Raw genomic sequence first — 57,671 nt, 5'->3', positions numbered from 1 at the left:
CAATTATATTATTGAAGGCGTATATCGTGATTTACCCAAAAATTCGTCCATTAAGGCTGATGCCATTATTCTCAATGAAAGAATTTTTGCTTTTAAGAAAGAAGGGAATTGGGGATTCACGGAAACCAATATGCAAGCTTATTTGCTGTTGAATGAAAGTACAGTTGCAGCAGATGTGGAAAAAAAACTTACCGAACTTTATGTACAAAACGCTAAAAGGGCGGAAGGAAAAACATTGAGTTTACAGCCCATCACCGATGTTCATTATTCATTAGATGTTAAGGATCCGGTGACAGAGAAGACTGATAAGCAGTACGTTTCGATTTTCGCCTTTGTGGCCATTTTTATATTGGCTTGTTCTATTTTTAATTATATCAGTCTTGCAGTCTCTCAATCCATAGAAAGGGCAAAAGAAATCGGAGTTCGAAAAGTGGCAGGCGCCAGCAGCAGAGAACTGCGCAAACAATTTATAATCGAGTCAGTATTGCATGTCCTTATCAGCTTTGTGCTTTCCATGATTTTAGTGGAATTATTGATTCCTCAACTTGAGGTTTTAGTAGAAAGGGATTTAGCCATCAGCGTTTTAGCACAGCCCATGCTTTTGCTCCAAGGCATTATGTTCACTTTGTTTATAGCCCTTGTTTGCTCGTTCTATCCCACTTATTTGAGTACAAAATTAAAGGTGGTTCAAGTCTTTAAAAATGGTAAAGGTATTTTCTCTTCCCAACGATTGATTGGAGCGATTGGTATTTTTCAAATCATGGTCTTTGTAGTGCTTATCTGCGTTTCGGTTACTGCTAACCGACAAATGCGCTTTATGCGAAACGAAAACCTAGGTTTTGATAAAGATCATCAGCTTGTATTGGAAAACATGCCTTGGAGAACTAGAGAAGTACATAAAAATGAATTGTTAAAATTGCCAGGTGTATTGTCGGTCAGTAGTGGCAGTCAACTCCCAAATGACGTTGGGTCTTCTGTAAGCATTGAGGGACAAGACTATGACTTTAGCTTCTTTGAGATAGATGACGATTATTTTCAAACCTTGGGGGTAAGGCTATTGGAAGGGAGGGATTTCTTACCTGAAGATGTCGATTCCGCTAATCTGGTGATGATTAATGCCACTGCTGCTCATAAATTAGGCTATGATGAAAACACTGCAGTGGGTAAGACGTTAAGCCCAAGTTCTTCGTGGAGAATTATTGGTGTAGTCAGTGATTTCCATTTTGCATCTAAAAAGGAACTCATAAAACCTGTAATTTTTAAACAGGTAATTGAAGGCTCGCCAAGCAATCAGTTTTTAGTCAAACTTGATGGAGCAAATTGGGCTGTGAGTACTAAAAGAGTTTTAGATTATTACAACGACATTCCTAATCTGAGAGAACCTTCTTACTTCTTTTTTGAAGACCGCATTGAATCTCAATACAAACAGGAAAACGTGATGATTACCATGTTAAACACCTTTACGGTGATTGCGGCTTTGGTAGCATTTATTGGCTTGTTCGGTATTGCTGGATACTCTGTAAAAAGGAGGTTGAAGGAAATGGGCATTCGTAAAGTGCTCGGTGCTGGCTTTTTAAGTATTCAGAAAACACTTAATGTTTCAAGCGCGTGGAAACTATTGATTGCAGTGGCTATTGCTGTGCCAGTGGTGGTTTATTGGATGGACAGTTGGCTCAGTTCTTTTGCTTATCGCATTGAAATGCCTGTCTTCTTAATCTTCGGAGCCATTGCCGTTGCCTCCATCGTGATTTTCATTACTGTTTCCATTCACAGCATAAAAGCCTATTTGATTAACCCAGTGGAGATATTGAAAGATGAATGAAATAATGAGATAATGAGAGAAGGAATTAATGAAAGAATGAGAAAAGGAAATTAATGAAAGAAGGTTGGAAGAACGAAGATGGAAGTCAGAAGTGGTTTTTGTTTTCACTAATGACTAATAAACTAATGACTAATAAACCAACACACTATGTTACGGAATTATATAAAATCAGCCTTTACTAACTTAAAGAGAAATACAGGTTACACATTGCTTATGATCTTTTCATTAGCTCTGGGCATGTATTGCTTTGTGATGGCAGGGCTCTATGTACGCTATGAATATTCCAGAAACCTCAATCACGTAAATGCGGATAGGGTGTATAGGGTGATGCTAGATTATGAAGGATATCATCAATATATATCAGCGGATATGGTAGCGGAAATACCAAACGTGAGTCCCGATATTGAGGCAGTCAATGTGATTAACTCCTATTACGGAGATGTATACATAGGTAAAGAGGAGCAATCTTTTATCAGACAAGAAAAGGCTTTTTATACTGACGCCAATGTGTTCGATGTGTTTAGCTTTCCGCTTAAATATGGAAATCCAGAAAATGCTTTGGTGGGTACAGGGAAAATAGTGATTTCAAGCATTTTGTCAGAAAGACTATTCCCAAATGAAAACCCAATTGGCAAGGAAGTTTTGGTTCATGATAAGGGAACATTCTTAGTTAGTGGAGTGCTCGAAGAAGTTTCTGAATTATCAATATTAAATCCTGAGATCTTCTTTTCAATGGATCAGTTCGTAGCGGATACTAAAGCTAGTGGTGATACTGATGCAATGCTAACGCATGTTTTATTAAAGGAGGGCGCTGATATCAATCGATTTAAAACGAGTTTGCTTAGGACTGCCCAAACAATGGTGTCTACAGAAGGGCTGAAAGGTATATACACCGAAAAACTAGCGGATTCCTACTGGGGAAACTCTCATTACGAATATGGAGCCCAGTTTTATTCTCTTTTTGGGGCTTCCAAAAAAATGATAAAGACTGTAATGTACGTGAGCATTGGTGTATTGCTTTGTGCTTTTTTGGGTTATGTAGCCATTGCGTTGAGCTTATCTTTAAAAAGGGCGAAAGAGGTAGGGGTTAGAAAGGTAAACGGTGCAAATGTTAGCACCATTCGAAGTCAATTCTTAGTCGAATCAGTGGTTTATGCGGCCATATCTTTATTGCTAACGGTTGTGGCTTTGGAAATTTCTGGAAAGTGGGTTTCCGACTTGCTTCAAGTGCCTATTAGTTTGAGGATGGATCAACCTGAAGTGATTATATTCCTAATCGCGTTTACACTTTTAACAGGTCTTATTGCTGGCCTATATCCTGCATTCATAGTTTCTAAATTGAACCCTGTAAAAGTACTTTCTGGTTTTTCAAGCCCAACGGGTTCTGGCTTTGTTATGAAACGGGTTTTACTTACAGCGCAATTTATAATTACCATCTGTTTGGTTTTTGGAGTGTATATACTTAAGCTTCAAGTTTCTGAAATGGCTCACTTCGATAATGGCTATTCGACTGAAAATATCCTGTCTTTCGACAATACAAATCCAGAAATGAAGAAGAATAGCACAGTGCTTTTAGAGTCGTTACGTTCAGTGGCTGGAGTAGTAGAAGTAGCCAAAGGGCCATTTCCACTTAATTTCAATGGTTTCTCTAAAGTAAAGATTCAAATGGGGGATAGCCTTATTCAAGATAATCCTTCTAGAATATTTGTATCGGAAAACTTCTTTGAAACTATGGGGATTAAGCTTCTAGAAGGAGGTTCTTTCAATGGAGTGTCAGATGAAAACTCTTGCTTAATTAACGAGAGTTTTGCAGCTCAACATGGCTTAGTAAACCCATTAGGAATGACCTTGAATGTTGATGGAAAGCCAAGAACAGTGATTGGCGTAGTTAGTAATTATGCAGACTGGGGGGTGAATAATCCCACTCCGATGAGTCATGTGTTTCTGCCAGCTGTTGATACCAAGTTCCATAGTTATTTATTGAAGATTTCTGATAATAATCAGGCTAGAGTAATGGGGCAATTGGAAGCCTTGTGGAAGAAGTTTGACCCAGTTAAAGATGCGCGCATTTTTGCTTTAAGCGATAGAGTTAATAATTCCGTTCAGAAGGTATCTAAAATCTCAACGCTCTTTAGCATTTTGGCAGGGGTGGTGCTCTTGCTTTCTTTTATGAACCTTTTCGGGATGGCCATTATGTTTGCTAATTCCAAGATGAAAGCAGTTAGTATTCGTAAAATTTTAGGAGCAAGTGTTCCAGAGCTATTGGGCAGATTGTCCCTTCCTTTTCTTTATAGTCTTATTATCGCTTTACTGATTGCTTTGCCCATTGGTTATTATTTGATGGAACAATACCTGCAAGACTATGCTGTAAGAATTAGCCTTAATGCCAGCCAAGGCCTTATCGCTGGGGTATTTATGATTGTGTTATTATTTGTAGTGATTGGCTTTAAAATGCTCCAATTCAGCAAAACCAATCCAGTCGAGGTGTTGAGGAAAGAGTAGGGAAGTAGGAAGTCAGAAGACGGGAGCCCACTCTTAACGAATAACCAATACACGAATAACTTAAGGAGGTATAGACATAAAAAAAGCGACTATCACTAGTCGCTTTTTTTATGGTAATAGAAATGTGCTTATTTCTTAATGATTTTAATCGCAGGGTCATTCTTTTTAACACCTGGAGTTCTGTCTAAGAATTCGTCATACAGTCTGATTTGCTGAGAAGTCATTGGTACTTTATAGCCATCAATGAACAAGTCAGTAATCTTAGAAGCCGTTTCGAATGGGTCGCCAGTAGAAACAAAAACATTTGCTTTCTTACCTACTTCAATTGATCCGATACTATTAGAAACGCCCAAAATTTCAGCTGCGTTGATAGTGATTGCTTTCAATGCTTCTTCTCTTCCCATTCCATACGAAGCCGCGAAGCCAGCATGGTAAGGTAAGTTTCTTACATTTTCAGTATCGCCAGTACGTAGAGCCACTTTAACACCAGCTGCACTCATAATTCCTGGGTTGGCATAAGCTGCATCGTATCTATCCGAACCACGTGTTGGGATTGCCTGCACAGGACCAGCGATTACGGGAATCTTAGACTTAGCAATTTCTTCAGCTACTCTCCAGCCTTCAGAAACACCAGTTAAAACTACTTTTTTGTAGCCTCTTGTTTTTACCCAGTCGATGGCTGCAAGAATATCTTTAGCTGCATTTGCCTCGATAAAAAGTTGCATTTCGCCTTTTACTACAGGTACTAAAGCTTCAATTTCAGGGTAATTCCTTACGTCATTAGCGCCCTCGATTTTAGCATAAAGCTCTGCTTTGTCCCAAGCATCGTTTACTGTTTTTAATGCTCTTTCAGTAGCCTTTGCTTGTTCTTCTGGAGATCTTCTTCTGAAACGTCCTCCACCAGCGGTAGAAGGAAAGTTCATGATGATTCCTTTAGCACCCGCAAACATTTGATCTGGAGTGTAACCGAACAAGTTAATTGCAGCAGCCGTGCCTGGTAAAAAGCCTCCGCTAGGAGTTGTCCATACAGTAGTAACACCGCTCACACGTGTAACAGGAATTACAGCTGAATTAGGGTTTACTGCAGTTAAAGCCTGCATTTGAGGAGTTAAAGCACCACTTTCACTGTAATCTTGAGATACATCAATGCTTTCAATTTCCTGTAAACCTACTTTGGTACCAGAATCAATCATACCTGGGTAAATTTCTTTGCCCTTGCAATCAATTACTTCCGCGTCATCTGGAATTGTAACATTGGCACCAACGGCTTCAATTATTCCATTGTTGATGATTAATGTACCGTTTTCGATAATACCATTTGTTACGGTATAAATTTTAGCATTAGTAAGAGCGAATTTACCCGCTCTTGCTTTCATCACTTGGTCGTCTTCTTGCCCAAAAGAAAGAAGAGGAACGATTAAAGCGATAATGAGTATTTGAAATATTCTTTTCATAGCTTCTTTCTATTTTTTGTTGGAGAATAATGCCTCGAAACTAACTACGCCTTCTTCCATACATCTGTCTTCATCATGACGGTTGAAAATAGAAATGTTTTCAACCGTTTCTTCAGGGTTGATATAGATGCGCTGATCGTCAACATCGGTAGCTCTGTCAAAATATTTAACACCGTCCACAAAAGTCATTACCGGAATGGCATAAACAGATAGGGGGTGACCTTCGAAAATTGCGATATCTGCATCTTTTCCTACTTCAATTGAACCAACTCTATTGTCGATTCCTAATTGTTTGGCAGGGTTTAATGTGATTAAAGAAAGGGCTTCATCATCGCTTAAGTCACCATACTTTTGTGTTTTAGCCGCCTCGTGAAATAAGTGACGGATCAACTCACCTGAATCAGAGTTGATTGAAGTCAATACACCATTTCTTGTAAGAATGGTAGCATTATAGGCTGTAGACCAGTATACTTCTAATTTGTAAGCCCACCAATCGGCAAATACAGAGGCACCTGCACCAAATTCGGCCAATTCTGAAGCTACTTTGTAAGCTTCGTTAGCATGTTGGTAAGTAAGTTTTTTGATTCCAAAATCAGTAAAAACTTTCATCAACATATAAATCTCATCGGCACGGTAAGAGTGGCAATGAACAAGAACTTTTCCATCAAGAATATCAACCAATGTCTCCATTCTTAAATCGTATTCTGGCGCTACCTTCCTTGGGTTTTTGTCTGCTTTATAAGCATCCCATTTGGCTCTATAGGCAATTGCATCGTTAAACGAGTTTCTTAACATGGCCTCAACACCCATACGGCTAGATGGCTGAATACCACGAGCACGACCACCTCTAGTAGGGTTTTCACCCAAAGCGAATTTGATAGTTCTTGGCGCATCTTCAAACTTCATTTCCTCAGGATTGGTAGTTCCATAACGAAGCTTTAAAGTTTCGCTTTCACCACCAATTACGTTGGCCGAACCATGAAGTGCGTGTGTAGAAGTTACACCACCAGCCAATGCTCTATAAATAGAAACATCGAAAGGATCTATAACATCGCCCATGTTTACCTCTGCAGTTACCTGACTTGTTCCTTCGTTTACTGCACTAAGGGCAATATGAGAGTGAGCATCAATAATTCCAGGCATTACAAATTTACCTGTGGCATCAATTTCTTGAACTCCGTTTGGAGCTTTAAGATTTTTGCCAATTCTAGAGATTTTGCCATCGCGAACTAAAACGTCTGTATTCTCCAAAGTACCTTTGGTAATGGTTAAAACAGTGGCGTTCTTAATTAGCACATCTCCCTTCTTTACCTGAGCATTTGCAATAAAGCCAGTAAAGAGAATAAGGGTTAGTATTAAAATATTCTTTTTCATGTTTTCAGATTTTATTGGCCGTCATCTTTAGTAGCAGTTAACGGAGTAGAGAAATTGAATGCAGAAACAGAAACCTCGGCATCGTATTGCTTGCCTGTTACAGTTCCTGTAACCACTAATTCAACAGACTGACCTCCTGCGTCAATTGAGAACGAAAAGCTAAGTGTGCCATTTACGAAGCTCACTTCTTGCATGTCGTTGTCTGGGCCACCGTCATTGCTGGTTAATTTTCCGTTATATTCCGTACCTTCTTTTCCAATGATCATTTTGCCGGTAGTAGCCCCTTGTGGCGTTTCGAAATTATAAGTCCAAGTACCTACCACTGGGTCGTTTCCTGCAGCAGCAGATCTGTTACCATTTCCTGCAGCACTTTTTTCTTTGATTTCGAAATCATATTTATCACCGTCTACAAACATAAATTTGATTTGAGAGTCTTTAGTGAAATATGGTGCGTTACTGATCATGATATTGGCAATTTTACCAGCCTCTACTGTACCTGCAATTTTATCGATTCCTAAGATTCCAGCAGGGTTAGTAGTAAGTGCAGCTAGTGCATCATTTTCGCTCAAACCATTTTCAATCATAGTCAAAAGATTAGCCTTTATTTTATTACTGGCTACATCAAGCGAAGAAAAGCCAAACTTTACTCCTGTGTTAGCAAGAGAGGCTGCTTGACCTGTATATTTCTTATAGAAGTCCATTTTTCTAGCTTCTAATCTTTTGGCCTCTTCAGTCATTTCATCCTTATCTTTTCCTTTAGCTTCTTTAGGCGCATCAGGTAAATCAAGAGATAAGAACACATTGGTGCCGTTTTCTTTAAACATTTGACCTAAATCCCATGCTTGTTTTACGTTACCTACCATCAGTTTAAAGCCTAGGTCTTTTTGTAACCTTATAGCTCTTTGCACTTCAAGAACACCAGATACATCAAACATAACCGGACGTTGTTTAGTCACAACTGGGAAGAATGCCTCAGTTACTCTGTCTCTTTCTGGCCTTTCTAATCCACTTGGGTTTTGAGCGTAAGAATCGAAATGCTTTTTGTCGTTTTCAGCATTGCGATATAGGTTTCTGAATTTCGCCATAATCCCCAATACGTTACCAGGGTAAGCACCAGGAGCTCCAGCAAATTGAGTGAACATTGAAACATCTTTTGATAAAACAAGGTCATCGGCATGTTTCTTATCACCTAAAAGGATGATAGAACCTGAACCTGGTAACATTCTACCGTAAGGTACAGAGTGTGAGATAGCAAAACCTTCTTTTCTCAAAGAACCGATGGTGTTGCTTTCTATGTCCAGTTGATCTACAAGACTACGCTCAGGGGTAATTCCGGCATAATCGTTTGGAGGATCTGGGCTAAAAAGGTTGTTAGGACGAGGCATGTTTTCAGGGCGTTTTGCACCTGTGTTAGACAAGCCATCAATAAAAGCTGCATAAACGTACATGTCTTTGCCGTCAATTAATTGAGCGTTTTTAGGTACCGTTACGTTGGTGCCTACGGCATCGATTAAGCCGTTTTTAATCACCACGGTTGCTCCTTTTAATTCCTTACCAGGGGCCTGAATCACCGTTGCATTGGTGATGGCGAAGGTTCGGGTTACTGCTGATTCACCAGTAGGGTCACTTTGGGCCTTTAAGCCAATTGTGCTTACCGTAAGCAGCATAAGGAAAACCGCGCGAATGGTTTTCATTAGTAGTAGTTTCATTCTTAGCGCTTTGAATTGTTGAAAATAAAAAATGTAATATATAAGAAACGGTTGCTGTTTTCAAAGGCAAATATAAGAGTGGTAACTATTCGATTTGAAGGAGTAGAAGAGCCAAATTACTGATAATCTTGAAATACAATTTTTAAGTAGGAAGTGAATATGGGGCATTAAAGCAAAAAAGGTCATATCGAATTTCTCGATATGACCTTTCAATATATGCTAACTAGTTAGTGCTTAGTTGTTGTTGATTACAAAATCAATATCAACTCTTCTGTTTAAGGCTCTTTCGCCTGAACTTGCGTTGCCTGTTTTAGGTGCTTTTTCTCCAAAACCTTCAGACATTAACCTGTTTGCGGCAATTCCTTTGTCAATAAAGTATTGTCTTACCGTTTCAGCTCTTTTTTTAGATAACTGGTAATTGTAATCCGCAGACCCTGTGCTATCAGCATGACCGTTGATGTCAAGTTTGATGCTAGGATTTTCTTGTAAAACTTTCAAGATATCATCTAGTGCTTCGTATGAACCTTGAGTCAAGGTAGCTTTGTCTAATTCGAAAAGAATGTCTTGAGCGGCTTCAATCAATTTCACTTTAATAGTTTCTTCTGATTGAGGGTTCATTGCGTCAATTGCTTGCTGAGTACATCCGTTTACTGTACCGTAAGTATTTGGACAAGGGTCTTGAGCATCTGCTACACCATCGTTGTCTGAATCTGGGCATCCGCCAAGTGCAGGGTTACCAGCTGTATTTGGACAAGCATCATAAATGTCTGGTACTTTATCTCCATCGGTATCAGGACAACCGTTCATTGTTCCAGCTACGTTAGGGCAAGCATCATAAATGTTTGCAACACCATCATTGTCATCATCCGCTAACGGACAACCGTTGTTTTCTCCAACACCGGCTACATCAGGACAAGCATCTTTTCTATCAATTATTCCGTCACCGTCAGAGTCTGTATCCTTCTGGAATGAGAATTTAACACCGATATTATATTGTAGATAGCTATAGGTGTCATCAATAGTGTTTTTGTAAGTAGCTTGGGTTACAAGGCTAGTCTTATCGTTAATGTTAAGGTTAAAACCTGCAGCAAATGGAATTAATGCATGTGTACCGTCATATTCACCGTAAAAATACTCTTGGTCTTGCATATTGGTGATACCAAAACCTGTGGATAAGAATGGTGCAAAAAATGCATCTTCTTTCATAATGTATCCATTATTAAACTTATAAGTTAAACGAGTTACTACATCTGTAATTAGTGCTCTGAACTCATTTTCGTGTTGCATTTTACCTCGTGATAAAGCTAACTCTGCGTTCAAGCTAGGATTAATGTAATAATCAGCGGCAACTCTAAACCCTACATGGTCTATATCACTGAAGTTGAACATACCGTCATCGTAATTCTGTCGCAGTTTATTATGAGTAGTTCCGATTTCAAATCTCCAACGGTCATAACTTGTTTGACCCATGGCCCAAGTACCGATGCAGAGGAATGTTAGTAGTATAATTATCTTTTTCATGTTTTTAAATTTTTGGTTTTGACCTCAGAGTGACTAGAACCTTGCCGACAATGAATTATGGCTTAAAAACAATAATAACAATATTAATAATTTTAATAGTTATACAAATAGAGAATTTAGTGTGTGGTTTTTCTACACAACTGTGTAATTAAGTGGGGAACATTGGTATACCAGTGATTACCATTTTTGGCTTATAAAAAATAAAGGCTGTTACAGAATTAACTGAAACAGCCTTTATTTTAGAATGTAAAAGCCTCTACTTCGGATCAAGAATTTTGGCTATTCGATCTAGCAAATCCTCTAGATGAACAGAACTTGCTCTATCGGTAAATTTGCCTTTGTTGCTTTTAATCTCGTGCTGAAGGGTTTTCAATTCAGACTTCACTACTGGGCGAATATCTGATTGTGCAACATTCACCTGCCTTGCTTGAAATGAATTCGAGTCGGTGGTCATCAATGATTCAAGTTTTTCAACAAATGCTCGCTGTAAGTTTCTACGGTAAGTATCTATTTGAGCACCAGATTTAAGTTCTGAAAACAAGCCAGTTCTCATATCACCAAATAGTTGATATATAGTATAAGTGTTTCTGCCTTTAAAGGCTTCAGCTTCTATCAATCTTTGGGCTCTGGTTGGGTCTAAAACTGAATTAAGGAAAGAAGACTGAGTTGCACTGATACGATTAACGGCACCGTAACTTTCTAACCTGCGCAACAATTCTTCATCAAGTAACCAATCTGGTGTACTGAAAGCATATTTCTGCATCCATGCCATGGCTTCCTTTTGATATGCTTCAGGAACTACATTATAAACAGCCCCTGATTGATCGGCTGATTTTAAATCTTCGGTAACACCACCTATTACCGTAGTAACATGCCCAGTAAAACGTCTCCATTGGCCGATGATCTCATTATAAATTTCGTTGGTTTCGGTATAATCTTCACCAGGAGTGGTTGTCCAAGTCAATAAGTTAGGTACTACCTTTTTAAGGTTTTCCATTCCATACATACTTGCTTTCACTGCATTGTCGCCCAAGTCTTCTGTTTGAGCTTCTGGGTTACTTCCGTTGCTGCTGCCAAAACGATACATTTTGTCATTGGCTTTTTCCATAATCCATTGGTCTAATGTGCTAGACTCGGCTTCGGGTGTTTTGGCAGAAGGAATTACTCTGTAGCCCCAATTGATAGAATATTTATCATATGGGCCAATTTTACGAATAAAGCGCGTTACACCATCACCAGGCTGTGCAATGTAGTTTACTCTAGCGTAATCCATAATTGTTGGTGCTACACCGTATTCTTCGGTAAACTCAGGGTCTCTTAATTTTTCAACAGGGTAGGCCGAACTTGCTTTCATATTATGAGGCAAACCTAAAGCGTGGCCAATTTCATGCGCTATTACCGCTCTCATCATTTCACCAATTTCATCTTCAGGTACATCAAGGCTTCGGGCCAAAGGATTAGCAGCACCCGTTTGAATCATATACCAGTTTCTGTATGATCTTAAATGGTTGTGAAACCAAACAATATCACTTTCAATGATTTCACCCGTTCTAGGGTCGGCTGTACTAGGCCCAACCGCATTTCTTGTCATGCTGGCCACATAGCGTACGGTTGAATAACGGGCATCTTCTGGAGACCAATCTGGATCTTCTTCTTTACTTGGAGCTTCTTTGGCAATAATGGCATTTTTAAAACCAGCGGCTTCAAATGCTACTTGCCAATCTTCAATTCCGAGTTTAAACCATTTTACAAATCTTTCTGGAGTAGCAGGGTCTAAATAATAAACAATAGGTTTTACGGGCTCAACCAATTCGCCTCTGGCATATGCGGCTGGATCTTTTGGCTCTAATCTCCACCTTTGTAAAAAGGTCTGTTGATCACCTTTCAATTTTAAAGAGCTATAATTGATATTGCTTTGCGTAAACCAACCTACACGCTCATCGGCCAATCTCGGCATCATTTTATTCTCTGGTAGCTTAATCATCGACTGACTTACTTCCACTGTCATTGAACCCAGCTCAGAGTTTGAAGGTGGTCTGCCAGCATCGTAGGTCATTACCTGACGTACTTCTATATTGATAGGAAAACTTTTTACTGAAGATAAATAACTCTTTTCGGTATCGAGTCTACGCACCTGAAACTGTGAACGCATGCTATTACTGATGGCACTAATTGCTTTTGTGTCCTGAGTAAAGAATTTACTAACATCTACTAAGTAAGCTTCTTTATCATCAGGTTGACCTTCAATTTTAAAAGCGCCAATAATGGGAGATAGGTTGTTATCGGCTACTGATTTAGAAATTGCATCTGTAGTGTCGGCAACATTGTTAAATGATATAGACCTAAGTAGAATGTTCTCATTCACTTTCTCCCATTTAACTACTTGCTCGCTCATTTTCCAGCCACTACCAATAAAGCCACCGAAATTTTCAGGTACAGCCACAACCCGCGTTACCCAAAGCATGTCTTTTCCTAATTCAGATTTAGGAATTTCAAACATGACTTTATCATCTTTCTGATAAAGCTTGAATAGGCCTTCATCTTCGTTTAACCCTTTAACAAGGTCTGAATATCCTTTTTCTTTTTTCTCTGGTTTTATTTCTGGAACCGACTGTTCTGTAGTAGTTTGATTCTTTTTTCTTTGGGCATTGAGTTCGGTAGGCAATGCCCCAATTGTAGCGAAAGACAACGCTAAAATTGCTGTGTTTCTTAATTTCAATTTCATATTAAAGTGGTTAAATGAATTTTTGACCAATGAGTAAATGAACACTGAATGACATAATTGTGGAACTTTTATTTAACACAAAGGGTAAATGGTTATGTTAGTGGTTGCAGATAATATTGAAATGAACAAGTATTGGGAATTAGCAAAGGAGTCTTACAGCGGATATGCAAATTATATCTGGAACGAAATCACATTTCAATACGATTATAAGCCACTTTGGCAAAATTATTTTTGGGGTTTGATTCTTCTTTCAGTGTTCTTTTTTATTTGGGAATGGGTGAGGCCTTGGAGAAAAGAACAGCCTAAGTTTAGAAAGGATTTTTGGCTCGATGCCTTTTATATGTTCTTCAATTTTTTCCTTTTTTCGCTTATCGTTTTTAATGCCCTTTCTGATGTATTTGTAAATTTATTCAACGACTTTTTAGGCATTTTTGGGCTTACCAATGTAGTGGCACTAAAGATTGAAACCTGGCCTAAAATTGCTCAACTGTTTATGCTTTTCATCATTCGTGATTTTATTCAATGGTGGGTGCACAGACTTTTACATGCTTCGCCAAGGCTTTGGGAATTCCACAAAGTGCATCATTCGGTAGAACAAATGGGCTTTGCTGCGCATTTGCGCTATCACTGGATGGAAACGATAGTATATCGTACCATTGAATACTTGCCGTTGGCCATGATTGGTTTTGGTATCGATGATTTCTTCTTCGTTCATATGTTTACATTAGCAGTGGGGCATTGGAACCACGCCAATATTAATGTGAGGCTAGGTTTTTTAAAATACATCTTTAATAACCCCAACATGCACATGTGGCACCATGCGCACGATTTACCTAAGGAAAGAAGAACAGGAGTGAATTTTGGGCTGACATTAAGCCTCTGGGATTACATCTTCGGAACAGCTTATATTCCGCATAGCGGCCAACACATCAAACTTGGATTTCCTGGGGTTAAGAAATTTCCTAAAGGGTTTTGGGGTCAAATTTCTTATGGTTTTAGTAAAAAGCACACTTCTGAAAACAAGTAGCTGTATCATAGTGAAACAATCTCAATTTAGTTAAATCAATAATTTTTTATTTTTTTCATCTGTTTTAGATCAATTTTTCAATTTTTTGCTTTATCATGGCAGAGAGAACGACATGAACAAACAGATAATTAGAAACGCCCAAAACGAGATTTTCTACGAAGCTAACCTCGATCAGGAGAACGGTTGGATCTATATCAACTGGATTGGAGATATTGAGTTAGAGGATGTTAAAAAAGGAACTCAAGCTTTTTTAGACCTTCTTGCAATTTCTGGCTGCCGAAAACTATTAAACGATAATAGTTTGCTTACTAGTAATTTTTTAGAAATAAATGAGTGGATAGAGGCCAATGTTGTACCTGTGGCTGTTCAATCTGGCTTGCGTTATATGGCTCATGTACTATCTCCTAAATTTATTACACGTTTTTCTGGTATAGATTTAGGCTTACGTATGAAACCCGTTGAATTTCATGCTTTTAAAGAAAGAAAGAAAGCAGAGAAATGGCTTAATTCTAAAGAATGAGAATATTCCTTTTTGATAAATTTCAAATCAAATTTCATATATGAGATCGCACGAAATAGATTATGAATTGCATGGCGATGACATGCAGATGGTAGAAATAGAGCTTGATCCCCAAGAAACGGTTATTGCAGAAGCAGGAGCCATGAACTGGATGGAAGAGGACATTGATTTTCAGGCTAAAATGGGTGATGGTTCTGAACCAGATACTGGTATTTTCGGGAAATTACTAAGCGTAGGAAAAAGAGTGCTTACTGGTGAATCCATTTTTATGACTCATTTTACGAATATGGGTTATACAAAACGTAAAGTGACGTTTGCAGCGCCATACCCAGGTAAAATCATTCCGATTGATTTAAACGAAATAGGCCAAAGCATTATCTGTCAGAAAGATGCATTCTTGTGTGCTGCAATGGGAACAAACGTTTCTATTGCTTTTAATAGAAAATTAGGGGCTGGTTTTTTTGGTGGCGAAGGCTTTATTCTTCAGAAGCTCCAAGGTGATGGAATGGCATTTATGCATGCTGGCGGCACGGTAGTAAAAAGGCAATTGAATGGTGAAACCTTGCGTGTTGATACGGGCTGTATCGTAGCATTTTCTCCTGGTATTGACTATGACATTCAGCGAGCAGGAAATTTAAAATCCATGTTCTTTGGTGGAGAAGGCTTATTTTTGGCCACTTTAAGGGGTACGGGAACAGTCTATTTACAAAGTTTACCGTTCTCTAGATTGGCCGACAGAATTATTCAACACGCGCCAAGAGCGGGCGGTTCTTCTAAAGGAGAGGGCTCTATTTTGGGAGGATTGGGAAGAATTATTGACGGAGATTAATATCGATCAAAAAAAGGCATTAAATGGAGGTTCCCACTTAATGCCTTTTTATTTTTTGTTATTTGTTGCAATTAACTAATAATCAAAATAGGGATGCTTACTTTGTGACGTACTACGTCTAAAGTGGTTCCGAAAACCAAGTCTTTTAAGCCTTTGTGGCCATGAGCACCCATTACAAGCATATCAATTTTACTCTCCTGCACAATTTTAACAATCTCTGTTGGAGCGCTTCCAAAGCCTATTTTTTGTTCTGTTTTATAACCAAGCTCTTCCAACATTTCCTGATATTGTTTTAGGTTATCAATATCAAGTTGGGTTTCGTTGTCTAAGGTATTCTTACCTAAATAACGCGCTGCCGCACTTTCCACTACGTGTATAAAAATATATGTAGCCGATTTACCTCCCTGCTTTAAAGCGTTTTGAATTACAAGTTGGTCATTCCCAGAGAAATCAATGGTGATTCCTATGTGCTTGTATTCTATCATTTTTCCTTCAGAAAAATCTTCGGCTTTTCCGTGAGGCAAATGGTTGGTTTCTGTTTGTTGATCCTGTTCGTTCTTTTTAAGGAATGGATGAATAAATACATAAACCAATAGAGCAAGGCAAGCCACGGCTAGTGGAATAACAATCGTATAAATATAGATCTGATTATCTCCTGAGTTTACTGCCCAAGAGGTTATTTCATCAATAACAAGGGTAATGTTTAGATAAACAATAATGGCGGCAATTAACCATGCAAGCGCTTTTACCCAAGGTTTGATGGCAAATTCGCCCATCATTTTTTTATCTGAATTGAAATGAATAAGCGGAATTACAGCAAAACCTAGCTGTAAACTCAACACTACCTGACTAAGGATTAAAAGACTACCTAGGGCTTCTTCTCCAAAATAGATAATAGTAAATAGGGCGGGAGCAATGGCCAGTAAACGAGTGATTAATCGCCTGAGCCAAGGCTGAATTCTTAAGTTTAAATGACCTTCCATTACAATTTGACCAGCAAGTGTACCCGTTATTGTAGAGCTTTGCCCTGCGGCAATTAACGCTATGGCGAAGAATGTTGGCGCAACATTGCCAAAGAGGTTTTCTAGTAGTAAAGAAGCGTCTTGTATTTCGGCCACATTATAAAAGCCGTTGGTATAGAAGGCTGCTGCGGCCAAAACTAGAATGGCAGCGTTTACAAAGAATGCCATGTTTAAGGCAATGGCAGTGTCTATAAAATTGTACTTAATGGCCTTTTTTAAACCCTGAAATGAACGGTCTATTTTACGGGTTTGTACTAATGATGAATGTAAATAGAGATTATGTGGCATCACCGTAGCCCCGATAATTCCTATGGCCAAGTACAATGCGTTTCCGCCAAGATCTGAAGGAACAAAACCTTTCACTACATCACCATAAACAGGGGCTACAATTACCATTTGTATAATGAAAGAGACGCCTATGATGAAAACTAATGAAATGATAAACACCTCCATTACTCGCATTCCTCTTTTGAGTAGGAAAAGGAGTAGAAAAGTGTCTAGTGCAGTAATACTTACTCCCCAAATCAAAGGCAAGTCGAATAGTAAGCTTAAACCAATCGCCATACCCACAATTTCAGCTAAATCACAAGCGGCAATAGCGATTTCAGCTAGAATATAAAGTGGAATATTAGCCCATTTTGGATAAGCATTTTTTGAAGCTTGCGCTAAATCTAATCCTTTCACAATTCCCAATCGGGCACTTAGCGACTGAAGCAACAGAGCCATGATATTGGACATGAGTAATACCCAAATAAGCTTGTAGCCAAATTCAGAACCACCGGCAATATCGGTTGCCCAGTTTCCGGGGTCCATATAGCCTACGCTTACTAAATAGGCTGGGCCTAGAAATGCCAAAACCTTTCTCCAACCTTTTTTGTCGGTACGTACCGAAGAATGGACTTCGCTTAACGATTCTGAGTTCATATATTGGTCAAGTATATTCTAATTTTTTAATATCTCAAGCATTTGTTGAGCATCTAAGTATTGAAAGTAGCGGGCTTTAGCCTCGAAATTCTGATCTAACAAAACCATTGCAGGCAATGAAAATGGCTTCCCTTTTCTGTTGGCCATCATCAGAGGAATTTCATGAACAGACTTCCGCTTATTGATATTTTTATTCTTGAATTCGGTATTGCCAAACACAATTGTTTCCTCCGATTCAATATCCATTTTCACTACGTAATAGTCGTTCTGTAAAGTCTCAATCACTGATTCATCCTCAAAAGCAACGCGCTCCATTTTATGACAATAGGTACACCAATCAGCATAAAAAAAGACAAATACTTTTTTAGGCTTCACTTGTAGAGAATCTTCTAATTGCTCAAAATTAAGCCAGTCTACCTTACTTGCCTTTTGTGCAAACAGCCCATTGTGTGTGATGCTGTTTGTGCTGAAGCAAATCAAGAATATTATGAATATATTGAGAGCCTTCTTTACCATTCTTACCTAATTGGATTTTACTTTTAGTCCGAAGAAAAAGGTACGAGGTAAGCTTGGCCCATAAACGTAATTGCTATCACGGTTTTTACCAAAGTCGAAATCACTTTGATAGGCATCAAATACGTTTTTGATTCCTCCAAAAAACTCGATACCTGTTTTGATTTTAGGCAAGTCTACCATATGCCCAAGTCTTATTCCTAACTCTGTAAAAGTAGGAGAGGTGAAGTATTTGTCTTCATTGTTTCCTGTAGCTGCACCACCAAAATGAACCAATTCCATAGCGCCTGTATAAACCAGATTTCCGCTTAACGACCAATTTTTGACGGGTGTATAAGTAAGTGTAGCATAACCATAATGGTTTGGAGTTCTTAAAAATTCTCGCTTTTCAGGCAAGCCTTGAATGTTTTCAACGGGCGAAGAAAATAAGCTCGACTGGAAAGTATACCCAGCGTCCACTTCAAAAACATAATCGAAATTTGCTCTAGTTTCTAAGGTAATTCCGCGTACGGTGGCGCCATCACCATTCCGTTTTTCGAAACGTTCACCAAATGCGTCTGTTCCTAATGGGGCAAGGAAAAATGCGTCATTTAAATTGGTGTAAAAACCTTCAAGAGTGAAGCCTGCAATAAAATGTTCAGTAGCTTTATCGTAATTGAAAGAGGCAGTTAGGCTATTTGAACGTTCTTCTTTCAGGTTATCGGCCAATGAAATCCTTGAAATTCCGCCACCAGCAAATGCAATATGAAGGTCGGCATCAAAGGCCTGAGGTGCTCTAAAGCCGGTTCCCCAACCCAGCCTAATTTGGGAAGTAGGCTGTAATTTATACAACAACGATAGCCTTGGACTAAAGATGGCCTTGTTTAGCATATTGTGCTTGTCGAGCCTAAATCCTGAAAGGAAATTTAACTTTGGAGTCACGTCCCAGTCATGCTGAACAAAGGCGCCAATGTTTCTGGTGGTTTGATTTACAAGGTAATTGTAAGCCTCAATTTCATCATAGACCTTGTCATAAACATATTCGGCACCAAAAGTTAAAACCGCGTTTCCACCTAAAAATTCATCGAACCTATTATTCATTTGAAGGCCTCCTTGATGAGTGACTACATCCGAAACTCCATAAGGCGGGTTGGCCAGAAATTCATTTAACTCATCCTCATCATCAGGAATGATGCCCGTGTAATGTTGTCGCTCAGTTTTTTGACCACCATAGTAAACGATGAACGAGTTTTTATTGTCGTTGAAGTTGATCTGGTAATCGAGGCTGCCCATAAAAACATTATGCGTGCGCTCTTCAGACTGTTGGGCCAAATATGCAGGCTTATTTACCATTTCTCCGCCATAGCGAAACTCATTGATGCTGCTTAGGCTTATGGAAAGCTTCTGATCTTCGGTGGGTAAATAGAAAAGATTTGTGCCGAAGGAAGTATTCTTCAATTCAGGTGCTTCCGAAAAATTATCATCATTGGCATCAAATGCTTGTCTGGTTCTGTTATTCACAAAGAATGTTGCACCAGCGTTTTCATCTTCGTTAATTAAAGTGGCATTTCCAGAAAGAATATTGTCGACAGCTTGGCCATCTATACTTTGAAAGGTATTGGTCAGGGTATATTCATTTCGATCTGGAATTTTGGTAATCACGTTTACTGTACCGCCAATGGCACTTGAGCCATATAGGGCCGAAACACCACCTCGCACCACTTCAATACGCTCAATCATATTGGCCGGAATCTGTTCCATTCCATACAGGCCAGTTAATGGACTGAATATTGGGCGACCGTTGATGAGGATTTGAGAATAACCACCTTGTAAACCATTCATTCTTAATTGAGTATAGTTGCAGGTTTGGCAATCCGTTTCTATTCTTAAACCAGGTTGAAAGCGTAACCCTTCCGATAAATTTGTAGCAACAACCCTGTCCAATTCCTTGCTGTCCATCAGGTTTACAATTACAGGCGTATTGATTTTCCTTTTGGCGGTTCTGGTACCCGTTACTACTACTTCATTAAGGTTTAATTTACTTTCTGTTAAGAATACCTCAATTGACAGTGTTTTTCCGTCAGTGATTTCAATGGCTTGGTTAAAGTTTTCATAGCCAACAGAACTAACCGTTAAAGTGTATTGGCCATTCGGTACTTTTTCCAATTTGAATTTACCGCGCGCATCTGTACTTGTTCCTATATTAGAATTTGCTAGGATTACGGTGGCGTATGGAAGCACGTCATATTGATCGCGAACAGTGCCAGAGATTGTTCCTGTTTGTGCAAATGAAGTTGATTGTAAGCAAATTCCTAAAAGCGTAATCAGTATATAATGCTTCATAAAATGGAGGTGCTAGAGTAATCGATTTTATTAATTCGATATGCAAAACTAATATGTTAGAGTCTTCTAACAAATTTTATCAAAACAAATTTTATACTTTTGCTTTCACAGAGACGAAAAGACATGGCTTCACAAACTGAGGAAAATTATTTAAAGGCATTATACTCGCTATCTGTTGGGAAAAACGAGGTCAATATTTCCGAATTAAGCGCTTCCCTTAACGTGAGTAATCCCACCGTAAATAGCATGGTGAAAAACCTTAAAACTAAGGGATTGGTGAAGTATGAAAAGTACAAGCCACTTTCGCTAACTGAAAAGGGGAGAAAGGCTGCTGCGTTAATCGTTCGTAAGCACAGGCTAACGGAAATGTTTTTGGTAGAGAAAATGGGCTTTGGTTGGGAAGAAGTACATGAGATTGCTGAGCAGCTGGAGCATGTTAATTCATCCAAGCTGTTCGATCGAATGGATGAATTAATGGATTTTCCTCTGGTAGATCCACATGGTTCGCCAATACCCGATAGGAGTGGTAATATATCCGAATCGGCTTATGAACCACTGAGTAAATTTAGTGTAGGCCGAAAAGTTAAACTGGCAGCCCTTGGTCATTCTTCTACTGAATTTTTAAAATTTCTGAACAGCCGTGAACTTAGTTTAGGTACGGAGATAGAAATCAAATCCATTGAGCCTTATGATGGAAGCATGGTTTTGAGCTATCAAAACCATGCCTCTGAAACCTTTACAAAAGCCGTTTGCGAAAGTTTATTAGTGGAAAGAGTAGGCTAAGCCTATTTATTGACTTCCTTTTTTGTAACGTAATAGTTTCGATCTACTTCTACTGTTTGAATCGCGTTGTCAAACCTTTTAGTCTGTGGCTTTGTGGATGGCTTTATTCTTACCTTTTTGCTATTAACTATAATATCAAGTGGCATATCAAACCCACTAACACCATTTTTCCACTGGTATGTAAGTTGGTTGCCTTCGATGCTATATTCAAACTCAGGAATTTTAGTGTCTCTCAAATACTGATCAAAAACCTTCGATAAGTCGGTGCCCGCCATTTTAGAAATATAATTCTCTATTTGAGCAGTAGTTACGGTTTGGTGGTAGAATTCTTTATTCAGGCCTCTTAAAATACTTCTCCATTTTTCATCATTATCAATAATGGTTCTGATGTTATGGAGCATGTTGGCGCCTTTATAGTACATATCGCCCGAACCAGAGGCATTCACGTTATATGGAGCAATAATCGGTTTGTCGTTGGCTATGTTTTTACGAATTCCGACTACATAATCTTGACTTGCCTCTTTTCCGAAATGATAATCGACATATATGTTTTCTGAATAGGAGGTAAAGCTTTCGTGAATCCACATGTCGGCCATGTCTTTATAAGTAATGTTGTTTGCAAACCACTCATGACCAGACTCGTGAATAATGATAAAATCGAATTTCAGTCCCCAACCACTTCCGCTTACATCTCGGCCTAAATAACCATTAGCATACTTGTTGCCATAGGTAACAGAACTTTGGTGTTCCATACCTAAATAAGGCACTTCTACAAGTTTGTAGCTGTCTTCATAAAAAGGGTAAGGACCAAACCAGTGCTCAAAAGCCTCCAGCATAAGTGAGGCTTGTTTAAACTGTTCTTTGGCCTTGTCTAGGTTTTCGCGCAGCACATAGTAATCACAGTCTAATGGACCATTTTCTCCATTGTAAACTTCAGAAAAGTGAACATAGTCGCCAATGTTCATATTCACTCCATAATTGTTAATGGGGTTATTCACAAACCAATTATAGGTTTTGGTTTTGTCTGCATTTTGATCTACCGACCTTAATCTACCATTGGAAACATTCATTAAATGTTCTGGCACCGTAATACTGATTAGCATGCTGTCTACTTCATCGTACATATGGTCTTTATTTGGCCACCAAAGGCTAGCTCCATCGCCTTGACAACTCGTAGCGATAAAATCTAATCCGTTACTATCCTTCTTCCATGTTACACCACCGCTCCAAGGTGGGTTTTTACTGACCACAGGGTTACCTTCAAATTCGATTAAAATCTCGTTTACGCTATTTTTAGTTTGCTTTCCAACAAGTTCTATGAAATAAGCATTACCCTCTTGTTCTACCTTAAGTGGTTTTCCTGCTTGGGTTACTCTTGTGATTCTCATAGGAGATTGCAAGTCGATTTGCATGCGCTGGGCGGGTTTCAATACTTTGTATTGCACCAAGTTTGTGCCTTTCAAAAACTTATTGTCGATATCGGTTTTAATGGAAAGATGATAATAGGTCAAATCCCACCATGCTCTTTCGGGTGTTATGCTTCCGCGAAGCGTATCTTGCCTGGTGAAGTTTTGAGCATTCAGCGATACACACATTAAAAGGCTGAAAATTAAAAAGGTAAATCTCATGGCTTTAATTTTGATCGAAATTAAGAATTATTGGGCTTATTTTTCAATTTAACTAAAGTGTAAAAATGGAATAAAGTAATTGCCAATTATTCTACCCAATTTGGAACGGGTAGTTACACGTTACTTGTTAATGAGAAAATTTATTAAGCCCTAACTGCTGATCTTACTATGCTTACTTCTTTCGAAACTAAAATTCATGAATGCTTCATTGGTAAGCAGTTTTCCAAAATCACTTTTTTTAATGAATACCGAGAGTTTTATTCTGTAGATGCACTAATAAAAAGTATAGGTCAGAGCGAAGCAGGAGAAACTATTATTCTGAGTACTGGGGTTGAAATCCCTTTAGACAAAGTGATTAGCATTAACGGATGCTACGCTGAAAATTATAAACATATTGAAGACTTTACTTGCGACTGTTAGCGCTATGTAACATAGGTTACATAGCCAATTCATTTCTTTTAACTTTGGTTATCTTTGTTCTGCAATCGGGTAATTCAATACTCGACAAACTAGCATTCAGTGATTAGAAGATTATTTCCTATTCTTAGTTGGCTTCCGAATTACCAGAAAGAAAATCTGAATGGTGATGTTTTCGCTGGATTAGCGGTTGGTGTAATGTTAATTCCTCAAGGCATGGCTTACGCTATGATTGCGGGTTTACCACCAGTATATGGTTTATATACTGCCATTTTCCCTCAACTGATTTATGCTATTATGGGCACTTCACGCCAATTGGCAGTTGGCCCCGTAGCGATGGATTCTTTATTGGTAGCTTCTGGTATTTCTATTCTGGCTACAGAAGGAACTGAAACCTATTTGGCCTTCGCTATTCTACTTGCCTTTTTCGTAGGCGCATTACAGTTTTTATTGGGGGTTCTAAAAATGGGGTTTATCACCAATTTGCTTTCAAAACCAGTTATCAGTGGGTTTACCTCTGCAGTAGCTTTCATCATTGCGCTTAACCAGCTGAAAGATTTAATAGGGGTGGAGTTGGTAAAGAGCAATCGCAGTCATGAAATTCTGATTTCCGCAATCAAAAATATTGGGAGTACCCATGTATTGACTTTAGTTATTGGCATTTTAGGAATTATATTAATCAAGGTTATAAAAAGTTGGAACAAGAAGTTGCCAGGAGCTTTTCTGGCTTTAGTGCTTGGTATTGCCGCGGTTTATGGGCTTGGCCTTCACAATCAAGGAGTAAGTATCGTAGAAAACATTCCCTCTGGTTTACCTCAGTTTATAATTCCTGACATTACATTAACACATTTCAAAACACTGGTGCCTTTGGCGGGTACATTAGCCGTTATTTCATTTATTGAAGCTTATTCTGTGGGAAAAGCCATGGAGTCGAAAGCGAAGAGTTATAAGATTGTTCCAAACCAAGAACTGATTGCCTTAGGAACTTCCAATATGTTCGGTTCATTCTTTCAAGCCTTCCCTGCCACAGCAGGCTTTTCTCGATCAGCTGTGAATTACGAATCTGGTGCTAAAACACCATTGGCAGGAATTATCAGTGCGGTAATTGTAACGCTTACATTACTATTCCTAACTCCTTTATTTTACTATTTACCCAAGGCCATTCTAGCTTCTATTATTATGATTGCGGTGGTCAATTTGATAGAATTTGCTTACCTGAAATACCTTTGGCGAACAAGTAAAATGGAGTTTGCGCTAATGCTAATTACCTTCTTGGTTACTTTTAGTTTTGGCATGGTAGAAGGTATTGTTACTGGAGTGGCACTGTCAATCTTGCTATTGCTTTTTAAAGCCGCAAACCCGCATATGGCTGTTTTAGGTAGAATAAAAGGCTTTACAGAATACCGCAATGAAAAAAGGTTTAAAGATTTAGAATCTTGGGAACACCTACTTATCATCAGAATTGATGCCCCATTTGCTTTTGTAAATATTCAAACCATTAAAGAATGGATTTTGAATGAAATACAAAAGAGAGAAGGAAAGCTAAAAAAGGTAATCATAGATGCAGGCCCAGTATCATACATTGATGCCACTGGCATTGATGGCATTCGCGACTTGATTGATACTTTGAAGAAGAAAGAAATAGAGTTGATTTTTTCGGAAGTAATTGGTCCAGTGCGCGATGCCTTCCACAGAAATCACTTGTTTAGCGAAAAGGCTTCTGAAATTTTCTTTATGACTACCGATGAAGCTGTGACATATTGTATATCAGAGGATTTTAAAAATCAGCACGCAAATTTAGCCGTGCAAGCGAACGAAAAAACATTGTAATTGTTAAAAATATAGTACTGATAAAGTACAATGAAAAGGAAAATATAAAGAGATGAAAATAGATCAAATTTACACAGGATGTTTGGCTCAAGGAGCCTACTACATTGAAAGCAATGGAGAAGTGGCTATTATTGATCCGCTTCGTGAAACTCAGCCTTATATTGACAAGGCGGCAAAAAATGGAGCAAAAATTAAGTATATTTTCGAAACGCATTTCCATGCCGATTTCGTTTCTGGCCATTTAGATTTGGCCAATAAAACTGGGGCTACCATTATATATGGCCCAAATGCAACAACCAGTTTTGATATTCATGAGGCCAAAGACGGTGAGATTTTTGAATTGGGAAATGTGAAATTTAAAGTGCTACATACCCCAGGCCATACTCAAGAGAGCTCAAGTTATTTATTGATAGATGAGAATGGAAAAGAGGTAGCGCTATTTAGTGGCGATACTCTCTTTATTGGTGATGTGGGTAGACCCGATTTGGCGGTTAAATCTGATTTAACCCAAGAAGATTTAGCGAGCATGTTGTTCGATAGCCTTCGAAATAAAATCATGACTTTACCTGACGATGTAATTGTTTATCCAGCACACGGTGCAGGCTCGGCTTGTGGTAAAAACATGAGTAAAGAAACTTCTGATACATTGGGGAATCAAAAGAAAATGAACTACGCTCTTCGCGCGAACATGACACGTGAAGAATTTATTAAAGAAGTTACCACAGGTATTTTACCTCCACCGCAATATTTCCAGAAAAATGCAATGTTGAATAAGACAGGAGTTTCTGGATTAGACGAAATTCTTGAAAAAGGAAGTGTTCCTTTAGATGTTGATACTTTTGAAGCCATTGCTAACCATCAGGAAGCGTTAATTTTAGACACCAGAAATCAAGTTGATTTCAAAGATGGATTTATTCCAAATTCTATCTTCATTGGTATAGATGGAAGTTTTGCCCCTTGGGTGGGTGCTCTAATTACCGACTTAAAACAACCGATCATTTTCTTGGCTGATGAAGGCAGAGAAGAAGAAGTGGTAACTCGTTTATCAAGAGTAGGTTATGATAATACATTAGGTTATTTAAAAGGTGGAATCGAGGCTTGGAGAAAGGCAGGAAAAGAGATTGACACGATTGAATCTATTCCGGCTACTCAATTGGCAGAAGAATTTAAGTCTGGTAATTTGAATGTGCTTGATGTTAGAAAACCAACAGAGTATTCTGCTGAACATATTGATGGTGCTGAAAACGTAGCTCTTGATTACATTAATGAGAATATGGATAAAATCAGCAAAGACAAAACCTATCACATTCATTGTGCGGGAGGTTATCGCTCTATGATTTTCTCTTCAATCCTTAAGTCTAGAGGTTTTGATAAAGTGATTGATGTGGCAGGTGGTTTTAAAGCCATAAGCGAAACCGATTTACCAATCACAAATTTCGTTTGCCCTACAACGCTTAAATAACTAAATAAAGTTTAAAACAGCATTCTTCCGGCTACTTTTGATCTCTACTAGATCAAGGGTAGCTGGTTTTATTTTTTACTCACGTCAGATTTCTTATGAATAATATTATTGAGATTGTTAGCTCTCCTTGGCCATGGTGGATTGCAGGTCCGGCTATTGCATTATTAATGTTTGCATTAATTTATTTCGGAAACAGCTTTGGTTTTTCTGCAAACTTCAGAACCATCTGCTCCATGTTTGGCGCAGGCAAGTCATGCGATTTCTTCGATTTCGATTGGAAAAAACAAACCTGGAACTTGGTGTTTGCCATAGGAGCTATTTTGGGTGGATTCATTGCTAGTCAATACCTGTCTTCCGGTGATGCTATTGCGCTTTCAGAGAAAACCATAACTGAACTTCAAGGCTACGGATTAGAAAACCCTGGTGCCGACATTGTGCCAATGTCCATTTTTAGTTTCGAGTCACTGTTCACACTGAAAGGATTGATATTTATTGTTTTAGGTGGTTTCTGTGTTGGGTTCGGAACACGCTATGCGGGCGGCTGCACCTCAGGGCATGCCATTTCAGGTTTGAGCGATTTGCAGCCTGCTTCTTTAATCGCTGTCATTGGTTTCTTTATCGGTGGACTCACCATTACCTACTTTATTCTTCCTTTAATATTAACTGCTTAAATTACTGATAATGAAATACTTTAAATATTTAATATTAGGTACTGTATTCGGTATTGTACTTACCAAGGCAGAATTAATTTCATGGTTCAGAATTTATGAAATGTTTCGTTTTCAGTCGTTTCATATGTATGGGGTTATAGGCTCTGCTGTAGTTTTAGGAGTGATAATCACTCAAATTATCAAGCGAACCAAAATGAAAGATGCCAAGGGCGAACCTATTGTCATAGCACCAAAGAAACTCTCTATTTGGCGTTACTTACTTGGCGGAATCATCTTTGGTTTTGGTTGGGCGTTAACCGGAGCCTGCCCAGGCCCTATGTTTATTTTGGCTGGTAATGGTGTGTTTGTTATTTTCGTGGCCATCGCATCGGGGCTTTTGGGCACTTTTGTTTACGGAAAAATAAGACATAAACTACCACATTAGAAACTATGAAACGGACTCGTTCTTTATTTTTGATTTGCTTTTTTAACCTTCCATTTGTTACAGCTTTAGCCCAAGAAGGAGAAAGGGAACGTGGTTTTTGGTCTGGATCAGTTACCACCCGCTACATGCAAACTTCCAATAAAGGAAACTTAGAGGATTTCTCTATCCTAACATCTTATGGTAAAGTTGGCTATCATATTAAGCTGCGCGACTGGCTTAAATTTGGGGTTTCTGGAAATGGATTGATTCATTATGGTACAGACGGAATTGACAAAAGAGATCAAACAACAGGTTCAGGGCCGATTTATGAAGCCAACCTTTGGAACAGTAGGCTAATGTCTGGCTCAGCAGAATTTAGTTTACCTGAACTTTATCTCGATTTTAAGTTCGATAGTCATTTGATTAGAGTGGGTAGGTTTATCGAAGACTCACCAACCATAAATGGAGAGGGCTGGCCATTTCCAAATGCGCTAAAAGGACTTTGGTATAAGTATCAACCCTTGGTAGGTTTTAATGCCGAAGCCGCATTTATTGACAGAATTGCCTCTCGATTTTCAGGAGATTTCGAGAATATTGGTAATACCATAGGGGCTGGAGGCCTTGGTGTGGGAACAGACGGCAGCGGTAGTCAATACTGGACAGCTACTAATTCCAATTTTGTAGCCATCACAAAATTAGGCTACCGATTCTCGGGTGGTCTAGATTTAGCATTTTGGAATTATTACACCGACAATATTTCGAACACAATTTTTACAGAAGCTAAATTTGATGTAGGAGAGGATAAGAATTGGCATATTGCTGGTCAGTTTATTTACCAAACCAAAGTAGGAAATGGAGGGAATAATTCTGGCATTCTTCAGTACAAGCAAGATGAATCTGCGAGTGGTTTTGGGTTTATGGTAAAGAAGGACATTTCAAAAAGCGCTTTGTCTTTAGCCTTCACAAGAATTGGAGATGGAAGTCGACTACTTTTGCCTAGAGAATGGGGGAAAGAGCCCTTCTATACTTTCCAAAGAAGAACTAGGGTGGAAGGGATTAGTGATGTTACAGCAGTAGTTGTGAAATGGGAAAGTAGTTTAGAGCAAGAAAACTATAAGCTCAATATGTTTTCAAGTTTAGGCTACCATAGTTTACCAAATCCAACAGATGCTTCTACGAATAAATATCAAGTACCATCTACTGCTCATTTAGATGGTTCAATTAAGTATAGCCCTAAAAATAAGTTTCGTGGTTTTTCGGCAGAACTCTATGTGGCCGGACGATTTTTGGCCGGAGAAACGGTTTCAAATTCCGCTTATCTAATTAATCGTGCCGATTTCTTTCATTCTGACTTGATTTTGAGTTACATTTTCTAAAATTGGAAAATGAACCCTATTGAAGGAATAAAAGCGATTAGTCAAATACTGAAACTGATATTGTCGGTTTTAGTAGTTCTAATTGTTTTTGTTTTGATGCTTCAATTTAATCCAGAAGCATTTCGCTCAAAAAAAGTAGACCCCGCCAATTGGAAACCCCGCTCAGTACTTACTGATTTAGAAGGTGAAAGTCAGACTTCATTGATTAGGTTTGGTCACGAATTGATCACCAAAACCCCACAGTATATTGGGCCACTGTCAGCTGACGAAAAAAAGCGTTTGGCAGGCAATAATCTCACCTGTCAGAATTGTCATTTAGAGGCTGGCACCAAACCTGGTGCTGGGTCTTTTGTTGGAGTTTTTAACCGATTCCCACAGTTTAGAGGGAGGGAAAATAAAATAGGTACTCTTGAAGAGCGTATCAATGGCTGTATGCAACGTAGCATGAACGGTGATTCATTACCTGAAACCAGCTTAGAAATGAAAGCCATGATTGCTTATATCAAGTGGCTGAGTGAAGATGTGCCCGAAGAAAAAGTGGATATCTATAAAGGCTTTGTTAAGGTCGAATTACCGAACGTAAAGGCTGATTTGTTAACTGGGAAAACTATTTATGAAAAAAATTGTGTAAGCTGTCATGGTGCCGATGGTCAAGGGGTAAGACTTAATGAAAACAGCCTTTATCAATACCCACCACTTTGGGGCAATGATACCTTTAATGATGGCGCTGGAATGCACAGAGTAATTACCGCAGCAGAATTTATAAAGGGTAACATGCCATATTTACAAGCCACTTGGGATAACCCTGTTTTATCCGATGAAGAGGCTTATCATGTAGCGGCATATATCAACAGTTTCGACCGACCAGAAAAGGCGAATAAAGAGCTCGATTTCCCTGATAAGAAACTTAAACCTGTTTCCACACCTTATGGTCCATGGACAGACGCTTTTTCCGCTGAGCAGCATAAATATGGCCCATTTCAACCCATAATGGAATATTACGAAAAAGAGTTTGGCATGAAGAAATCGAAATAGTAAGAAGGATTCTTTAGTCTACAATGGTGTTAGGTTTTGTGTATAGTGGAAATCTGTATAGCTTTAGGAAACAACCTTAAACCATGAAGAAATTTCTGACACTTGCCTTTCTGGCCTTTGCCATTTCATCCGCACACGCTCAAGCCAATAGTACTCACATTCTTTCTATGAAAGACAGGGCCGAAACTATTGATCGGTTACTGGAAGATAAAATTCAGAATTACCTCCCAAGCATCATGAGAAGAGAAGGGGTAGATATGTGGGTAGTGATGTCTCGTGAATACAATGAAGATCCCGTAATCAAGACTTTATTGCCAGCAACTTGGCTAGCGGCTAGAAGAAGAACAATTCTAATCATGTTCGATCGTGGGGAAAAGGAAGGAATTGAATCGATTGCCGTAGCCCGTTACGATGTAGGCTCAAGCTTTAAAAGTGCTTGGAACCCTGAAGAACAACCTGACCAATGGGCACGAGTAGCTGAAATTATTCGTGAAAGAAACCCAAAGAAAATTGCTGTCAATAAATCTAAGTATTTTGGAATTACAGACGGGGTAGTAGCCACCGATTTAGAAGAGTTTACTGCTGCTTTAGATAAGAAAGATCAAGCAAAAATCATCTCGGCAGAAAAAGTAGCTATTGGTTGGTTAGAAACCCGGACAGAAGCAGAAATGGCAATTTATCCGCATATCGTTCGAATTTCACACATGATTATCCAAGAAGCCTTCTCCGACAAAGTGATTACCCCCGGAGTAACAACTACTGAAGATGTAGTGTGGTGGATGCGCGATAAAGTGGTAGAACTTGGTCTTCAAACATGGTTTCACCCCACAGTTGATGTACAAAGGGCCGATCCAGAAAACTTTGATCATTTACGCACTTTTTCTAAACGACCAGAAAAGAATGTTATACTTCCGGGCGACCTTTTGCATTGCGATTTCGGAATTACTTACTTAAGACTCAACACTGACCAGCAGCAACATGCCTATGTTTTACGCCCAGGTGAAACAGAAGTACCTCTATATTTACAAACAGCATTTAAAAATGGAAATCGTCTTCAAGATATTTTCACCAATAATTTTAAAGAAGGAAGAACGGGCAACGAAGTACTAAAAATGTCTCGCGAACAAGCCATTGCTGAAGGTATAAAACCTTCAATTTATACCCATCCAATTGGGTATCATGGTCACGCATCAGGCACTACCTTGGGTATGTGGGATTCGCAAGGAGGCGTACCAGTTACAGGCGATTACCCTTTGCATCTTAATACTGCCTATTCAATTGAATTGAATGCTGCAACATATATTCAAGAATGGAAAAAAGAAATTCGAATAATGTTGGAAGAAGAGGCCTTTTTCGATAAATCGGGTGTTTGGTACATTGATGGTCGTCAGAATGAAATAATGACCATTCCAAGGTTGCCAGCAAGATCTAAATAAGTCTTAAGTTGATTAGATTCAGCAGATGAAAAAGCAGAAAAAGGGTTTCTATAACTACTTTACTAAAAACCTGATTAAGGGCTTTTTATATTTGGCTGTTCTGGTTCTCGCCATTATACTTTTTAAGAGTTATTTTCAAGAACAGCATGACGCCATCGAGCATTGGGTTTCAGATGATTATGGACTTATGCTCGTTATTTTCCTTATCTCCGAAATTTTCGTGGGCATATTGCCTCCAGAACTTTTTATGATATGGTCCATTGATGACCCAATTATGGTTTATACGGGAATTGTAGCTACAATGACGGTTATTTCACTCTTTGCCGGTTGGGTTAATTATTGGGTTGGGAAAAAGATCAGTACCAAGAAGTTCTTTCACCGCATTTTTAAAAGACGACTACGCAAATTTCAGAGGCGCTATGAACAGTATGGGGGAGGATTTATTATAGTTGCCGCTTTAACTCCACTTCCATTTTCACTCATCAGCTTGTTTACGGGTTCAATGTCGTACCCAGCTAAAAAGTATTTCATTTACTCCTCATTCAGAATTTTAAGGTTTGTGGTATATGGAATTATAGTATGGCAATTGGATGGTTATATTTAACCTAGAAGCTTAATAAGCTAAAATTAAGTCTAGAATGATGGGCAGGTGATCGCTATAACCCCCAATGTACTTTGGGCCTTGATAGGTTCTAAATGGCCTTCTTGCTCCAGTAGCGCCTTCCATAATTAAGAAGTCCATATCAAATATTTGAGCCGTTCGATCACGAACGCGGGTTCTAGATTGTTTCAACAGTAAATTGCCAGAAACCACAAACTGATCCAGTATTCCCCATTTGTTTTCAAAACTATGAGTGCCAGCCACAAACCTTAGTTCGTACATTAAATTATAAAGGTCTGTAGGCTTAAGCGCATTAATGTCAGTATTAACGCTTAGTCCATTCAGCATACTTTCCTCTTCAGGTTCGTCATTAAAGTCACCCGTAATTACAATATGAGCATTAGGGTTTAATTTAAGCAAAGAGTCTGCCTTTGCTCTAACAAACTGAGCTGCAAACATACGTTTAGGTTGTGTTTCAAATTCACCTCCAAATTTTGATGGCCAATGATTTACAAAGAAATGCAGGGTATCTTTATTAGGTAGCTCCATTACTGTATGTAAAATATCGCGAGTACGACTTGCAGTGTCAAAGGGAAAATTGAGTTGGTAATATTCGTAATTCAACAATTTGAGCTTATCGGGTCTGTAAATAGCAGCCACATCAATTCCTCTTGCGTCTCTAGAGTCTATATGTATAATTTCATATCCTAGCGATTTAAGCTGCGTAAACTGTGTCAAGGACTCTAATACATACCTATTTTCAACTTCGCAAAAACCAATTAATTCAGGGGCGTCCCATCCGCCCATCGCCAAAATGGTTTTGGCTAACTTATTCTGTTTTTCAGTATAGCGTGCTTTGGTCCAATAATGATCTCCTCGAGGTAAAAACTGTTCGTCTATCGTTAAACTATCATCAAAGTAATCGAAAAGGTTTTCTACATTGTAGAAGGCAAGTCTGACCCTATCTTCATTTCTTGGACTTGGATCAAAGGATTCGCTGGCCAAATACGCTTTTTGACCATAAACATGGACAGAGATCAATAAGAAGTAACCGCATAATACAGCGTTTATTTTTTGACCATAATACCTAAAACACGATTGGTTAATCATAACTTTGTCAATCAGTGAACCAAATTAGTTAAAAGATAAATCATAATGGGCATGGAAATAGGTAAAAATCACACATTAAAAGTAGCTCGTGAAGTAGATTTTGGTCTATACTTAACTAATGGCGAAGAAGATATTCTTTTGCCAATGAAATATGTGCCTTCCGATACCAGTATTGGAGATGAAATTGAAGTCTTTGTTTATGTTGATTCACTTGGCCGACCTGTAGCGGTTACTGCTCAACCCTTAGCTAAAGTAGGTGATATTGCAAGTTTAGAAGTAAAACAAGTCACCAGTGTTGGCGCATTTATGGACATAGGTTTAGAAAAGGACTTAATGGTTCCTTTTAAAGAACAAGGTCAAAAAATGGAAGTGGGTAGAAAGTACGTTGTTAAGGTGTTACTAGATTTTAAAACTAATCGAATGATTGGAACCTCTAAGATCGGTCCTTTTCTTAGCCAGCATCATGATGAACTGCAAGAAGGAGAGGAGGTTAACATTTTAATTTGGCAAGAAACAACTTTGGGTTATAAGGTAATCATCAACAAAACCTTTCAAGGCTTGATTTTCCATAACGAAATCTTTGACCATGTTGAGCTTGGTGATGAGCGGACTGCCTTTGTAAAGGCCATTAGAGAAGATGGTAAAATAGATATTTCGCTACAAAAGCAAGGTTATGAAGCCGTAAAGGACATGAGCCAGCTGGTGTTGGATAAAATTAAAGCTACTGGTAGCTTGGCATTAGGAGATAAAAGTAACCCAGAAGAAATTAAGTATAAGCTGGGTATGAGTAAAAAGAACTTCAAGAATATTTTAGGAGGCTTGTATAAAGCTGGTCAAATAGAAATTTTTGATCACGAGGTGCGTTTAAAAGCGGAAGGTTAGCCTGAGGAGAGACTAACCTTCACATAAACTACCTATAAAACTAAAACTAACTTAAACTTAGTTTAATTAAACTAACACACTCCATTCGAAAACAGAGGGCTTAAAGCTTGTTAGTACCTATCATTGCTAGATTGATAGGCACCATTAAATTAGGTAATTTTCCCGAATTGTAAAATATTATTTTATAATAAATAGAATAACGGATTTTTTAGGTGGTAATACCGCGTTTTACAGCTGTTATTAGGAAAATCCATTTATCGCTACTTAATATCAATTTCGTTGGCTATGCCCATTGCAGTAAAACGAATCGATAATTTTCTAGGGTTTTCCGAAGGTTGATCGCACTTAGGAGAAGGATCAATATAGTACCAATAATAAGTTTGACTTCGTTCGTAAAGTTCTTCAGCATCGGGCTTACCCAATACTTCTATTATTGATTTATGATATAAGGCCAATAGGTTCGGTTTGATTTTTATTAAGTCCTGTACCATTTCAGACCTCTGATTCAAACAGCCGTTTTGATCTCCAATCCATTTTGCAGAATCGAAATCACCAACTTCTGTTTTTTTTGTACAAGCTGTGATAAGTAATGAGAATGAGAGAATAATTACAACCAGTTTTGATGACTTCATTTCAATTGGGCTTTGGCTGGCAAAGGTACTTTGCGCACCAGCATCAACCAAATTTGAAACATGATAAGAATAGCGGCAGCTACTGTAATCATTATGGGATCGGGATTAAGGCCAAAAAATGCATAGAACGTTGTGAGTGCTAAAAAAATCAACCTTAACGATTCCATGGCGAAACCCCAATTACGGTTTTCAAATAAAGCACCAAAGCTTACTACCGAGTAAATAATAACTCCCGCAAAAATTAGCTTATCTGAGGTGCCCATTTTATCTAAATTGAAAAGGAACATGGCTGTTCCAGCCAGTAAAATGATGTACTGCACCAATACATAAACGTTTAGTTTGGCAGCAGTATGGGTGTCAAATTTTCTATACTTAATTAAATCAACTTCTTCTGGTGCTCTATATCCACCCATGTAATCTGGTAACCAGCCTGGCTTTTCAAAAACATATCTGAACTTATCACTCCACTTTGGAATAGTTTTGACATCACTCCACATGTCGGAATAATGCGCAATATTTGCCCAAATTGGGTTCCAACTGTTGAGGTTTTTTGTGATACCATAAACAGGTCTTTCTTCTTCAGCTTTAAATGTGCCGAATAGTTTATCCCAAACTATAAATGTTCCAGCATGGTTCTTATCAATGTATTTTGGGTTTCTGGCATGATGAACCCTATGATGTGATGGCGTATTAAAAATTGCCTCAAACCAGCGAGGAAGTTTGTTGATCGACTCGGTATGTATCCAGAATTGATATAGCAAATTGAACCCTGAAACCGAAACTAAAAGAATAGGGTGAACACCTACAATAGCCATGGGTATATAGAAGGCAAAGGTCCAAACAGTTTGGGTTGAACTCTGCCGCAAGGCAACAGAAAGGTTATATTCTTCACTTTGATGATGCACGCTGTGGCCACCCCAAAACAAATTTACTTGATGACTCATTCTGTGAGCCCAGTAATAGAAAAAGTCGTAAGCTATAAATGCCATTATCCAAACAAGAGCTGTGTTTTGCAATTCTATTATTCTAAATTTCTCAAATATTAAAGTATAAACTCCTATGCTCAATACTTTGAGAAAAGCTCCTGTTACTTGTGAGGTTACACCACAATTAATATTTGTTATGGCATCATTAAGGCGGTATGATTTTACTGCTTGAACGCGATGTACAATGAGTTCAATTCCTATCAAAAGAAAATAAACGGGTATAGCAATAACGGTCGGGTCAATTATCATACTGTAACGATCAGTTTCCTAATGTATAACCTTCGGTAATAAGTTTCAAGCGTTTTTAAACATAAGTCCTATTGTGGTAATTAAGCAATCATTACGCAAAATTGAGTGTGATTTTGTGCTTAAATATGCTTATGTTTAGTTTAATTTATAATGCTAGTCAATGATCGACACTTTTTATGAAAGTCATTTTTAACCAAATCTTTAACAACCCAGTAATAGGCATTGCTCTCATAAATAGTGAAGGTAAGATAATTAAAGCAAATAAGACTTTCTCTAGTTTACTAGGTTACGCTAACGAAGAGTTGGTAGAGATGAATTTCGCGCAGATTACTCACCCTGAAGATATAAAGTACAACAAAGAGTTACTTAATAGTTTGATTCGTGGGGAAATTGATCAATATAAAACTAGTAAAAGATATATTACAAAATCAGGAAAAGTGCTTTGGGCAGAGCTTAGCGTATTTATGGGAGAAAAGATGGATGGTCAGAAGACTGTTATTTCTTTTGTAAAAGATGTTTCTGAAGCCAAGTTGCTTCAAGATGAAATAAAAGATCAGCAGACGAAAATTCAGGGCATTTTTGACAATACGTTTCAGTTCATTGGGTTGATGAAGACCGATGGAACGCTCATTGAAGTAAACAAAGCCATTACTCGATTTTCCGGCAAAACCAGAGATGAGCTTATTGGGAAAAAAATATGGGAAATTTCTGATTTATATCAAGAAGAGGAAGATAGAACAAACCTTATTTCATCGGTTCAAAAGGCTGCAAAAGGCGAGTTTATAAGGTTTGATGCTCATGTGATTGGTGCTAATGTTAGAGAGACAGTTGATTTTTCGATACGCCCAATCCTTAATGAAAAAGGGGAAGTAACTTTACTTATTCCAGAAGGCAGATTAATAACTGATCGTTATCAACTTCAGCATAAACTCAAAAGCAAAACCCGCCTTCTTGAAACAACCGAACAACTTTCGAAAGTAGGAAGTTGGGAATGGTTTGTATCTACTGATGATTTATATTGGTCAAAAGGCACCTATGATTTATTTGAAAGAGAATATAACCCTGATAAAATTCTCACTGTACAGAACTATATTGACTACATTCATGCAGATGATTTAAAAAGAATTCAAAAAGCCATTGAAAAAACCGTAACCAATGGAGTAGACTTCAATGTTGAGCATAAAATCAAAATAGGAGAGAAGGTAAAACATATTCACGTAAAAGGAGAGTGTGTATTTGATAAATCGGGTAATGTAATTGTTGTTAGAGGGGCAGTAAAAGACCACACATTAGACATCCAGATTCAAGAATCTATGATGTTATATAATGAGCTTCTAGAAAAGAAAAATGATGAACTAAAGCAATTTGCCTACGTTGCCTCACACGATCTACAAGAACCTTTAAGAACCATTACCAGCTTCATTCAATTGCTCAGAATGGAAATTGGTGAAGTTGACGAGAACTGTGAAAAATACTTAGAAATTATTGAAAAAGGGGCTGGACGCATGAAAGGCCTTATATCAGATCTACTTTCTTTTTCAAGACTAGAAAACAACGATTTGATAATTGAAATGACGGATCTCGATGCCATGTTTCGTGAATTAGAGCAGGACCTCGCTACGAGTATCAATGAATCCAAAGTCAATATTACTACAAAAAACAAACTACCAACTCTACAATGTGACTCAAGAAGAATCAACATTCTTTTTCAGAACTTAATTTCAAATGCCATCAAGTTTAAAAAAACGAATTCTACTCCGGAAATTCGCATAGATTGGAAGCTGAATGAAGGAGTATATTTATTTGAAATATCTGATAACGGAATTGGAATAGACCCTGAGTACCATGAGTCAATTTTTGAGCCTTTCAGAAGACTACATTCAAGGGTTCAATATGAAGGTAATGGAATTGGTTTGGCGCTATGTAAAAGAGTCGTTAACCAACATAATGGCCAAATCTGGATTGATTCTGAAAAAGGAGTGGGCACAACTTTTTATTTTACTATACCAAAAGCATAGAAAATTGCCGACAGACATAAATCTATTAGGCCAAACTACGAACTTAAAATAATGTACTATGGACATTTTACTCATTGAGGATAATGAAAATGATGTATTTCTTTTCAATGAATACCTCCGATTGATAGGGCTTTCTGATTCCAATGTGACTGCACTTTCTACTTCATTAGAAGTTAGAGAATTGTTAAAGAACGAAACATTTGATTTGGCCTTTCTAGACTTAACACTACCCGACACCACCGGTATTCAGAGCTTTGAGTCACTTATGAGTTGTTCACCAAAATTTCCAATTATTGTTCTTACTGGCCTTGAAGATCAAGAAACAGCTAAAGAGATTATTAAGAGTGGTGCCCAAGATTATTTAGTCAAAGGAGTTTATCAACCAAAAGACCTAATGAAATCTATTGAATACTCTATTGAACGACATCAATGGTACATGGATAGGTATAAAATGGAGCGGAATTACGTTAATGCCATTATTAAAGGGGCGGAAACAGAAAGAACAAGGATTGCCAGAGATTTGCATGATGGAGTGGTTCAGACTTTAACAATAAGCTTGCTGACCTTAGATTTACTGATTAAGAAAAGCCAAAATGTAAATGAAGAGTACAGTGCTCTTATGGATAAAACTAGGAAGCATTTAAAGAATTCCGTAGACGAGGTTCGAAATATAGCTCATTCACTTGTACCTAATGCTTTTCAGAATATCGGAATGAAGCTAGCATTGAATGAATTGATGGAAGATATTCGTTCACTGGCCAGCATAAAAGTTGACTTTGAATATCAGATTGATTCTGACCAAATATCGGATGATAAATACATGACTATCTATAGGGTTATGCAGGAAGTATTCAATAACATGATTAAGCATGCACAGGCCACGCACTGTCTCGTTTCTATGACTCAACAAGAGAACATTGTCAACATTCTAATTAAAGATAATGGCTGTGGGTTCGATCTGTCAACTATTAAAAAAACTAAATCAACATTTGGGATTAATAATATTGACAGCAGAATAAAGCTGCTGAATGGTACATGCATTCTTAAGTCGAAAAAGGGAGAAGGTACTTCCTATGAGATCAGCTTTCCAATGTGTTAAAGACCAATAGTGTTGATAATGCAATTACTCGTTTGTTGATCAATTGTGCTTACTAGTATTTTATGTAATTTCGAAACCTAACCAATCCTTCAAATGACCATAGAAATCACTAATGCACTGAAAGAACTCACAGGCGAGCTAAACGACAAAAGCTTCAACGCTTCAAATTATTTAGGAAGTATTGGTTCTGAAGAAGTAGTAAATGCAATGATTGCTTTGCTCAACGATCCTAACCCTGAAACACGCTTTATGGCTGCCAGAACCTTAGGCTTGGTGGAAAATAATTCAGCGGCTTTATCCCCACTTTTCGAAGCATTTGATAAGAAAGAAAACAAAGAAATTCTCGGTGATCTTTTAATGTCTCTTGAAGGATTTGATGTAAGCAATAATTACGTAGACCTTTTTAAACTCTATCTTTTTGGAAGCTTTAAAGTGTCAAAAATAGCCGAAGACTTACTTGATCATAAAGAATTTAATATCACACCTCGTGTGTTAAAAAAAGCGCAGAAGCATTGGGCACATTATTCTAATAATGTAAAACAAGACGAAGCTTTTGCCCTTCAAAAAATCGAAGTCGAACAAAGGCTAAATGATTTGAAGAGTTTTTTAGAGAATCTCGAAAGCGAGAATTAATTGTGATTTAACCAGTCAGCTATTTTCTTTCGTTTTTAACCGAGTAATTCTTTACATTCAGCGCTAGATATTTTTTTCAATTTGCCCATAGGCCAAACTAGATACGCTTTATGAGATTTAATCCCAAATATTCGATTGCTACAATCGTTTTATCACTCTTTTTTGCAGGATGCACTCCAAAATCAAATACCATTGAATTATTCAACGGTGAAAATTTAGATGGTTGGGTGAATCACGGTGAAGAAAAATGGTATGTAGAAGATGGACTGCTGGTTTGCGAAAGTGGCCCTGCTGCCCAATACGGTTATCTTTCTACGGAAGACTTTTATGATGATTTTGAATTGACACTTGATTTTAAACAAGAAGCCAACGGCAATAGCGGAGTGTTTATCCGATCGACTGTTGAAGGTACTAAAGTGAGCGGATGGCAAGTAGAAGTAGCTCCTCCTGGTGATAATACGGGTGGTATTTACGAATCTTATGGGCGTGGTTGGTTAATTCAACCTGATCCGGAAAAAGACAAAGTATTAAAAATGGGAGAGTGGAATACCATGAAAATTAGAGTGGAAGGGCCTGAAGTTACCACTTGGCTAAATGGCACTCAAATGGTACACTTAGTAGATGAAAAAATTGGTGCTGGAAAGGGCGCAGTAGCACTTCAGATTCACGATGGCGGAGGAATTAAAGTAAGCTGGAAGAACATAAAATTAACCCCGATAGTGGCAGAATAAACTTCTTGGCATTGTTTCCTCGAAAACTAATCAAAACCATAATTTCAAATTCAACAACCTTAAATATGAAAAAACTCTTTCTACTTACATTTTTAGCAGCCACTGTTTCGGCTTGTAGTACTAATTCTCAAACTGAAGACGATGGCTGGATTCACCTATTTGACGGCACCACCACAGAGGGTTGGAGGGCATATAATGGAGATAAACTTCCTGCGCAATGGGTTATCGAAGATGGCGCACTAACCTTCGATACCGAAAAGCGATTAGAATCTGACCACCAAGGAGGAAAAGATATTATTTATGCTGCAGAAGAGTTTGACAACTTTGAATTGTATTTAGAATGGAAAATTCCAGAAGGTGGAAACAGTGGTGTTTTCTATCATTTGAAAGAAGGCATTGAAGGAGGCCCAGCAGCTGTAGCTCCTGAATACCAATTGCTAGATGACCTTAAATGGGAGGAAATCAATAATGCCAAACTCCAAGAATGGCAAAAGACAGGTGCAGATTACGCCATGCACTTACCTGATACTACTCAAAAAATTGTAAAGCCAGCAGGAGAGTGGAACACAACAAGAATTATTTTCACCCCAGAGCGAGTAGAGCATTGGTTGAATGGGAAAATGATTGTGTCTTTTGTGCCATGGTCAGAAGATTGGTATGCACGCAAGGCTGCTGGAAAATGGAAAGATTACCCAAAATACGGTTCGTTCAAAACAGGCTATATCGGTTTACAAGACCACGACAGTCCGCTTTGGTTTAAGAACATCAAAATCAGAAAACTATAATTAATTTCTTTATTGACTCATTCTTTCATTTATCCATTAATTAATTACCTCATTAATTCATTATTATGAACAAAAGAGACTTTTTAAAAAGCGCTGCCATAATTACCTCAGCTTCTATGTTGCCCTCATCTCTTTGGGCTTTAGCTAAGAACGATAAACTTAGAACTGCCCATATTGGAGTAGGAGGAATGGGTATGGAAGACTTGAAAGCCATCGCATCGCACCCCGCGGTAGAAGTTACTGCCCTTTGCGATGTAGACGCTAAAAATCTGGCTGCTGCGCTTAAAATGCATCCCAAGGCTAAAACCTATACTGATTATCGTCAAATGTTGAAAGAGATCGGAAGTGACATTGATGCAGTTGTGGTTTCTACACCAGACCACACACACGCACCTGCTTCAATGATGGCCATGGAAATGAATAAGCCTGTGTATTGTCAAAAACCATTGACCCACCACGTTACTGAGGCCAGGGCCATGCGTAAAATGGCAGAAGAGAAGAACTTAGTTACCCAAATGGGTATTCAAGTGCATTCATTTTATGATTACAAATTAGGAACAGCCTTAATACAATCAGGTATAATCGGTAAAGTAAAAGCTGTGCACGCTTGGTCTCCAAAGAACTGGGGTTTTGATGGTCCAGCACCTGAAGGAAGCGACCCTGTGCCTGATACTTTAGATTGGAACCTTTGGTTAGGAACAGCCCCTGAAAGACCATACAAAGAAGGAGTTTATCATCCAGGGAACTGGAGAAAAATTATGGATTATGGCTGTGGAACTTTAGGAGATATGGGCGTACATATTTTCGATACTCCTTACAATGCCTTGGCCTTAGATATTCCAAAAACTATTCGCACTAAATGCCGAAAACCAACAGGTTTTGGTTTTCCAGAAAACAATATTGTTACTTACGAATTTCCAGGGACAGAGTATACCACCAAGAAATTTAAATGGGTTTGGTACGATGGCCCGGGAGCGCCTAAAAACCATAAAGACTTGAAGTTGCCAAATGGCGACCAACTTCCTGACCAAGGAGCTATGTTTGTTGGTGAGAAAGGGAGACTGTTATTACCGCACTTTATGCAATTACCTAAGCACATTGTGAAAGGTGAATATGTGGATATAGATTTGGAGCCTTTCTCAAATGTAGGTAGTCCTACGGAAGACTATGGTGCAGAGAGTAAAAAGCATTATCACCAGTTTGTAGACGCCTGTATGGGAAAAGATCAAGTCAGTGCACCATTTTCATACGCTGCTCGACTGACAGAAACCATACTATTAGGTGTTATCGCTGGTCGATTCCCAAACAAAAAACTACACTGGAACAGCCAAACTGCCCGTTTTAAAGAAGAAGAGGCCAATGCCTTTTTAGATGGTGAGTATCGAAAATTCTAATGGACTTCGGTTCATTTCCTAAGAACTTATTTTATCACTTAGAGTCCCAGTCGAATCAACGGCTGGGACTTTTTTGTTGTGCTAAACTGTATACATTATAGCCAACCGTATTATCCGTGCCATGCATATCTTCTTCGTGCTTCGCAAACCAATCAGGAGCTGCAAGCTCATTATCATAAATAAAAGCAACAATCGCCTTAATTTGCTCATCAGTTACTGGCGGCTTAGGCATTAATCCAAACCGTCTTATAGGTCCCTTCATCAATGCAGATTCTTCTTTCGGATTCATAACGAATGCAGCCATGCGTTCCACAAAACCGTCACGACCTTCAGTAGCATTTAAGTAATGCTGTTTTACACCAACGAGGGGCGGAGCGAGCATTTCATCATGCGAACCACTTTTTGGGTTATGACAGGCATAACAAACTGTTGTAAGCAAGTTAGCGGCATCAATATTCGCCATAACCTCTGTGGGTTGATCGGTCGAGTTTTGAGTCTCTTCTGTGCTAACATTGCTTTTACTATTACAGCCCAATGCTGATAACATAACTGTAAATAATAGGCCTAAGGCCAAAAATATGTTTTTCTGTTTCATGTAATTTAATGTCTCATCAAGTTGAAAAAAATCTGCTAACGCAGCCCGAAGTAAATAGACACATTTCTAATTTAAAAGTGAGTAACATTTGTTACCAAATAGCCGGGATGACAAGACTAGCCACCACGCTGAGCTTTCCATTCTTCAAAATTCAGCTCCAAAACCTAAGTAGAAAAGTGCTTGCTATGCATAGGGCTTGATTATCAAGTAACCCTCCCTATACACAACAAAACCCTTGAGGCTAGCCCCAAGGGTTCAACATAAATTATTTAAAAACCGTCAACCTATTTTGGGACGGAACACAATAAGAATTTGATTGGCTTACTTATAAATATCATTGATAATACCGGCCAATCGAACACCGGCTTGGGCAATTTTAGACATTGGATAACTCACCATCATTATCGGGTCGCACCTACGGAGCTTGACGCAGTGATTAATTCACTGCTACCAACAGGCCATCCCTATGGGATTATAGGTTTTGGTAAAGGTGATCAGTACCAGCTTTTATGGGGTGCAGATTGATATGAAAAAGGAGTCCAGGGCTTTTTTGACTATCAATTCCCAAGTTGAGCCCAAAGCCCTATCTATTTCATACATTTATAACGTAAACATCAATAAAACACCCTTTAGCCCTCCAGAGGGGTCATACATTTGTAAAGAATAACATAATGCAGAACCCGACCCTAGGAGGGTCGCACCTTCCACCAAACCAACAGAGATATGCAAGCCGAAAGCCCCATCGGGGCGAACTATTTGTAGAAATGTATAAAATGAAAATTAAGCTCCGTAGGAGCGACCCGTATTCTTCTCACCGTAAGATGCTTATCTACTTATAAATATCATTGATGATACCTGCCAAACGAACACCGGCTTGGGCGATTCTAAGTTCTAGGATATCGAAATACTTATAAGAGTACTCGTAACTCAACCTTCCGTTTTCAGGAATATCATAAATCTTATCACGGTAGCTCATAGACTCCATCGCCCAATCGCGAACCGTAGCTGCCTGCCATTCTTTAACCTGCTCTTTGGTAGGGTGATTTACCACATCCGCAAATTCAGTATAGCTGTATTGTTTTCCTTCAATCATACGGCTGTCCCAAACGCTATGTAAGTTGGTGCTGCTGCCAAACCATTCCACTTTAGTGTCATTTCCGCCTCTATCTTCTCCATTGCCTACGTGCATCGGTTGGTGAATATCGCCCACAAGGTGCACGAGGAATTTAAGGTTTGTGGCTTCTTGCTCAGGAGTAAGCCCACCTGCTTTCAACTCTCTAATTATTTTTTCTATGGCCCAAACCACATCACCACCTTCCTGAGTAGGAGCAGTCTCGTAAGTCATTCCATCAGGAATGGTGCAGTAATGCCAAGGGTTGGCATAGCTATAAGAACGGTCTGATTTAATATCGTCCATCCAAGTACTAACTACGGCCAGGGTTTCATTGCCTAAAACTCGTTTTACATGCTTCTGCGCCTTTTTTGTTAGCATGCCATCAGCAATATGACCTACGGCACGGTGACCAATTTGCCCCCAAAAAACGGTTTCGTCTTTAAGCGTATGGCTGCTGAAAATAAATAGTGTGGCTAGTAATAATATCTTCTTCATAAAATCGAAATGCTTTCAAGTGCAAGATTATAAAAATTCAATCGCTTCTACATTATTGAATCATCATGACTAGATCAATAAAGTTTGAAATAATCGAATTATCTAATAGATTCAGTAAAAATTACTTTTATGAAAGCACTGTTCACTTCCCTATGTATTGCTCTTCTTTTTTTGGGTGGAATTCGACCTTCTAAGGCACAGCAACTGAAAATCGATTACCGTGCCTATCAGTCGCCTGTAAAAGATCAAGGCTACCGAGGTACTTGCACTGCTTTTGCGGTGGCCGCAGCTTTAGAAATTTTACCGGGTGCTCCAAAAGATATCAGTGAAAAGTACATTTACGGCATCCGTAAAATGGTGGAATGGAACATGGGGGAGGGCAAAATTACGGCTGGCGATTTTGTAGCCAATTACGCCATTGGTTTGGCGCAATATGGACTGATCAACGAATATGAATTGCCTTACAGCCCCATTTATACAGAATGGTCCGACTTTGATTCTAACCTAAGGAAAGTGATTTTGGAAGGCGATATTGGGCCGGTTTCTTTAATGGCGCAGTATGTTCCGAAGGCCAAAGTTTTTGTAGCCGAAAATCAATCGAAGGTTTTTAGCGTGGAAGAACGAAGGAATGTTGATCTGATTCGTCAACTGCTGTTGCAAGGCCATAAAGCTATAGTCGTGGGTTATACGGTATATGCTCCGCAATGGAAGGACAATTCTGGAAAGCCAGAAGATAGGCTAAGGCTCGAGGGTTCAGGCTTTGCCATTAAGGGCATTACCTCCAATATCACCATGGGCGCAGCTAAGTTGCTGTATGGCGAAGAGCTACTGCCGAAAATATACAAAGGCGAACTGAAAGTAGTCCGCACCGACCCAAATCCAAAAGCTTATGGCGGACACGAAGTAGTAATTGTAGGCTTTGATAGCGATGGCTTTATCCTAAAAAACTCTTGGGGAACCGACTGGGGCGATGGTGGCTACTTCTATATCAGCAATGAGTTTCACCAGCTTTTCGTCAACGAAATGGCCGTTTTTTATGGGGTGAGTGGGAGGTAGGTTTTCGCCTCTAGAGAAAGTTGCGGAGGTAACGAGATGATCCTTTTGAATTGCATACGAAATCAGAAGCCCAAGCTTTTTAACATTTCATCTATATACAAAGTCGGCAATGCTAGCGGCTTCAACTCACCATTCGTCTGCTAGGCTGGAAGCAATATTAGGGCTGCCCATTTCTAAATAATAAATACCTAAGATCAAAAAACAAATGTCAAAGCTTTCCACTTCCACACACTAAGCAATAAACATAAACCTTTCATTCACAGGTCTGACGAGTTTGCTTCAGCTTAAACTTATTTCCTCTTCAACACATCCAAACCCCAACACTTCAATACATCTAGACACATTCCAATACACCCATTCCACAGTTCACTACAGTATCAATATTAATTAGTTGTACATAAGTGAAAGATATATTTCTTTTATATTTGTGTAAGTAATTAAATCGTAGCGATACACATGAAAGGAACATACCTCGGAGAATTTGAAGAACTGGTGCTACTTACCGTAGGCGCCCTTTATCCAGAAGCCTATGGGGTAGGTATTATGGATGAGATTGCCAAAGAGACAGGTCGATCGGTAAATATCAGTGCTATTCATTCTGCCTTAAGGCGGTTAGATGAAAAAGGTTTTGTTAAATCTGAAATGGGCGGCTCTACCAATGAAAGGGGAGGCCGCAGAAAGCGCATTTTCGAACTCACTGCCTTTGGTAAAAAGGCTTTGGACGAAGTGCAAGAGCAGCGCATGAGCTTGTACAACCGCATTCCCAACATTTCATTCAGCAGTTAATGAAAGAACAACAATCCATAAGGCCACCACGCTGGGTGTTTCGCTTCCTTACTTTCTTCTGCAAAGAGGAATTTCTGGAAGAAATCAGTGGCGACTTAGAAGAAATCTATCATGTCAACTATCGAGCGCATGGAAAACGAAGTGCCAATTGGCGCTATGCCTGGAATGTGCTGCGCTTTTTTAAATGGTCCAATATCAAGAAAACAACAAGGTTCAACTCAAATATTGTAACAATGACACGCAACAACTTTAAAATTGCCGCAAGGGTACTTTGGCGGCAGAAGGTAAATACCCTATTAAATGTAACCGGAATCTCCATTGGCATCGCCTGCTTTTTGCTCATTTCACTTTATGTAAAGCAGGAAGTAAGCTTTGATAAATTTCATGAAAAAGGAGATAGAATCTACCGTACCTGGACATTAGAAGATTACGGTGGTGACCAACAGTTTTTTTACACCAACTCGCCACTTCCTTTAGAAAAGGCGCTGGAAGATCATATTCCAGACATAGAAATGGCGGTACAATATAACCGCAATAACTTTTTGGTGGGTGAAGAAAACGCAAGAATTAATGAGACGATTGCTATAGCCAGTCCAGAATTCTTCGAGATGTTTTCATTTCCTATTGTAAATGGAAATCAGAAAAACCCATTGGCAGATAGAACTTCCATCGTAATTAGCGAGGCTTATGCGACCAAGTATTTTGGCAACAAAACGCCCATCGGTGAACCGATTTCGGTACTCATGAATGGAGAAAACCGAATTTTCAATGTGTCGGCTATTATAAAAGACTTGCCTAAGAATACGGGCTTTAGTTTTGACATGATGATTTCGAATGCAAATGATGAGCTACTGTATGAAAAACGGGCTTTACAAGCTTGGTTTCATGTTTCGCCAGAGACATTTGTGCTAGTCAAAGAGAATTCTACACTGAAAGCGGTTGAAGAAAAACTTCCTGCAATGATAAAAACGGTGTTGGGTGATAGGATGGAAGAGGGTGAATATACTTTGGGCTTGCAACCCCTCACCGACATCCACTTAAACCCTGATTTCCCTTTGGGTAATATGCCGGTTGGCAATCCTAAATATGTATATGTGCTTGGAGCCATTGGCTTGTTGGTGTTACTTATTGCTTGCATTAACTACACCACGCTTTCTATGGGGCAGTCTATGAAACGCGCCAAAGAAGTTGGGGTAAGAAAAGTAGTAGGCGCACAGAAATCGGGCTTGGTTTGGCAGTATTTATCGGAAAGCGTTTTAATTAGTTTTATTGCCACGGTCATTGGTTTGGTAGTGGCCTATTTGCTCTTGCCGCTTTTCAACAATTTGGCTAACACAAATTTGGTAATGCCCTTCGATTTCGAGTCGCTTTGGGTGTATTTGGTAATGGCTTTGGGTATCGGTTTGGCTACAGGAGCTTATCCTGCATTGGTGCTTTCCAGCCTTAAATTAACCAATGTACTGAGGGGTGGTCAATCTAGCATGGGCGGAAAAAACGTTTTGCGTAAATCACTTTTAGTTTTTCAGCTATTGCTCACGGTATTTCTGATTTCGAGTACCTTGATTATGAAAAAGCAGCTCAATTATATTCAGAACGAAGATTTGGGTTTTAATCGTGAGGCCATGGTGTCGGTGGTTTTATATCCAGATCCCGAAGGGCAGGGTTTGGGTGATAATTTCACATCGGGTTTTAAGAATGGTCAGTTATTGAAAACTAAGTTGGAGGCCAACCCTGATGTATCGGATGTAGCCATGGGTAGCCATATTTTTGGTTCGAATGGATGGATGAAAGTGGGCTTTAACGATAACAATGATGCTTTTAAGCAATTCAACTTATTGGTGGTTGACCCTTATTATATCTCCAGTTTTGACATTCAAATGAAGGAAGGTAGAGACTTTGACCCTGCTCTGGATTTAGACAAGCGAGAGTCGATTATTCTCAACCAAGCAGCAGTTGATTATTTCGGTTTAACAGACCCCATTGGAAAGAAAATACCAGGAGAAGGATTCGGTAATCACTCCATAATTGGCGTTACCGAAGATTTCAATTTTGAGTCGCTGCATAGTGCAGTGAGACCTTTAGTGATTACGCAAAATGACCAACTCATATTCTCTGGCATCAACGATATCAGTATCAACGATTCACCCACCCCAAAATTGGTGTTCAAGCACAATGGAACAAGTCTTTTGGAAGTGAAATCTATTTTAGATCAGGCTTGGGCTTCCACTTTCCCTAACGAAGAATTGAGGTTCGATTTTATAGATGAGAAGTTACGCCTGATGTATCAGGATGAAGCAAGGGTAAATAAAATTGTCGGTATTGCTACGGTATTAAGTATACTGATTGCCAGTATTGGGCTATTGGGCCTTACTATTCTGATTGTGAATACGAAAGTAAAAGAGATTGGAATCCGGAAAATCTTGGGTGCTTCCCCCGTCAAAATATTTGCTATGCTGTTCAGTGATTTCTCTTGGCAGTTGATGATCGCTATAGTATTGTCGGTGCCGCTTACCTGGTATTTAATGAGCAATTGGCTTAAAGACTTTGCTTACCAAATCAATATAGGAGTGGATATGTTTTTACTAAGCGGGATTTTGGCTTTTGCCTTAACCACATTGGTAATTAGTTATCATGCCATTAGAGCAGCCAAATCGAACCCGGTAAAGGCTTTGAGAACGGAATAATCAAGACAGATATTTATATCATCACAATGGACTTCCTGGAAAGAGAAGTCCATTATTTTTTACATGAAGAAAGGTTGAATTGATTGATTTCCGTTGTTCACATTGAAAATGTCCTATTGATAGCGAGAACATAATGCACCAAATAATATTTTCCACTGATGTAAATTGCACTTATAAATCAGTGGTGAATTTCGGTTCTTGTAATAACATGCAAAATGTGTCTCGTCCTAATTTTACTTTTTATTGAGCTTTCATCTTGTACATTCAATTACAAAACCTCTAACCTAAATATTATGAATAAGCAATTCTCGATCATTTTAGCCACCTGCTTTGTTCTGGTCTTTTCCACTGGCTGTAAAACCAATGAATATGGTTTTACAAAAAGGGACATTCGAAGCGGGCAGAAGCTAATGGGCATGAATTTCGGGAAAGATGCCATCGATACCATGTATCAGTATTTGGGCAGAAATAAACGCGGATATGACACCTTGAGGAAGTACGAAACCCATAACGAAACTTTCCCTGCCATGACTTTCGATCCACATCCTGCTGGTTTTGAAATTCCAAAGGCTCAAGTAAACGCTCCATTTGTTATTCCTGATAATGTAGAATTGCCTGCCAATAAAGAGGAAATAGCCTTTTATAGTATTCCGCAATTGGCTTCGCTGTTAAAGAATAGAAAGATTACTTCCGTAGAACTTACCAAACTCTACATCGACCGAATTAAGCGCTATGATGGGCAGCTCCAAAGTGTGATTAACCTAACGGAAGAACTCGGAATGGCGCAAGCCAAAAAAGCAGATCAGGAAATTGCGGCAGGAAACTACAAAGGAATGTTGCATGGTATTCCTTATGGCGTAAAGGATTTGATGGCTGTTGAAGGTTACCCAACCACTTGGGGAGCGGCTCCTTATGAGCATCAAATGATCGATTACACTTCTAGCGTAGTTAAACAATTAGAATCCCAAGGAGCGGTGTTAATTGCAAAACTGGTGTCGGGTTCATTGGCTAGGGGAGATGTTTGGTTTGGAGGAAAAACCAAAAACCCTTGGGATTTAAATCAAGGCGCTAGCGGATCGTCTGCAGGACCCGGTTCGGCTACATCAGCAGGCTTGGTGGCTTTCTCCTTAGGAACGGAAACTTTAGGATCGATTACTTCACCTTCGTCTAGAAACGGAATTACCGGTTTACGACCTACTTATGGAAGGGTGAGCCGCTATGGCGTAATGAGCTTAAGCTGGTCGATGGATAAAATCGGCCCTATGTGTCGTTCGGCTGAAGATTGCGAAATTGTGTTTAATGCCATTTACGGCAAGGACCCAAAAGATCCTACAACCAACACAGCACCTTTCAATCGTTCAACGAAAAAGCCAAGCGAGCTTAAAGTAGCTTATTTAAAAAGAGATATTGATCGAGATTCTTCTGCTACAGGAAATAACATCAGGTCGGCATTGGCTGTATTTAAAGACATGGGAATTACGCCTACGGCCATCGAGCTTCCTTCAGATTACCCCTTCAATGTATTCGATATTATTTTGCGTTCCGAAGCAGGTGCTTTTTTCGATGATTTAGTGCGCTCTGGTGAGGTAGATTATATGGTAGAGCAGACGACTGGCTCAAGAGCGAATTCGTTGCGACAAGCCCGCTTTATTCCCGCTGTGGAATACTTACAGGCCAACCGCCAGAGAAGACAATTGATTGAAGAAGTAAATGCCCTTTTTATGCAATATGATGTAATCATTTCGCAAACTTCTCGCGGTAGCCAATTACTCACCACTAACCTAACCGGACACCCCGTAGTGACAATTCCCACAGGTTTCGACCAAAGAAATCGACCTACTAGTTTGACCTTAATTGGGAATTTATACGATGAGGGAGTGATTTTAGGCTTGGCCAGAGCGTATCAAAATGTGACAGATTTTGACGAAAAGCATCCACCTTTGTTTTCTAAATAATTACTATTTAGGATATTAGATTAAACACTCTGCCCAAAAGTGAGCAAGTTATTGTCAGGGTCAAGGATGGCAAATTCTTTTTGCCCCCAAGGTTTTAATTGCAAATGTCCTGCAGGATGTATTTCAATTTTATTGTCTAAGAAGGACTGATAAAGGCCATCAATATCATTGGTTCTAATATAAACCTGTCCGTAATTTTCTGATGGTTCCAATTCCTTAAACTCGAAAAAATGAATTTCTATATCCTCCTTCTTTACCATTAGGTAACCGTCATAGTTTCCAAATTCGTTAAAACCCAATTTAGAAATATAGAAATCCTGAGTCACACTTTTCATGCGCATCGGAAGCTTAGGGTGTATATTCGTTAACATAATTCACTAGTTTAGAAACGCCTTAAATTAGAACTAAAACCCCATACCGAAAGTTTGCTCAGCAACTTTAATTATTGAACTTCTGGGTTTACCCATAAATAGCTGTACCAATGCCAATTGCCTTTAGAGTCGGGAATTGTAATGGTAAATAAAGTTCTTCGGGCTTTTAAATCTGTTTGCGGACGAATGGATAGTGCTACATTTCCGTCACGGGTAATTCTCATAGATTTAGCGCATTTACTGCCTTGCACAAAGCATTGCATGGATTCCACAAAAAGGCCATTCTCTTTAAACTCGATAAGTATTTTAGGCTTTTCGGTACTGCCACTATACCCCGTAGAAATGGCTTCGGCATTGGTTACTGCTAATCCTTTCATTTTCATCTTGTCCTTAAACTGATCTACATCTCCGTAAGACTCTGACATGGGAAACCTAGGGAATTGAAACACATCGGAGTATTCTGTGATTACTCCAGAATTTTGAGCAACAGCACCTTTGAAACCCATTTCAGATAATGCAATCTTCATTTCTTCGTCATGTTCACCATAAGGGTAGGCAAAAACTTTAGGCGTAAAGTTGAGGTTGGCTTTCATCAGGTTTTGACTCTCCTGTACTTCGCTTTTGAAAAAGCTATTTCGTGTTCGTTCAGAAACGCTTAAAAAGAAAGGGTGGCTGTGGCTGTGGTTTCCAATTTCAACACCTGCCTTTTGTGCTTCGCGAATATCTTCCCACGACATGTAATCGGTATAACCTATTGATTTAGTGTTTACAAACAGAGTGGCTTTAAAGCCATATTTCTTGAGTAATGGAAGTCCATTTTCATAAAAACTTTTGTAACCATCGTCAATAGTAATGGCTACCAACTTTCGTTTCGCAGCTGTGCTGTCATTCACTTCGTCTACCACCTCGGAAATGGTGAGAGAAGTATAACCTTGGGCTTTTAAAAATTTTAAATGCTCTTCAAATGTTTCAGTAGCAATATTTGTAGATGGAAATCGGTCGTCACCAAACCTGTGGTACACCAAAGAAGTAACTTCGTGTTTAATGCTTGCTTGTGCTAAAATGCTTAGGGTGTTTATTAAAAGTAAGGCTGAGGTTAAAAGGTATTTCATTGAATACTGCCGCTTAAATTGATGTAAGAAGGGTCGATTATATAATTATCGAACTTGGTTAGTTCATTAAACCGAATCATAGCAGAGAGTTCTATTACATACTCTTCGCGCCTCTCAGAATAATGAGACAGATGGGAAATTAGTTTATATGGGTCTGAAGTAACAAGTCTTGCTGCTCTAAATTCACGATAAGCATTCACTCTTGCAACTGTCTTTAAATAATCTTCAATAGAATCTGCAAAATCTTCGTATTTACGCAAGTAAATAGTTTCTCCATCTCTTTGAAACTTAGCTGCTATTCTGGGTTCATTTGGGCTATATGACCAGATTCCAAACATGTTATTGGCCTCTTGAAAAACCCTTGAACTTCCCCAGCCACTTTCTATTATGGCTTGTGCTAAAATAATACTGTTGGGGTGGGTTACCATTCGGTTCAGTAATACCGTTTGGTTATCAGTACCAAAATCTGTGCAAAGTTGCTTATAGAAAGTACTGTCCTGTTCGCTCCAGTCTTCTTTTTTGAGTAAGTTCTTTACCTTATTTCTGTTTTGTTCAATTCTATATTTTGCTACTAAAACCGCAGGCAGAACTGCAGAAATGAACTTATTCTTTTTCTCAATCACATCAAGTGTATCTATGCCCTTGATGTGAGAATACAATAGGGGAGCCACTAGTGAATCTTTCAGCGGAAGGATGTCATTGGGGCTTTGTAATTCTATATGCTTTACCTCTAAGGTTACCGTGTTTGAAACCTCTGGTGTTGAGCAAGCAAAAATGAAAAAACAGAGCAAAACGCTAAACGAAAGTGGTGTCTTCAAATTATACCTTTTGTAGCTTTGAGGCATGGGCCAAAGATATTAAATATTCGTTCTAATACTTTACTTTAAAAAAATGTGCAATCAATATTGGATTTATTCACTATAAATTCCGTAAGCTCCAAACATTACTTAAGTTCTCTACCAGTCTGGAGATTTCGATTGACTCAAAAATTGCCATTAAATATATCTGATTTAACTTAGGGCCGCATTAACAGTTCGCATGAAGAAAAGAAACCTAAGGATATTACGAGATTACATCATCGGTTGGATCATAGCTATTATTTTTTGGGTAATAATGCGTAGCTATGGTGTAACGTTACATGTTCCTACTACTGCTGAACCAGCACAAGCTTTACGCTTAGTAATTATCTTTGGGCCTTTGGCTGGTATTATGTTTGGCTTAACTCAAATTAAAATTGAGCGCTACTTATACCGAAGGATTCCTTTGTGGAGATTAGAGCTTTTTGGGCTAGCGAGTAACGTGGTCATAATGTCTATTATGTTTATAATGGCTTATTTCATGATCAAATTTACACTTGGCTTTAATGAACCAATCGATTTTTGGCAGTTTATAAGCAACCCTTCGGCAATCTTAGCCTTTTTTTACTCCATCTTTGTCAATTTTATTATGGCCTTGTTAAGGCAAATCAACCTCTCGTTGGGCGATGGTAATTTATGGAAATTACTGAGAGGTGATTTTTATACTCCCCGCGTAGAAAACCGAGTATTCATGTTTATCGACCTCAAGAGTTCTACCACAATAGCCGAAACTCTTGGGCATATTCGCTACAGTCAGTTTATACAGGATTGTTTTTTCGATTTACAGGCCATTCATGAATATGGTGCTGAAGTCTACCAGTATGTAGGCGATGAAGTGGTGCTAAGCTGGAAGTCGACCCCTTCGATGGACTACTTAGTTTGTTTAAAGGCTTTTTGGGCTTTTCAAGATCAACTAAAAAAACGTGAAGCCAATTATATGGCCAAATACGGACTTGTGCCTGTTTTTAAAGCGGGCATCAACGAGGGTGAAGTTAGTGTGGCTGAAGTCGGTGAAATTAAAAGAGAAATCGCTTATCATGGAGATACCATGAATATCACATCTCGGATACAAGAGAAATGTAATCAATACGATCGCCTTTTATTGGTTTCAGAATGCTACTATAATAAAATCCGTCATCAGACAGGTTTTAAACCAGAATTGCTTGGCGAAGAAGAATTGAGAGGTAAGCATGAACTGATAAAAATTTACTCACTAGAAAGGGCCTAAAAAGCCACTATCAACTTATGGAAAATACTAAAGCCAATATTTCAGAGAAGTTCTCCAAGTTTTCAGCCCATTGGACCCCCAAAATAATAGGAGAGCTCAATGGTCAATTAGTTAAATTGGCCAAACTGAAGGATGATTTTGTTTGGCACAGCCATGAAAATGAAGACGAAATGTTTTTGGTGTGGAAAGGCACTTTGATCATGGAATTTAGAGATAGAACGGAAACGATTAAAGAAGGAGAAATGATTATTGTTCCGAAAGGAGTGGAGCACAACCCACGAACAGAAAACGGAGAAGAGGTTTGGGTGATGCTTTTCGAACCTGCCGCAACACAACATACCGGTGAAGTGCAGCATGAGCGCACGCACAACGATCAGGAATGGATTTGAACCATTTTCAGTCTCTTAACGTCCTGTTAGGTATTCAAGATTGAAAGCATTTATTTTGCAAGCAGAAAAATACACTATGAAGCTATCGGTAGTTGTTACGGTTTACAACGAAGAAGACAACGTTATTCCCCTTTGTCAGAAAGAATACGAAGCCTTAGAAGGCATTGATTACGAGTTAATTTTAGTAGATGACGGTTCTACTGATGATACCGTAAAAAACATCAAATCTTTTGCAAACAATCGCACCAAGCTTTTGATTTTCAATAAGAATCACGGGCAAAGTACCGCCATGTCTGCTGGTATTGATATGGCGCAAGGCGAATACATCGTAACCATGGATGGTGACCTTCAAAACGACCCTGCCGATATTCCTACCATGCTTGCCAAACTAGAAGAAGGTGAATTTGATGTAGTGGCTGGTGTGCGTGCCAACCGTCAAGATGGCTTTGTGTTGCGTAAGTTTCCGAGTAAAATAGCCAACTGGATGATCCGAAACCTGACAGACGTTCGTCTTTCAGATTATGGTTGTTCATTAAGAATTTATAAAAAAGACATCGCCAAAAACCTTGGTCTTTATGGTGAATTACACCGCTTTATCCCTGTTTTAGCCAAACTTCAAGGTGCTAAAATGACCGAGGTGAATGTGAATCACCACGCACGAATTCACGGAGAATCTAAATACGGTATCAATCGAACATTTAAAGTAATGGCCGATTTGATGCTGATGATCTTCTTCCAAAAGTACTTCAGAAAGCCTATGCACCTTTTTGGAGGTTTAGGAATTTTAACCTTTGCCATAGGAATGATGATCAATATTTACCTTTTAGTGGTAAAGTTTGGTTATGGTGAAGATATTTGGGGCAGACCATTATTGCTTTTAGGAGCCATTCTATTACTTGGTGGTATACAGTTCATTACAGTAGGAATTATTGCCGAACTAATGATGCGTACCTATTATGAGTCGCAAGACAAGAAAGTCTATCGTTTAAAAGAAGTCTTTGTTGGACAAGCAGAAGCGTAAAAAATGGCTTAAGCTAGCCGCCCAATTGGTGATAGCCGTAGTTGCTATTTACTTTGTAATTGGTGAAATCGACTTAGAAGAGTATAAAAACCGACTTTTAGGGGTGGATATTGGCTGGCTTGTTTTGGCCGTTTTAGCATTTAATTTATCCAAACTAATAGCGGCATTTAGGCTCAATCATTTCTTTCAGGCCATTCAACTTGATTTAAATGCTCAATTTAACCTCAAGCTATATTATGTGGGAATGCTCTATAATCAGGTTTTCCCCGGAGGAATTGGGGGAGATGGCTATAAAGTGTACTTGCTCAATAAACGTTTTAAATCACCCGTTAAAGGCTTAATTGCAGCCACACTGCTCGATCGTATCAGCGGAGTAGTAGCACTTGGTTTCTTAACTTTTCTTATGGCCCTTATTGGCGGAGAGGCATATGGCTTAATGGAAGGCTACGGATTTCTCATTTGGGTGGGATTGTTTATCGCTTATCCATGCTATTACCTTCTGGTTTATTTTCTTTTTCCAACGTTTAAAAAAGTAAACCATATTACCAATTTACAGTCGTTGGTTTCGCAAATACTACAAGTGCTATGTGCATTTTTTATGCTGAAAAGCCTGAGCGTTACCGATGGTTATTTAGACTACTTCACGCTATTTTTAACTTCCTCTGTAGCTGCTGCATTTCCAATATCATTACCCGGTGGACTTGGTGTAAGAGAAGGTATAATGGTTTTGGGTGCTGCTCCAGATCTTTTCAACTTAGATAAGAATGCGGCATTAGCTTTTGCCTCGCTATTTTTCCTAATCACGCTGTTTAGCTCGCTCATTGGGCTAATTTACCTGCGTCAGGTAAAATCTATTGAGGCAAAAAGCAAAGGCAATTAATAATTCAGAACCATTACCCTGGCTTTTCCTATTTTATTAACTGTAACAATGAATATTTTACTGTATTCACTTTCATCCAGCTGTTCAAATTTCTTTTCACCCAAAAGGTAATTCGCTAAACCAGGAACAGTGTTAGAATGACCTGACACTAAAACCGTTTTTCCTTTGTAGTTCTTTACTATATCATCAGCAAAACTATTATTACTCGGGTTGTATTCCTGAATTTCAAGTCCGAGTTGGGAGGCTAGGGGAACAACTGTTTCTCTGGTTCTTTTATAAGGTGATGAATAAATAGCCGCAACTTCAGCCGAAGATAACATGTGGTGTAGTTTTTTAGCCCTTAGCTTACCTTCTTCATTTAATGATGGATCGCGTGGGTCATCCGTTCCTTTTTCTGCATGGCGCACTAAAATAAAAGTAGTCGCTTCCGTATTGGTTTGAGCAATACAGCCTAAAAAGCTTAAAGAAAACAGGGCAACGAGTAAGAACTTTTTCATGGTCTGATTATTATTTGAAGCCAATATAGAAAAAGTTCTTTAGCGTTTAGTAAAGGAAACTACTCATCGGCAAGGTCATCAATCTCAAGGGTTTCCAAAATATCGGCCATTTCATCAAAGTCTTTATAGCCGGGTCTTATTTCATTTCCTCCCTGAATGGCAATTCCTTTTAGGTCACTTTTGGCTAATTCTGTTACGGTTTCTGC

At 38.8% G+C, this 57,671-nt stretch carries 49 protein-coding genes (2 of these 49 cut by a window edge); 30 read left to right on the top strand and 19 right to left on the bottom strand.

The window, feature by feature from the left end; genetic code table 11:
* Nucleotides 1–1,822 carry the 3' portion of an ABC transporter permease gene (locus OB69_RS05285; protein WP_082338078.1) on the top strand. 524 nt of this gene lie to the left of the window's left edge, so only the last 1,822 of its 2,346 coding nucleotides appear in the window; the start codon falls outside the window, past its left edge; the stop codon is at nucleotides 1,820–1,822.
* Nucleotides 1,823–1,969: 147 nt separating this feature from the next.
* Nucleotides 1,970–4,324, top strand: coding sequence for an ABC transporter permease (locus tag OB69_RS05280; protein WP_082338076.1), 2,355 nt, complete (start codon nucleotides 1,970–1,972; stop codon nucleotides 4,322–4,324).
* Between the two features lie 128 nt (nucleotides 4,325–4,452).
* Here OB69_RS05280 and OB69_RS05275 read toward each other — a convergent pair whose 3' ends face one another.
* The 5 genes from OB69_RS05275 to OB69_RS05255 form a co-directional block, all read right to left on the bottom strand.
* Entirely contained in the window at nucleotides 4,453–5,778 is a 1,326-nt protein-coding gene (locus OB69_RS05275; protein ID WP_053222659.1) for an amidohydrolase family protein, read from the bottom strand.
* A gap of 9 nt (nucleotides 5,779–5,787) precedes the next feature.
* Entirely contained in the window at nucleotides 5,788–7,152 is a 1,365-nt protein-coding gene (locus OB69_RS05270) for an amidohydrolase (RefSeq protein ID WP_053222658.1), read from the bottom strand.
* 11 nt (nucleotides 7,153–7,163) lie between these two features.
* Nucleotides 7,164–8,861: an amidohydrolase family protein gene (locus OB69_RS05265; protein WP_053222657.1), complete on the bottom strand. Its 1,698-nt coding sequence runs from the start codon at nucleotides 8,859–8,861 to the stop codon at nucleotides 7,164–7,166.
* A 234-nt stretch (nucleotides 8,862–9,095) separates the two neighbouring features.
* Entirely contained in the window at nucleotides 9,096–10,382 is a 1,287-nt protein-coding gene (locus tag OB69_RS05260; protein WP_082338075.1) for an OmpA family protein, read from the bottom strand.
* Between the two features lie 256 nt (nucleotides 10,383–10,638).
* Nucleotides 10,639–13,107 (bottom strand): zinc-dependent metalloprotease, encoded by a 2,469-nt coding sequence (locus OB69_RS05255; RefSeq protein ID WP_053222655.1) that lies wholly within the window; start codon nucleotides 13,105–13,107, stop codon nucleotides 10,639–10,641.
* A 121-nt stretch (nucleotides 13,108–13,228) separates the two neighbouring features.
* Here OB69_RS05255 and OB69_RS05250 point away from each other — a divergent pair, with 121 nt between their 5' ends.
* The 3 genes from OB69_RS05250 to OB69_RS05240 all read left to right on the top strand — a co-directional run bounded on the left by OB69_RS05250 (nucleotide 13,229) and on the right by OB69_RS05240 (nucleotide 15,483).
* On the top strand, nucleotides 13,229–14,134 hold the full coding sequence (locus OB69_RS05250) for a sterol desaturase family protein (protein ID WP_053222721.1): 906 nt from the start codon (nucleotides 13,229–13,231) through the stop codon (nucleotides 14,132–14,134).
* 112 nt (nucleotides 14,135–14,246) lie between these two features.
* Complete coding sequence (locus OB69_RS05245) at nucleotides 14,247–14,654, top strand: hypothetical protein (protein WP_053222654.1); 408 nt, start codon at nucleotides 14,247–14,249, stop codon at nucleotides 14,652–14,654.
* A 40-nt stretch (nucleotides 14,655–14,694) separates the two neighbouring features.
* Nucleotides 14,695–15,483 carry a TIGR00266 family protein gene (locus tag OB69_RS05240; RefSeq protein ID WP_053222653.1) on the top strand — a complete coding sequence of 263 codons (789 nt, stop codon included), beginning with the start codon at nucleotides 14,695–14,697 and terminating at the stop codon, nucleotides 15,481–15,483.
* A 71-nt stretch (nucleotides 15,484–15,554) separates the two neighbouring features.
* Here OB69_RS05240 and OB69_RS05235 read toward each other — a convergent pair whose 3' ends face one another.
* Genes OB69_RS05235 through OB69_RS05225 form a run of 3 tightly spaced genes read right to left on the bottom strand, consistent with a single transcriptional unit; the run spans nucleotide 15,555 to nucleotide 20,264 of the window.
* Nucleotides 15,555–17,429, bottom strand: a complete 1,875-nt coding sequence (locus OB69_RS05235) for an Nramp family divalent metal transporter (protein WP_053222652.1) — start codon at nucleotides 17,427–17,429, stop codon at nucleotides 15,555–15,557.
* 18 nt (nucleotides 17,430–17,447) lie between these two features.
* Complete coding sequence (locus OB69_RS05230; protein ID WP_053222651.1) at nucleotides 17,448–17,945, bottom strand: thioredoxin family protein; 498 nt, start codon at nucleotides 17,943–17,945, stop codon at nucleotides 17,448–17,450.
* A 6-nt stretch (nucleotides 17,946–17,951) separates the two neighbouring features.
* A complete protein-coding gene (locus OB69_RS05225; RefSeq protein WP_053222650.1) occupies nucleotides 17,952–20,264 on the bottom strand; it encodes a TonB-dependent receptor in 2,313 nt (770 codons plus the stop codon).
* A 99-nt stretch (nucleotides 20,265–20,363) separates the two neighbouring features.
* Here OB69_RS05225 and OB69_RS05220 point away from each other — a divergent pair, with 99 nt between their 5' ends.
* On the top strand, nucleotides 20,364–21,047 hold the full coding sequence (locus tag OB69_RS05220; protein ID WP_245620783.1) for a metal-dependent transcriptional regulator: 684 nt from the start codon (nucleotides 20,364–20,366) through the stop codon (nucleotides 21,045–21,047).
* Nucleotides 21,048–21,049: 2 nt separating this feature from the next.
* Here the strand turns inward: OB69_RS05220 and OB69_RS05215 are convergent, their stop codons facing one another.
* Nucleotides 21,050–22,675: a M1 family metallopeptidase gene (locus OB69_RS05215; RefSeq protein WP_053222648.1), complete on the bottom strand. Its 1,626-nt coding sequence runs from the start codon at nucleotides 22,673–22,675 to the stop codon at nucleotides 21,050–21,052.
* Between the two features lie 168 nt (nucleotides 22,676–22,843).
* Here OB69_RS05215 and OB69_RS05210 point away from each other — a divergent pair, with 168 nt between their 5' ends.
* The 9 genes from OB69_RS05210 (at nucleotide 22,844) to OB69_RS05170 (ending at nucleotide 31,909) form a co-directional block, all read left to right on the top strand.
* A complete protein-coding gene (locus OB69_RS05210) occupies nucleotides 22,844–23,095 on the top strand; it encodes a hypothetical protein (RefSeq protein WP_053222647.1) in 252 nt (83 codons plus the stop codon).
* Between the two features lie 99 nt (nucleotides 23,096–23,194).
* Nucleotides 23,195–24,922 carry a SulP family inorganic anion transporter gene (locus OB69_RS05205; RefSeq protein ID WP_053222646.1) on the top strand — a complete coding sequence of 576 codons (1,728 nt, stop codon included), beginning with the start codon at nucleotides 23,195–23,197 and terminating at the stop codon, nucleotides 24,920–24,922.
* A 52-nt stretch (nucleotides 24,923–24,974) separates the two neighbouring features.
* Complete coding sequence (locus OB69_RS05200; protein WP_053222645.1) at nucleotides 24,975–26,384, top strand: MBL fold metallo-hydrolase; 1,410 nt, start codon at nucleotides 24,975–24,977, stop codon at nucleotides 26,382–26,384.
* A 95-nt stretch (nucleotides 26,385–26,479) separates the two neighbouring features.
* Nucleotides 26,480–27,055, top strand: a complete 576-nt coding sequence (locus OB69_RS05195) for a YeeE/YedE family protein (protein WP_053222644.1) — start codon at nucleotides 26,480–26,482, stop codon at nucleotides 27,053–27,055.
* A gap of 10 nt (nucleotides 27,056–27,065) precedes the next feature.
* The gene (locus OB69_RS05190) at nucleotides 27,066–27,479 is read left to right on the top strand and encodes a YeeE/YedE family protein (RefSeq protein ID WP_053222643.1); all 414 of its coding nucleotides are present in this window, start codon (nucleotides 27,066–27,068) and stop codon (nucleotides 27,477–27,479) included.
* A gap of 5 nt (nucleotides 27,480–27,484) precedes the next feature.
* Nucleotides 27,485–28,834 (top strand): hypothetical protein, encoded by a 1,350-nt coding sequence (locus tag OB69_RS05185; RefSeq protein WP_053222642.1) that lies wholly within the window; start codon nucleotides 27,485–27,487, stop codon nucleotides 28,832–28,834.
* A 9-nt stretch (nucleotides 28,835–28,843) separates the two neighbouring features.
* Entirely contained in the window at nucleotides 28,844–29,869 is a 1,026-nt protein-coding gene (locus tag OB69_RS05180; RefSeq protein ID WP_053222641.1) for a c-type cytochrome, read from the top strand.
* A gap of 83 nt (nucleotides 29,870–29,952) precedes the next feature.
* Nucleotides 29,953–31,305 (top strand): M24 family metallopeptidase, encoded by a 1,353-nt coding sequence (locus OB69_RS05175; RefSeq protein WP_053222640.1) that lies wholly within the window; start codon nucleotides 29,953–29,955, stop codon nucleotides 31,303–31,305.
* Nucleotides 31,306–31,330: 25 nt separating this feature from the next.
* Nucleotides 31,331–31,909, top strand: a complete 579-nt coding sequence (locus tag OB69_RS05170) for a YqaA family protein (protein WP_053222639.1) — start codon at nucleotides 31,331–31,333, stop codon at nucleotides 31,907–31,909.
* Nucleotides 31,910–31,918: 9 nt separating this feature from the next.
* On the opposite strand, the gene OB69_RS05165 is transcribed toward OB69_RS05170, so the two are convergent.
* Nucleotides 31,919–33,016, bottom strand: coding sequence for an endonuclease/exonuclease/phosphatase family protein (locus tag OB69_RS05165; RefSeq protein ID WP_053222638.1), 1,098 nt, complete (start codon nucleotides 33,014–33,016; stop codon nucleotides 31,919–31,921).
* Nucleotides 33,017–33,067: 51 nt separating this feature from the next.
* Between OB69_RS05165 and OB69_RS05160 the strand changes: the two genes are divergently transcribed.
* Entirely contained in the window at nucleotides 33,068–33,898 is an 831-nt protein-coding gene (locus OB69_RS05160; RefSeq protein WP_053222720.1) for a CvfB family protein, read from the top strand.
* A gap of 260 nt (nucleotides 33,899–34,158) precedes the next feature.
* Here OB69_RS05160 and OB69_RS05155 read toward each other — a convergent pair whose 3' ends face one another.
* Nucleotides 34,159–34,530 carry a hypothetical protein gene (locus tag OB69_RS05155; RefSeq protein ID WP_053222637.1) on the bottom strand — a complete coding sequence of 124 codons (372 nt, stop codon included), beginning with the start codon at nucleotides 34,528–34,530 and terminating at the stop codon, nucleotides 34,159–34,161.
* Nucleotides 34,527–35,765 (bottom strand): sterol desaturase family protein, encoded by a 1,239-nt coding sequence (locus OB69_RS05150; protein WP_053222636.1) that lies wholly within the window; start codon nucleotides 35,763–35,765, stop codon nucleotides 34,527–34,529. Before OB69_RS05150 ends, OB69_RS05155 begins: the two co-directional genes overlap by 4 nt.
* A 176-nt stretch (nucleotides 35,766–35,941) precedes the next feature.
* On the opposite strand from OB69_RS05150, the gene OB69_RS05145 reads away from it, so the two are divergent.
* The 6 genes from OB69_RS05145 (at nucleotide 35,942) to OB69_RS05120 (ending at nucleotide 42,425) form a co-directional block, all read left to right on the top strand.
* A complete protein-coding gene (locus tag OB69_RS05145; RefSeq protein ID WP_053222635.1) occupies nucleotides 35,942–37,783 on the top strand; it encodes a PAS domain-containing sensor histidine kinase in 1,842 nt (613 codons plus the stop codon).
* Nucleotides 37,784–37,841: 58 nt separating this feature from the next.
* Complete coding sequence (locus OB69_RS05140) at nucleotides 37,842–38,882, top strand: hybrid sensor histidine kinase/response regulator (protein ID WP_053222634.1); 1,041 nt, start codon at nucleotides 37,842–37,844, stop codon at nucleotides 38,880–38,882.
* A 93-nt stretch (nucleotides 38,883–38,975) separates the two neighbouring features.
* A complete protein-coding gene (locus OB69_RS05135) occupies nucleotides 38,976–39,515 on the top strand; it encodes a HEAT repeat domain-containing protein (RefSeq protein ID WP_053222633.1) in 540 nt (179 codons plus the stop codon).
* 110 nt (nucleotides 39,516–39,625) lie between these two features.
* A complete protein-coding gene (locus OB69_RS05130; RefSeq protein ID WP_053222632.1) occupies nucleotides 39,626–40,246 on the top strand; it encodes a 3-keto-disaccharide hydrolase in 621 nt (206 codons plus the stop codon).
* Between the two features lie 65 nt (nucleotides 40,247–40,311).
* Nucleotides 40,312–41,031 carry a 3-keto-disaccharide hydrolase gene (locus tag OB69_RS05125; RefSeq protein WP_053222631.1) on the top strand — a complete coding sequence of 240 codons (720 nt, stop codon included), beginning with the start codon at nucleotides 40,312–40,314 and terminating at the stop codon, nucleotides 41,029–41,031.
* Between the two features lie 65 nt (nucleotides 41,032–41,096).
* On the top strand, nucleotides 41,097–42,425 hold the full coding sequence (locus OB69_RS05120) for a Gfo/Idh/MocA family protein (RefSeq protein WP_053222630.1): 1,329 nt from the start codon (nucleotides 41,097–41,099) through the stop codon (nucleotides 42,423–42,425).
* Nucleotides 42,426–42,480: 55 nt separating this feature from the next.
* On the opposite strand, the gene OB69_RS05115 is transcribed toward OB69_RS05120, so the two are convergent.
* Nucleotides 42,481–43,020 (bottom strand): c-type cytochrome, encoded by a 540-nt coding sequence (locus OB69_RS05115; RefSeq protein WP_053222629.1) that lies wholly within the window; start codon nucleotides 43,018–43,020, stop codon nucleotides 42,481–42,483.
* A gap of 829 nt (nucleotides 43,021–43,849) precedes the next feature.
* Nucleotides 43,850–44,629 carry a S1/P1 nuclease gene (locus OB69_RS05100; RefSeq protein WP_053222626.1) on the bottom strand — a complete coding sequence of 260 codons (780 nt, stop codon included), beginning with the start codon at nucleotides 44,627–44,629 and terminating at the stop codon, nucleotides 43,850–43,852.
* 129 nt (nucleotides 44,630–44,758) lie between these two features.
* Between OB69_RS05100 and OB69_RS05095 the strand changes: the two genes are divergently transcribed.
* The 4 genes from OB69_RS05095 (at nucleotide 44,759) to OB69_RS05080 (ending at nucleotide 51,110) form a co-directional block, all read left to right on the top strand.
* On the top strand, nucleotides 44,759–45,685 hold the full coding sequence (locus OB69_RS05095) for a C1 family peptidase (protein WP_053222625.1): 927 nt from the start codon (nucleotides 44,759–44,761) through the stop codon (nucleotides 45,683–45,685).
* A gap of 456 nt (nucleotides 45,686–46,141) precedes the next feature.
* A complete protein-coding gene (locus OB69_RS05090) occupies nucleotides 46,142–46,471 on the top strand; it encodes a PadR family transcriptional regulator (RefSeq protein ID WP_053222624.1) in 330 nt (109 codons plus the stop codon).
* A complete protein-coding gene (locus OB69_RS05085) occupies nucleotides 46,471–49,155 on the top strand; it encodes an ABC transporter permease (protein ID WP_053222623.1) in 2,685 nt (894 codons plus the stop codon). The genes OB69_RS05090 and OB69_RS05085 overlap by 1 nt, the downstream gene beginning before the upstream one ends.
* Before the next feature lie 293 nt (nucleotides 49,156–49,448).
* Complete coding sequence (locus OB69_RS05080) at nucleotides 49,449–51,110, top strand: amidase (RefSeq protein WP_053222622.1); 1,662 nt, start codon at nucleotides 49,449–49,451, stop codon at nucleotides 51,108–51,110.
* A 20-nt stretch (nucleotides 51,111–51,130) separates the two neighbouring features.
* Here OB69_RS05080 and OB69_RS05075 read toward each other — a convergent pair whose 3' ends face one another.
* From OB69_RS05075 to OB69_RS05065, 3 genes are all read right to left on the bottom strand, one after another.
* Nucleotides 51,131–51,481 (bottom strand): bleomycin resistance protein, encoded by a 351-nt coding sequence (locus OB69_RS05075; protein ID WP_053222621.1) that lies wholly within the window; start codon nucleotides 51,479–51,481, stop codon nucleotides 51,131–51,133.
* A gap of 71 nt (nucleotides 51,482–51,552) precedes the next feature.
* The gene (locus OB69_RS05070; RefSeq protein WP_053222620.1) at nucleotides 51,553–52,593 is read right to left on the bottom strand and encodes a polysaccharide deacetylase family protein; all 1,041 of its coding nucleotides are present in this window, start codon (nucleotides 52,591–52,593) and stop codon (nucleotides 51,553–51,555) included.
* Entirely contained in the window at nucleotides 52,590–53,411 is an 822-nt protein-coding gene (locus OB69_RS05065) for a glucosaminidase domain-containing protein (protein WP_185096865.1), read from the bottom strand. The genes OB69_RS05070 and OB69_RS05065 overlap by 4 nt, the downstream gene beginning before the upstream one ends.
* Before the next feature lie 220 nt (nucleotides 53,412–53,631).
* Between OB69_RS05065 and OB69_RS05060 the strand changes: the two genes are divergently transcribed.
* The 4 genes from OB69_RS05060 to OB69_RS05045 all read left to right on the top strand — a co-directional run bounded on the left by OB69_RS05060 (nucleotide 53,632) and on the right by OB69_RS05045 (nucleotide 56,968).
* Nucleotides 53,632–54,678 carry an adenylate/guanylate cyclase domain-containing protein gene (locus tag OB69_RS05060; protein ID WP_053222618.1) on the top strand — a complete coding sequence of 349 codons (1,047 nt, stop codon included), beginning with the start codon at nucleotides 53,632–53,634 and terminating at the stop codon, nucleotides 54,676–54,678.
* A gap of 17 nt (nucleotides 54,679–54,695) precedes the next feature.
* The gene (locus OB69_RS05055) at nucleotides 54,696–55,067 is read left to right on the top strand and encodes a cupin domain-containing protein (RefSeq protein WP_053222617.1); all 372 of its coding nucleotides are present in this window, start codon (nucleotides 54,696–54,698) and stop codon (nucleotides 55,065–55,067) included.
* Between the two features lie 76 nt (nucleotides 55,068–55,143).
* Entirely contained in the window at nucleotides 55,144–56,088 is a 945-nt protein-coding gene (locus tag OB69_RS05050; RefSeq protein WP_053222719.1) for a glycosyltransferase family 2 protein, read from the top strand.
* A complete protein-coding gene (locus tag OB69_RS05045; protein WP_053222616.1) occupies nucleotides 56,069–56,968 on the top strand; it encodes a lysylphosphatidylglycerol synthase transmembrane domain-containing protein in 900 nt (299 codons plus the stop codon). The genes OB69_RS05050 and OB69_RS05045 overlap by 20 nt, the downstream gene beginning before the upstream one ends.
* Here the strand turns inward: OB69_RS05045 and OB69_RS05040 are convergent.
* Both OB69_RS05040 and trpF read right to left on the bottom strand, forming a co-directional pair.
* Complete coding sequence (locus OB69_RS05040) at nucleotides 56,965–57,465, bottom strand: SixA phosphatase family protein (RefSeq protein ID WP_053222615.1); 501 nt, start codon at nucleotides 57,463–57,465, stop codon at nucleotides 56,965–56,967. The genes OB69_RS05045 and OB69_RS05040 overlap by 4 nt on opposite strands.
* Nucleotides 57,466–57,524: 59 nt before the next feature.
* Nucleotides 57,525–57,671 carry the final stretch of a phosphoribosylanthranilate isomerase gene (gene trpF / locus OB69_RS05035; RefSeq protein ID WP_053222614.1) on the bottom strand. It continues 453 nt past the right edge of the window, so the window shows 147 of its 600 coding nt (coding positions 454–600); its start codon lies beyond the right edge, outside the window; the stop codon is at nucleotides 57,525–57,527.

The sequence above is a fragment of the Roseivirga seohaensis subsp. aquiponti genome, from assembly GCF_001267955.1.
Taxonomy (GTDB): domain Bacteria; phylum Bacteroidota; class Bacteroidia; order Cytophagales; family Cyclobacteriaceae; genus Roseivirga; species Roseivirga seohaensis.
This window is presented reverse-complemented; position numbering and strand designations above follow the sequence as displayed.

What these genes read in the sequence shown, in the direction of transcription:
- OB69_RS05280 (WP_082338076.1), top strand. Translation starts at nt 1,970, where the DNA reads ATGTTACGGAATTATATAAAATCAGCCTTTACTAACTTAAAGAGAAAT.
- OB69_RS05275 (WP_053222659.1), bottom strand. Translation starts at nt 5,778, where the DNA reads ATGAAAAGAATATTTCAAATACTCATTATCGCTTTAATCGTTCCTCTT.
- OB69_RS05270 (WP_053222658.1), bottom strand. Translation starts at nt 7,152, where the DNA reads ATGAAAAAGAATATTTTAATACTAACCCTTATTCTCTTTACTGGCTTT.
- OB69_RS05265 (WP_053222657.1), bottom strand. Translation starts at nt 8,861, where the DNA reads ATGAAACTACTACTAATGAAAACCATTCGCGCGGTTTTCCTTATGCTG.
- OB69_RS05260 (WP_082338075.1), bottom strand. Translation starts at nt 10,382, where the DNA reads ATGAAAAAGATAATTATACTACTAACATTCCTCTGCATCGGTACTTGG.
- OB69_RS05255 (WP_053222655.1), bottom strand. Translation starts at nt 13,107, where the DNA reads ATGAAATTGAAATTAAGAAACACAGCAATTTTAGCGTTGTCTTTCGCT.
- OB69_RS05250 (WP_053222721.1), top strand. Translation starts at nt 13,229, where the DNA reads ATGAACAAGTATTGGGAATTAGCAAAGGAGTCTTACAGCGGATATGCA.
- OB69_RS05245 (WP_053222654.1), top strand. Translation starts at nt 14,247, where the DNA reads ATGAACAAACAGATAATTAGAAACGCCCAAAACGAGATTTTCTACGAA.
- OB69_RS05240 (WP_053222653.1), top strand. Translation starts at nt 14,695, where the DNA reads ATGAGATCGCACGAAATAGATTATGAATTGCATGGCGATGACATGCAG.
- OB69_RS05235 (WP_053222652.1), bottom strand. Translation starts at nt 17,429, where the DNA reads ATGAACTCAGAATCGTTAAGCGAAGTCCATTCTTCGGTACGTACCGAC.
- OB69_RS05230 (WP_053222651.1), bottom strand. Translation starts at nt 17,945, where the DNA reads ATGGTAAAGAAGGCTCTCAATATATTCATAATATTCTTGATTTGCTTC.
- OB69_RS05225 (WP_053222650.1), bottom strand. Translation starts at nt 20,264, where the DNA reads ATGAAGCATTATATACTGATTACGCTTTTAGGAATTTGCTTACAATCA.
- OB69_RS05215 (WP_053222648.1), bottom strand. Translation starts at nt 22,675, where the DNA reads ATGAGATTTACCTTTTTAATTTTCAGCCTTTTAATGTGTGTATCGCTG.
- OB69_RS05210 (WP_053222647.1), top strand. Translation starts at nt 22,844, where the DNA reads ATGCTTACTTCTTTCGAAACTAAAATTCATGAATGCTTCATTGGTAAG.
- OB69_RS05200 (WP_053222645.1), top strand. Translation starts at nt 24,975, where the DNA reads ATGAAAATAGATCAAATTTACACAGGATGTTTGGCTCAAGGAGCCTAC.
- OB69_RS05195 (WP_053222644.1), top strand. Translation starts at nt 26,480, where the DNA reads ATGAATAATATTATTGAGATTGTTAGCTCTCCTTGGCCATGGTGGATT.
- OB69_RS05190 (WP_053222643.1), top strand. Translation starts at nt 27,066, where the DNA reads ATGAAATACTTTAAATATTTAATATTAGGTACTGTATTCGGTATTGTA.
- OB69_RS05185 (WP_053222642.1), top strand. Translation starts at nt 27,485, where the DNA reads ATGAAACGGACTCGTTCTTTATTTTTGATTTGCTTTTTTAACCTTCCA.
- OB69_RS05180 (WP_053222641.1), top strand. Translation starts at nt 28,844, where the DNA reads ATGAACCCTATTGAAGGAATAAAAGCGATTAGTCAAATACTGAAACTG.
- OB69_RS05175 (WP_053222640.1), top strand. Translation starts at nt 29,953, where the DNA reads ATGAAGAAATTTCTGACACTTGCCTTTCTGGCCTTTGCCATTTCATCC.
- OB69_RS05170 (WP_053222639.1), top strand. Translation starts at nt 31,331, where the DNA reads ATGAAAAAGCAGAAAAAGGGTTTCTATAACTACTTTACTAAAAACCTG.
- OB69_RS05165 (WP_053222638.1), bottom strand. Translation starts at nt 33,016, where the DNA reads ATGATTAACCAATCGTGTTTTAGGTATTATGGTCAAAAAATAAACGCT.
- OB69_RS05160 (WP_053222720.1), top strand. Translation starts at nt 33,068, where the DNA reads ATGGAAATAGGTAAAAATCACACATTAAAAGTAGCTCGTGAAGTAGAT.
- OB69_RS05155 (WP_053222637.1), bottom strand. Translation starts at nt 34,530, where the DNA reads ATGAAGTCATCAAAACTGGTTGTAATTATTCTCTCATTCTCATTACTT.
- OB69_RS05150 (WP_053222636.1), bottom strand. Translation starts at nt 35,765, where the DNA reads ATGATAATTGACCCGACCGTTATTGCTATACCCGTTTATTTTCTTTTG.
- OB69_RS05145 (WP_053222635.1), top strand. Translation starts at nt 35,942, where the DNA reads ATGAAAGTCATTTTTAACCAAATCTTTAACAACCCAGTAATAGGCATT.
- OB69_RS05140 (WP_053222634.1), top strand. Translation starts at nt 37,842, where the DNA reads ATGGACATTTTACTCATTGAGGATAATGAAAATGATGTATTTCTTTTC.
- OB69_RS05135 (WP_053222633.1), top strand. Translation starts at nt 38,976, where the DNA reads ATGACCATAGAAATCACTAATGCACTGAAAGAACTCACAGGCGAGCTA.
- OB69_RS05130 (WP_053222632.1), top strand. Translation starts at nt 39,626, where the DNA reads ATGAGATTTAATCCCAAATATTCGATTGCTACAATCGTTTTATCACTC.
- OB69_RS05125 (WP_053222631.1), top strand. Translation starts at nt 40,312, where the DNA reads ATGAAAAAACTCTTTCTACTTACATTTTTAGCAGCCACTGTTTCGGCT.
- OB69_RS05120 (WP_053222630.1), top strand. Translation starts at nt 41,097, where the DNA reads ATGAACAAAAGAGACTTTTTAAAAAGCGCTGCCATAATTACCTCAGCT.
- OB69_RS05115 (WP_053222629.1), bottom strand. Translation starts at nt 43,020, where the DNA reads ATGAAACAGAAAAACATATTTTTGGCCTTAGGCCTATTATTTACAGTT.
- OB69_RS05100 (WP_053222626.1), bottom strand. Translation starts at nt 44,629, where the DNA reads ATGAAGAAGATATTATTACTAGCCACACTATTTATTTTCAGCAGCCAT.
- OB69_RS05095 (WP_053222625.1), top strand. Translation starts at nt 44,759, where the DNA reads ATGAAAGCACTGTTCACTTCCCTATGTATTGCTCTTCTTTTTTTGGGT.
- OB69_RS05090 (WP_053222624.1), top strand. Translation starts at nt 46,142, where the DNA reads ATGAAAGGAACATACCTCGGAGAATTTGAAGAACTGGTGCTACTTACC.
- OB69_RS05085 (WP_053222623.1), top strand. Translation starts at nt 46,471, where the DNA reads ATGAAAGAACAACAATCCATAAGGCCACCACGCTGGGTGTTTCGCTTC.
- OB69_RS05080 (WP_053222622.1), top strand. Translation starts at nt 49,449, where the DNA reads ATGAATAAGCAATTCTCGATCATTTTAGCCACCTGCTTTGTTCTGGTC.
- OB69_RS05075 (WP_053222621.1), bottom strand. Translation starts at nt 51,481, where the DNA reads ATGTTAACGAATATACACCCTAAGCTTCCGATGCGCATGAAAAGTGTG.
- OB69_RS05070 (WP_053222620.1), bottom strand. Translation starts at nt 52,593, where the DNA reads ATGAAATACCTTTTAACCTCAGCCTTACTTTTAATAAACACCCTAAGC.
- OB69_RS05060 (WP_053222618.1), top strand. Translation starts at nt 53,632, where the DNA reads ATGAAGAAAAGAAACCTAAGGATATTACGAGATTACATCATCGGTTGG.
- OB69_RS05055 (WP_053222617.1), top strand. Translation starts at nt 54,696, where the DNA reads ATGGAAAATACTAAAGCCAATATTTCAGAGAAGTTCTCCAAGTTTTCA.
- OB69_RS05050 (WP_053222719.1), top strand. Translation starts at nt 55,144, where the DNA reads ATGAAGCTATCGGTAGTTGTTACGGTTTACAACGAAGAAGACAACGTT.
- OB69_RS05040 (WP_053222615.1), bottom strand. Translation starts at nt 57,465, where the DNA reads ATGAAAAAGTTCTTACTCGTTGCCCTGTTTTCTTTAAGCTTTTTAGGC.